General features: G+C 67.2%; 43 protein-coding genes, 3 tRNA genes and 1 pseudogene (1 of these 47 running past the window's edge). 26 read left to right on the top strand and 21 right to left on the bottom strand.

Going from position 1 to position 57671, the window contains the following annotated elements; genetic code table 11:
• The 4 genes in view from yidC to rpmH are tightly spaced (at most 23 nt apart) and all read right to left on the bottom strand, a layout consistent with a single transcriptional unit that may run on beyond the window.
• A protein-coding gene (gene yidC / locus ABD169_RS01935) for a membrane protein insertase YidC (protein WP_344028613.1) crosses the window boundary here: on the bottom strand, window positions 1-548 show its 5' portion. 400 nt of this gene lie to the left of the window's left edge; only the first 548 of its 948 coding nucleotides appear in the window; it begins with the start codon at window positions 546-548; its stop codon lies beyond the left edge, outside the window.
• 6 nt (window positions 549-554) lie between these two features.
• The gene (gene yidD / locus ABD169_RS01930; protein WP_369699853.1) at window positions 555-863 is read right to left on the bottom strand and encodes a membrane protein insertion efficiency factor YidD; all 309 of its coding nucleotides are present in this window, start codon (window positions 861-863) and stop codon (window positions 555-557) included.
• Entirely contained in the window at window positions 863-1270 is a 408-nt protein-coding gene (rnpA, locus tag ABD169_RS01925) for a ribonuclease P protein component (protein WP_344028608.1), read from the bottom strand. The genes yidD and rnpA overlap by 1 nt, the downstream gene beginning before the upstream one ends.
• A 23-nt stretch (window positions 1271-1293) precedes the next feature.
• Window positions 1294-1431, bottom strand: a complete 138-nt coding sequence (gene rpmH / locus ABD169_RS01920) for a 50S ribosomal protein L34 (protein ID WP_010155609.1) — start codon at window positions 1429-1431, stop codon at window positions 1294-1296.
• A 399-nt stretch (window positions 1432-1830) separates the two neighbouring features.
• Here rpmH and dnaA point away from each other — a divergent pair, with 399 nt between their 5' ends.
• From dnaA to ABD169_RS01870, 10 genes are all read left to right on the top strand, one after another.
• Entirely contained in the window at window positions 1831-3288 is a 1458-nt protein-coding gene (gene dnaA, locus ABD169_RS01915; RefSeq protein ID WP_425560939.1) for a chromosomal replication initiator protein DnaA, read from the top strand.
• Between the two features lie 591 nt (window positions 3289-3879).
• Window positions 3880-5022, top strand: a complete 1143-nt coding sequence (gene dnaN / locus ABD169_RS01910) for a DNA polymerase III subunit beta (RefSeq protein WP_344028606.1) — start codon at window positions 3880-3882, stop codon at window positions 5020-5022.
• A gap of 9 nt (window positions 5023-5031) precedes the next feature.
• Window positions 5032-6258: a DNA replication/repair protein RecF gene (recF, locus tag ABD169_RS01905; RefSeq protein WP_344028603.1), complete on the top strand. Its 1227-nt coding sequence runs from the start codon at window positions 5032-5034 to the stop codon at window positions 6256-6258.
• A gap of 146 nt (window positions 6259-6404) precedes the next feature.
• Entirely contained in the window at window positions 6405-6746 is a 342-nt protein-coding gene (locus ABD169_RS01900; RefSeq protein ID WP_255350837.1) for a DciA family protein, read from the top strand.
• Between the two features lie 1305 nt (window positions 6747-8051).
• On the top strand, window positions 8052-10049 hold the full coding sequence (gene gyrB / locus ABD169_RS01895) for a DNA topoisomerase (ATP-hydrolyzing) subunit B (protein WP_046454960.1): 1998 nt from the start codon (window positions 8052-8054) through the stop codon (window positions 10047-10049).
• A gap of 43 nt (window positions 10050-10092) precedes the next feature.
• Window positions 10093-12660, top strand: a complete 2568-nt coding sequence (gyrA, locus tag ABD169_RS01890) for a DNA gyrase subunit A (protein WP_344031605.1) — start codon at window positions 10093-10095, stop codon at window positions 12658-12660.
• Window positions 12653-13060, top strand: a complete 408-nt coding sequence (locus tag ABD169_RS01885) for a DUF3566 domain-containing protein (RefSeq protein ID WP_046454958.1) — start codon at window positions 12653-12655, stop codon at window positions 13058-13060. Before gyrA ends, ABD169_RS01885 begins: the two co-directional genes overlap by 8 nt.
• 141 nt (window positions 13061-13201) lie before the next feature.
• Window positions 13202-13275, top strand: a tRNA-Ile gene (locus ABD169_RS01880).
• A gap of 25 nt (window positions 13276-13300) precedes the next feature.
• Window positions 13301-13373 (top strand) — tRNA-Ala (locus ABD169_RS01875).
• A gap of 500 nt (window positions 13374-13873) precedes the next feature.
• The gene (locus ABD169_RS01870; protein WP_344028600.1) at window positions 13874-15379 is read left to right on the top strand and encodes a S8 family peptidase; all 1506 of its coding nucleotides are present in this window, start codon (window positions 13874-13876) and stop codon (window positions 15377-15379) included.
• A 63-nt stretch (window positions 15380-15442) separates the two neighbouring features.
• Here the strand turns inward: ABD169_RS01870 and ABD169_RS01865 are convergent, their stop codons facing one another.
• Window positions 15443-15982, bottom strand: coding sequence for a hypothetical protein (locus ABD169_RS01865; RefSeq protein WP_344028597.1), 540 nt, complete (start codon window positions 15980-15982; stop codon window positions 15443-15445).
• A 95-nt stretch (window positions 15983-16077) separates the two neighbouring features.
• Here ABD169_RS01865 and ABD169_RS01860 point away from each other — a divergent pair, with 95 nt between their 5' ends.
• Window positions 16078-17133: an alpha/beta hydrolase gene (locus tag ABD169_RS01860; protein WP_344028594.1), complete on the top strand. Its 1056-nt coding sequence runs from the start codon at window positions 16078-16080 to the stop codon at window positions 17131-17133.
• Window positions 17134-17169: 36 nt separating this feature from the next.
• Window positions 17170-17877, top strand: coding sequence for an NUDIX hydrolase (locus ABD169_RS01855; protein WP_344028590.1), 708 nt, complete (start codon window positions 17170-17172; stop codon window positions 17875-17877).
• Between the two features lie 18 nt (window positions 17878-17895).
• On the opposite strand, the gene ABD169_RS01850 is transcribed toward ABD169_RS01855, so the two are convergent.
• On the bottom strand, window positions 17896-18402 hold the full coding sequence (locus ABD169_RS01850; protein ID WP_344028587.1) for a DNA/RNA helicase: 507 nt from the start codon (window positions 18400-18402) through the stop codon (window positions 17896-17898).
• A gap of 96 nt (window positions 18403-18498) precedes the next feature.
• On the opposite strand from ABD169_RS01850, the gene ABD169_RS01845 reads away from it, so the two are divergent.
• A complete protein-coding gene (locus ABD169_RS01845; RefSeq protein ID WP_046454953.1) occupies window positions 18499-19008 on the top strand; it encodes a peptidylprolyl isomerase in 510 nt (169 codons plus the stop codon).
• Window positions 19009-19011: 3 nt separating this feature from the next.
• A complete protein-coding gene (locus tag ABD169_RS01840; protein WP_344028584.1) occupies window positions 19012-19962 on the top strand; it encodes a rhomboid family intramembrane serine protease in 951 nt (316 codons plus the stop codon).
• A gap of 199 nt (window positions 19963-20161) precedes the next feature.
• Here ABD169_RS01840 and ABD169_RS01835 read toward each other — a convergent pair whose 3' ends face one another.
• On the bottom strand, window positions 20162-20437 hold the full coding sequence (locus ABD169_RS01835) for a cell division protein CrgA (protein ID WP_197074157.1): 276 nt from the start codon (window positions 20435-20437) through the stop codon (window positions 20162-20164).
• Between the two features lie 101 nt (window positions 20438-20538).
• Between ABD169_RS01835 and ABD169_RS01830 the strand changes: the two genes are divergently transcribed.
• From ABD169_RS01830 to ABD169_RS01795, 8 genes are all read left to right on the top strand, one after another.
• Window positions 20539-21252, top strand: a complete 714-nt coding sequence (locus ABD169_RS01830; RefSeq protein WP_344028581.1) for an NUDIX hydrolase — start codon at window positions 20539-20541, stop codon at window positions 21250-21252.
• Window positions 21249-22541: a quinolinate synthase NadA gene (nadA, locus tag ABD169_RS01825; RefSeq protein WP_344028578.1), complete on the top strand. Its 1293-nt coding sequence runs from the start codon at window positions 21249-21251 to the stop codon at window positions 22539-22541. The genes ABD169_RS01830 and nadA overlap by 4 nt, the downstream gene beginning before the upstream one ends.
• On the top strand, window positions 22538-24139 hold the full coding sequence (nadB, locus tag ABD169_RS01820) for an L-aspartate oxidase (protein ID WP_344028576.1): 1602 nt from the start codon (window positions 22538-22540) through the stop codon (window positions 24137-24139). Before nadA ends, nadB begins: the two co-directional genes overlap by 4 nt.
• Window positions 24136-24987 (top strand): carboxylating nicotinate-nucleotide diphosphorylase, encoded by an 852-nt coding sequence (gene nadC / locus ABD169_RS01815; protein WP_344028573.1) that lies wholly within the window; start codon window positions 24136-24138, stop codon window positions 24985-24987. Before nadB ends, nadC begins: the two co-directional genes overlap by 4 nt.
• On the top strand, window positions 24987-26144 hold the full coding sequence (locus ABD169_RS01810; RefSeq protein WP_344028570.1) for a cysteine desulfurase family protein: 1158 nt from the start codon (window positions 24987-24989) through the stop codon (window positions 26142-26144). The genes nadC and ABD169_RS01810 overlap by 1 nt, the downstream gene beginning before the upstream one ends.
• A gap of 77 nt (window positions 26145-26221) precedes the next feature.
• Window positions 26222-27196, top strand: a complete 975-nt coding sequence (locus tag ABD169_RS01805) for a class E sortase (protein ID WP_344028568.1) — start codon at window positions 26222-26224, stop codon at window positions 27194-27196.
• Complete coding sequence (locus tag ABD169_RS01800) at window positions 27196-27354, top strand: hypothetical protein (protein ID WP_168187906.1); 159 nt, start codon at window positions 27196-27198, stop codon at window positions 27352-27354. Before ABD169_RS01805 ends, ABD169_RS01800 begins: the two co-directional genes overlap by 1 nt.
• Window positions 27351-27989: an anthranilate synthase component II gene (locus ABD169_RS01795; RefSeq protein WP_336653347.1), complete on the top strand. Its 639-nt coding sequence runs from the start codon at window positions 27351-27353 to the stop codon at window positions 27987-27989. Before ABD169_RS01800 ends, ABD169_RS01795 begins: the two co-directional genes overlap by 4 nt.
• Before the next feature lie 39 nt (window positions 27990-28028).
• Here the strand turns inward: ABD169_RS01795 and arr are convergent, their stop codons facing one another.
• The 8 genes from arr to ABD169_RS01755 all read right to left on the bottom strand — a co-directional run bounded on the left by arr (window position 28029) and on the right by ABD169_RS01755 (window position 37598).
• Window positions 28029-28439, bottom strand: a complete 411-nt coding sequence (gene arr, locus ABD169_RS01790) for an NAD(+)--rifampin ADP-ribosyltransferase (protein ID WP_344028562.1) — start codon at window positions 28437-28439, stop codon at window positions 28029-28031.
• Window positions 28440-28507: 68 nt separating this feature from the next.
• A complete protein-coding gene (pknB, locus tag ABD169_RS01785; protein ID WP_344028560.1) occupies window positions 28508-30202 on the bottom strand; it encodes a Stk1 family PASTA domain-containing Ser/Thr kinase in 1695 nt (564 codons plus the stop codon).
• A gap of 84 nt (window positions 30203-30286) precedes the next feature.
• Window positions 30287-32035: a protein kinase domain-containing protein gene (locus tag ABD169_RS01780; RefSeq protein WP_344028557.1), complete on the bottom strand. Its 1749-nt coding sequence runs from the start codon at window positions 32033-32035 to the stop codon at window positions 30287-30289.
• Window positions 32032-33513, bottom strand: coding sequence for a peptidoglycan D,D-transpeptidase FtsI family protein (locus tag ABD169_RS01775; protein WP_336653343.1), 1482 nt, complete (start codon window positions 33511-33513; stop codon window positions 32032-32034). The genes ABD169_RS01780 and ABD169_RS01775 overlap by 4 nt, the downstream gene beginning before the upstream one ends.
• On the bottom strand, window positions 33510-34913 hold the full coding sequence (locus ABD169_RS01770) for an FtsW/RodA/SpoVE family cell cycle protein (RefSeq protein WP_344028553.1): 1404 nt from the start codon (window positions 34911-34913) through the stop codon (window positions 33510-33512). The genes ABD169_RS01775 and ABD169_RS01770 overlap by 4 nt, the downstream gene beginning before the upstream one ends.
• Window positions 34910-36160 carry a Stp1/IreP family PP2C-type Ser/Thr phosphatase gene (locus ABD169_RS01765; RefSeq protein WP_336653341.1) on the bottom strand — a complete coding sequence of 417 codons (1251 nt, stop codon included), beginning with the start codon at window positions 36158-36160 and terminating at the stop codon, window positions 34910-34912. Before ABD169_RS01765 ends, ABD169_RS01770 begins: the two co-directional genes overlap by 4 nt.
• 2 nt (window positions 36161-36162) lie before the next feature.
• Window positions 36163-36753 (bottom strand): FHA domain-containing protein FhaB/FipA, encoded by a 591-nt coding sequence (locus ABD169_RS01760; protein ID WP_099724574.1) that lies wholly within the window; start codon window positions 36751-36753, stop codon window positions 36163-36165.
• Window positions 36750-37598 carry an FHA domain-containing protein gene (locus ABD169_RS01755; RefSeq protein WP_344028546.1) on the bottom strand — a complete coding sequence of 283 codons (849 nt, stop codon included), beginning with the start codon at window positions 37596-37598 and terminating at the stop codon, window positions 36750-36752. The genes ABD169_RS01760 and ABD169_RS01755 overlap by 4 nt, the downstream gene beginning before the upstream one ends.
• A gap of 220 nt (window positions 37599-37818) precedes the next feature.
• Here ABD169_RS01755 and ABD169_RS01750 point away from each other — a divergent pair.
• Window positions 37819-37902 (top strand) — tRNA-Leu (locus ABD169_RS01750).
• 214 nt (window positions 37903-38116) lie between these two features.
• On the opposite strand, the gene ABD169_RS01745 is transcribed toward ABD169_RS01750, so the two are convergent.
• Both ABD169_RS01745 and ABD169_RS01740 read right to left on the bottom strand, forming a co-directional pair.
• Window positions 38117-39106, bottom strand: coding sequence for a hypothetical protein (locus ABD169_RS01745; RefSeq protein ID WP_344028543.1), 990 nt, complete (start codon window positions 39104-39106; stop codon window positions 38117-38119).
• A gap of 42 nt (window positions 39107-39148) precedes the next feature.
• Window positions 39149-39892, bottom strand: coding sequence for a hypothetical protein (locus ABD169_RS01740; RefSeq protein WP_344028540.1), 744 nt, complete (start codon window positions 39890-39892; stop codon window positions 39149-39151).
• Window positions 39893-40589: 697 nt separating this feature from the next.
• Between ABD169_RS01740 and ABD169_RS01735 the strand changes: the two genes are divergently transcribed.
• Window positions 40590-43262 (top strand): helix-turn-helix transcriptional regulator, encoded by a 2673-nt coding sequence (locus tag ABD169_RS01735; protein ID WP_344028538.1) that lies wholly within the window; start codon window positions 40590-40592, stop codon window positions 43260-43262.
• Between the two features lie 348 nt (window positions 43263-43610).
• Here ABD169_RS01735 and ABD169_RS16165 read toward each other — a convergent pair whose 3' ends face one another.
• From ABD169_RS16165 to ABD169_RS01720, 4 genes and pseudogenes are all read right to left on the bottom strand, one after another.
• Window positions 43611-44108: a DUF5979 domain-containing protein gene (locus ABD169_RS16165; protein WP_425560938.1), complete on the bottom strand. Its 498-nt coding sequence runs from the start codon at window positions 44106-44108 to the stop codon at window positions 43611-43613.
• A 320-nt stretch (window positions 44109-44428) separates the two neighbouring features.
• A complete protein-coding gene (locus ABD169_RS01730) occupies window positions 44429-51499 on the bottom strand; it encodes a DUF5979 domain-containing protein (protein ID WP_344028535.1) in 7071 nt (2356 codons plus the stop codon).
• Window positions 51500-51828: 329 nt separating this feature from the next.
• On the bottom strand, window positions 51829-52341 hold the full coding sequence (locus ABD169_RS01725; RefSeq protein WP_344028532.1) for a helix-turn-helix domain-containing protein: 513 nt from the start codon (window positions 52339-52341) through the stop codon (window positions 51829-51831).
• A 172-nt stretch (window positions 52342-52513) separates the two neighbouring features.
• A pseudogene (locus ABD169_RS01720) lies at window positions 52514-53490 on the bottom strand (IS481 family transposase).
• A 1488-nt stretch (window positions 53491-54978) separates the two neighbouring features.
• On the opposite strand from ABD169_RS01720, the gene ABD169_RS01715 reads away from it, so the two are divergent.
• Both ABD169_RS01715 and ABD169_RS01710 read left to right on the top strand, forming a co-directional pair.
• On the top strand, window positions 54979-55416 hold the full coding sequence (locus tag ABD169_RS01715; RefSeq protein ID WP_344028529.1) for a hypothetical protein: 438 nt from the start codon (window positions 54979-54981) through the stop codon (window positions 55414-55416).
• 208 nt (window positions 55417-55624) lie between these two features.
• The coding region (locus ABD169_RS01710) for an Ig-like domain-containing protein (protein WP_344028526.1) at window positions 55625-57671 on the top strand (2047 nt) is incomplete at its 3' end.

Here is a 57671-nt window from a genome sequence, read left to right as displayed (position 1 = left end):
ATGGCGCCGAGCAGGATGATGATGACCCAGTTCTGCTCGGCCCAGCCCTGCGTGAAGGTCATCTTCAGCGGAGCGCCGAAGAGCTCTGCCGCGTTGAAGTTGTGCGTCAGCTCCTGGTTCATGAAGCCGATGCCCGTCTTGTTCTCCGCCGCGTGACGCAGCACGTAGAACAGCGAGAAGAAGACCGGCATCTGGATCAGGATCGGCAGGCAGGAGGAGAACGGGTTGGTCCCGTGCTTCTTGTAGAGCGCCATCGTCTCGCGGCTCATCGCCTCGCGAGAGAACTGGTCCGTCTTGCCCTTGTACTTCGCCTGGATCTTCTTCATCTCGGGCGCGAGATCCATCATGCGGCGCTGCGACTTGATCTGCCGCACCGTGATCGGGATCAGCGCCGAGCGCACCACGAGCACGAGGCCGATGATCGAGAGCACCCAGGTCAGGCCGGACGCCGGGTTCAGCCCGAAGAAGGTGAAGATCTGGTGCCAGACCGCCAGCACCAGCTCGACGAGCCAGCGCAGCGGCCAGAGCAGTGTTTCGATGAAGTCCACTGGGATTCAGGCCTTTCGGTACGTGGGGCGGACGAATCCGCTGGAGTTCGTGACGAATCGAGGACGCCGCTTCGGCGGGACGTCGTCGATCCCCCCGGGGGTGAAGGGATTACACCGCAGGAGGCGCCAGACGGTGAGCGCGACGCCGGTGACGAAGCCGCGCTGTTGGAACGCTTCCAGAGCGTACCGGGAACAGCTGGGGTGATACCGGCACACCTGCCCGTAGAGCGGGGAGATGAGCCGGCGGTAGACCCGCATCACGGTGATCGCCGCGTTGCGGGGGAGCAGCCAGAGCTCGAGGACCGGAGCAGGGATCACGGTCGGCTTCCCGGTGCGGGGGCCGGATCCTGCTGCCCATCGCGCTCGGCGAGCATCCGCTCCACCTTGCCCAGGGCCCGGGTCACGTCGCGCTCCAGCCCCTCGAATCCGGCTTCTGCGCTGGCCGGCAGGGCGCGGAACACGATGTCCGCTCCCGCGAACCCGGCGTTCAGCCCCCGTTCGACGAGGAACTTCATGCGGCGCCGGACGAGGTTCCGGGTAACGGCGTTGCCGACCGCCTTGGAGATGATGAAGCCGAACCGGGCAGGCTGATCAGGAGCGTCGGCCTCGCGCACATGCAAAACCGCGTGGGCGATGCATGTTGCACCACCCACGCGGTTTCCGGTTCGCACGATGCGCCGGTAGTCGTCACCCCGGGTGACGCGATGCTGCCGCGCGGGCACGATCGAACCGGGATGCGTGTGGACTAGGCCGTGAGCTTCGAGCGGCCCTTGCCGCGGCGCGCTGCGACGATGGCGCGGCCGGCGCGGGTACGCATGCGGGCGCGGAAGCCGTGCACCTTGGCGCGGCGGCGGTTGTTGGGCTGGAAGGTACGCTTGCTCATAAGAAGACTCCGTGACTTTTGGCAGTGCTCTCCGCCGCTCTCGGCGACGAAGAAGTTCGGACTCGATGGGGCGCGCGGCACCCGCGGAGAACGCTTCGCGAGCTCCGCAGCGCACACTGGCGCCCATACAAGGTGTTAACTTTACGCGCACTCGGGCCCACAGTCAAAGCGATCCTCCCAGAACACGCGCGAACGCGCGACACGGGGGCCCCAAACCGCGCGGTTTCCACGACTCCGCCGGTTCGACTTGCCTGTGGACAGATCTGTGACTAACGTGGGCGCAGGTGTTCTCCCGGGCGGATCAATCTGACAGAATCTCGCCGTTTTTCCGCCCTTCTGCTTGTGGATAATCTGGGGATAACACCCAGCACAGACTCACAACTTTTCGGACGGATCCCAGTGACAGAGGACGAGGTACAGGGGGTTTGGGCGCAGATCACCCGCGCGGTGGCTGACGACCCGATGGTGGCCCGCTCCCTGATCGGCCAGCTCGGCCTCGCGGTACCCCGCGGGGTCGGCGCGGGGTCGCTGTACCTCGCGGTCCAGTACGACTTCACCCAGCGCCTGCTCGATCACGAGCTGCGGCCGGCCATCATGTCGGCGATCGCGAAGACCCCGGACGCCACGGGAATCGAGAACTTCATCGTGCTCGTCGATCCCACGCTGCAGGTCGATCACAGCGTCGGCACGGCGGAGCAGGAGACCGAGGCGGATCAGTCCGTCGATGCGAGCGCATCTTTTGACGAGCAGCCTCCCGCAGCCGCTCCGGCCGAACCGGTCCGGCCCCTCCACGAGCCCTCGCCCCGCCACGGTCGGCGCGAGATCGAGGACAGCCGGCTGAACGAGAAGTACCGCTTCGACACCTTCGTCATCGGCCAGTCGAACCGCTTCGCCCACGCCGCATCCGTCGCCGTCGCCGAAGCTCCGGCCCGCGCCTACAACCCGCTCTTCATCTACGGCGACTCCGGCCTGGGCAAGACCCACCTGCTTCACGCGATCGGGCACTACACCCGCGAACTGTTCCCGGACGTCCGCGTGCGCTACGTCAGCTCCGAGGACTTCACCAACGACTTCATCAACTCGATCGCCAACAACGAGGGCGCGGCGTTCCATCAGCGCTACCGCAGCGTCGATCTGCTGCTCGTCGACGACATCCAGTTCCTCGAGGGCAAGGCCGAGACCCAGGAAGCCTTCTTCCACACCTTCAACACGCTGCACGATCACAACAAGCAGGTCGTGATCACCAGCGATGTGCAGCCCAAGCAGCTCCGCGGCTTCGAGGAGCGCATGCTCTCGCGCTTCGAGTGGGGTCTGCTCACCGACATCCAGGTGCCCGACCTCGAGACCCGCATCGCGATCCTGCGCAAGAAGGCGCAGCGCGAGCAGCTCGTGATCGAGGACGAGATCCTCGAGTTCATCGCGACCAAGTTCTCCTCGAACATCCGCGAGCTCGAGGGCACCCTGATCCGCGTGACCGCGTTCGCGAGCCTCAACCAGCAGCGCATCGACATGAGCCTCGTGCAGACGGTGCTGAAGGATCTGATCTCGCTCGACGACGACAACGAAGTGCAGCCGTCGGACATCATCAACCGCACCGCGGACTACTTCGATCTGTCGGTTGACGACCTCTACGGGCAGTCCCGCGCACAGCAGATCGCGCTCGCCCGCCAGATCGCGATGTATCTCTGCCGCGAGCTCACTCCGCTCTCCCTCCCCAAGATCGGTCAGCTCTTCGGCGGCCGCGATCACACCACGGTGATGTACGCGCACAAGAAGATCGCCCAGCTGCTCAAGGAACGCCGCGCGGTCTACAACCAGGTCATGGAGATCACCGCCCGCGTGAAGCAGGCGCGCTGACCCGTCTTCCGGTGCCGCGGGCTGCTCCTCGGCGGCCCGGGAGGTGCTCCGCGCACGGCACCGTGCGCCCGCGAAGCGCGCCCCGCGGGCATGCCGAGCTCGGTTTTCCCCAAACCTTTCCCCACCAGGCGTTAACGCCTCGAACCGGTCGAGTTATCCACAGTTTTCCACCAGGCTGTGGGTAACTGGGGAGAACTCGGGCGAGTCTGTGCATGGATCCGGGTCGCCTGTGGAATGCCGGGAGCGTTAACACTTCGGCGTGATTCCGCGGAACCCCATTGATCCACGTCCCACTCACAAGTCACAACCGTGTAGTTTGCTTACAGGGCTTGGCGGAGGACGAGTTATCCACAGCATCCACAGGCGTTAACACCGTTAACAGTTCCATCTCTCTTACAGGGGATCTCGATCACGCCTTCCGCCGTCCGGCCTATCCGGAGCCGGAAAACTGCTCAACCGAACGACAGCGGCACCGTTCCGCGGTTCTCGGCTGGCGAATGACAGGATCCGTGATGCTCACCGGACCCGAGTGTGCAAGGATTGTCAGGCCCGGAACTTGGCATTCGTCCCACCATCACGAGGAGTGGCTTCATGCGTTTCACCGTCAACCGTGACGTGTTCAGCGAGGCCGTCTCGTTCGCAGCGAAGCTGCTGCCGCAGCGGCCGACGCAGCCGCTGCTCAGCGGTGTGCTCCTCGAGGCCGCCGGCGACGCGGTGACGCTGTCCTCCTTCGACTACGAGGTCTCCTCGCGCACCTCGGTCACCGCCCAGGTCGCCGATGCCGGCCGCGCACTCGTCTCGGGCCGTCTGCTGGGCGAGATCGCGCAGCGCCTTCCGCACGCGGACGTCGAGGTGTCCCTCGTCGAGAGCCGTGTGCAGGTGCGATGCGGCTCGGCCTCGTTCAGCCTCCCGGCCATGCCGGTCGAGGAATACCCGCAGATCCCGAAGATCGATTCGGTCTCGGGCATCGTTCCGGCGGACGTCTTCGCCGAGGCCATCGCACAGGTGTCCCTCGCGGCCTCGAAGGACGATGTCACCCCGGTGATCACCGGCGTGCAGTTCGAGATCAGCGAGAACGCCCTCACGCTCACCGCGACCGACCGTTACCGAGTGGCGACCCGTCGCATCGACTGGGAGGCGCAGGACGGCTCAGGCGACCTGACGGCGCTGGTGCCCTCGAAGGTCGTCACCGAGGTCGGGAAGACCTTCTCGAACGCCGGCCAGGTGCAGGTCTCGATCATCAAGGACGGCGAGCGCGAACTCGTTGCGTTCACCGGTGGGAACAAGACGGTGACCTCGCTGCTGATCAAGGGCAACTACCCGCCCGTCGGACGACTTTTCCCTGATGGCATCGATAATTACGCGGTGATCAACACCAGTGACCTGGTCGAGGCCGTCGGCCGTGTCGGCCTGGTGCTCGAGCGGGAGGCCGCCCTGCGCTTCTCCTTCGTCGAGGGGCAGGTCACCTTGGAAGCCGCAGGCTCGGAGACCGCGCAGGCGGTCGAGGTGGTCGACGCGCACCTCGTCGGGGACGAGATGATCGTCTCGCTCAAGCCGCAGTTCCTGCTCGACGGCTTGCGTTCCACCCACGCGGAGTTCGCTCGCGTCGGCTTCACCCGCACCGACAACCCGGGCAAGCCGGGCCCGGTGCTCATCACGAGCCAGCGCAGCAAGGACGACGCCGACGAGCAGAGCTTCCGCTACCTGCTGCAGCCGAACCTGCTGCTCCGCTAAGGAGGGCCGATGCGGGTCGCGCATCTGTCTCTCGCCGATTTTCGCAACTATGCGACGGCGGAGGTGCCGTTCGCTGCCGGACCCAACCTGCTGGTCGGACGCAACGGGCAGGGCAAGACCAACCTCGCCGAAGCGATCGCCTATTTCGCGACCCTGAGGTCGCATCGGGTGACCGGCGATGCCGCGCTGATTCGGGCAGGCCAGGAGTCTGCGATTCTTCGCATGCGTGTCGAATCGGGCGGCCGCGATGTGCTGCTCGAAGCACAGATCAATCGGGACCGCCCGAATCGGGCGCAGGTGAATCGGAACCCGGTTCGTCCGCGCGAGCTGACCCGGTGGTTCTCCACCGTACTGTTCGCTCCGGAAGACCTCGGAATCGTTCGTGGAGATCCCTCAGGACGCCGCCGCTTTCTCGACGAAGCGGTCGTGGCGCGGTCTCCTGCGCTGTCGGGAACGCTTTCCGACTACGAACGCGTGGTCAGGCAGCGCACTTCGCTGTTGAAATCCGCTCGGAGGGGCGCACGAAGTGCCGTCGAGGCTACCCTGGACGTGTGGGATGCGCAGCTGGTGGATCACGGGTCCCGGATCATGGTGGCGCGACACGAGTTGCTCCGCGCTCTCGAAGAGCCACTTCGCGCTGGATATGAGACTCTGGTCGATCAGGATCACGGACCGAGACTGTCCCTCGCGGAGACCGTTGCAGCGGCATGCGAACGGGAGAGTGTTTCACGTGAAACAGAATCGGCGGAAGTTCCGACCCCGGGGGAGGGAAGTGTTTCACGTGAAACCGAAGCCGAGCGACCTCGCGGCGACGTTTCACGTGAAACGGTTGCGGCCGAGTTTCGGCGGGCCCTTCAAGTTGTTCGGGCGCAGGAACTCGAGCGCGGCGTGACCTTGGTCGGCCCGCATCGGGACGATCTCGTGCTGGAGTTGAACGGTCTCCCAGTGAAGGGCTACGCGAGCCACGGAGAGTCCTGGTCATTCGCTCTCGCGCTCCGCCTGGGGATGGCAGTGCTGTTGCGCGGGGAGTCCGCGGGCGGCGATCCGGTCATTCTGCTGGATGATGTCTTCGCGGAGCTCGATACTCGGCGGCGGTCGAAGCTGATGTCTGCGGTCCAGAGCTTCGAGCAGGTCATTGTGACGGCCGCGGTCGAAGAGGACATCCCCGAGGGCATCGCTTGGCATCGCATCGGTGTCGAGCGAGGCACGGTCTCGGTGGGGAGCGCTGAGCAGTGAAGCCCGAGCATTCCGACTTCGCCAGCAGCGCGTATCTGCGGGCGAAGTCGGTGTGGAAGGGGGTTCCGTATCGGCGGCGTCGACTCGGCTCGGACTCGACCGAAGGGGAGGGGCGCGCGCCGTTCGGAACCGGACGTGATCCGAGGATGCTCGGCGACATTCTCGCGAAGGCCGCGACGGACATGGGATGGAGCGCAGACCTGGAGCAGGCTCGTGTGATCACGGAGTGGGCTGAGTTCGTCGGACAGCCGACTTCGGATCACACCGAGGTCGTCGGAGTCCGCGACGGAGTGCTGCTCCTGCAATGCGACTCGACCGCGTGGGCAACCGAACTCCGTCGATTGAGGTCCGAGATCCTGACTCGGTTGCTGCGGGAGTTCCCGGATTCCGAGATTCGCGATCTTCGCTTCCTCGCACCGGGCGCACCCAGCTGGCGGCACGGTCCCAGGACGGTTCAGGGGCGCGGACCGAGGGATACGTACGGATAAGCCGAGCGGAGAATCGCTCTGACGCAAGTATTCTTGACGTGGCGCCACTCGTTCATTGCTCTGATCTGGGATTTAGTCGCCGTCGCGGAGTGTTGAAATGACTCGATTTTCGCGCTCGTTTCACGTGAAACGCGATCACGGGGTCGGGTTCGGTTCCTTTTGGAGATTGCGAGCATGCGCTCGGCGCCCTGGGCCGGATGAGCCGGTGCGGCGAGCGGTCGGGGGTCTGGATGAGGAGATGAGGGTGGCTTCGCGGCTCCGAGTGTCCTGATCCGGGTGACGAATCCTCGCCAGTCGAGCGAGAACTGCAGAGAGCTCGGATGGCGGGAGTCCCGGTGATCGCGGGGACCAGCCGTGTTCGATGAGAGCAAGGGAGTCCGGGGGAACTGGCTCGCTCGGCGCGGGTGCGATCTGGTCGCACCTGCCGGAGCGACTGGAGCGGCCGATCCGTGCCGCTCGGTGCGATGCGAGGTGAGCCGGGTCTCGCCCGGCGCGGCAGGAGTTCCGTCCGCTTCTCGCCGGTACGCCGGGCCCTCCTCTTGGGGAGCTTCTCGCCGGGCCACGCCGATACCGGTCGGCGGGATGCGAATGCGTCGCCCATCGGCTCCCGGCAGCCCGGCCTTCGCGTTTCGAAGAGATGAGTGCTGGTTCCCGTGAGGAATCGGGATCGATCGGATTCTGCCTCAGATCGCGCCGTGTTCGGCCGCGGTGTTCGATCGCGAAGTCGGCGCTCCGGTCGGGCTCGTGCTGGGGGAGGAGATCGTCGCGGATGCGAGCTGCTCGGTGCCGGTGGAGTTTCGTCTCAGCGGACCATGGGCCGTGGAAGCTGTGCGAGGAAGGGGAGCGGGCACGACGGGTCGGGAGAAGCGCGCGGGCCGGCGGGAGGCGCGGACTGGCGCGGACGGACCGGGCGATCTCACCGGGGTGGGCACGGGCCGGTTCGGAAGCCTGGGCGTCGGTGGACCTGACGGAGCCGGCTGGGTGATCCTGGCCAAACGAACGGTCGTTATCGAGTGATCTCGGTGTTCGTATGCGGGAGCCGCCTGGCGGATCGAGCCCGTGGCGATCCGATCAGGGAGCCCGTTGGGGGCCGGTTCGAGAAGCTGACGCGACGCAGCGCCTGGCACCGGGAGGGAACCCGCCGAGAAAGAGCCCATTTCGGAGGGGGAACGATCCCACCCGGAATCCTCGCTCCAAAGGCCCGAAATCACGGTTCTGAGCGCCTCGAATTGATAGGCTGGGGTGTGAACGTGTCCGGGCCGGAAATCCGGCCTGAGGCGATCTTTGGAGAGTGTGACTCACAGCATGACTGATGAACAGGCTACGGCCGCGGAAGACTACGGTGCCGGAGCGATCCAGGTGCTCGAGGGCCTCGAGGCGGTACGCAAGCGCCCGGGTATGTACATCGGATCCACCGGGCCTCGCGGTCTGCACCACCTGGTGTACGAGATCGTCGACAACTCGGTCGATGAGGCGCTCGCCGGGTACTGCGATGCCATCGACGTCACGATCCTCGAGGACGGCGGTGTCCGCGTCATCGACAACGGCCGCGGTATCCCCGTCGATCCGCACTCGTCGGACCCGAGCAAGTCGACCGTCGAGGTCGTGCTGACCGTGCTGCACGCCGGCGGAAAGTTCGGCGGCGGCGGCTACGCCGTTTCGGGCGGCCTGCACGGCGTCGGTTCCTCTGTCGTGAACGCACTCTCGTCGCGCTTCGAGGTCGAGGTCAAGCGTCAGGGTTTCACGTGGAACATGGCGTTCGACGGCAGCGTCCCGACCGGACCGCTGGTGCAGGGGGAGCCGTCGGAAGAGACCGGCACCACCATCACCTTCTGGCCCAGCGCCGAGATCTTCGAGACCGTCGAGTTCGACTACCAGACGCTGCGCACCCGCTTCCAGCAGATGGCGTTCCTCAACAAGGGCCTCAAGATCATGCTCACCGACCTGCGCCCGCAGGAGCCGGTCGAGAACGAAGACGGCGAGCTCGTCGCACCGGCTCCGCCGCATGACGAGTTCCTGTACGAGAAGGGCATCGAGGACTACGTCCACTACCTGAACTCGGCCAAGCGCGCGGAGCTCGTGAACGAGGAGATCATCTCGTTCGAGCTCGAGGACACCGAGCGCAAGATCTCGGCCGAGGTCGCGATGCAGTGGACCACGGCCTACACCGAGAGCGTCCACACCTACGCGAACACCATCAACACCCACGAGGGCGGCACGCACGAGGAGGGCTTCCGCGCGGCGCTGACGACCCTCGTCAACCGCTACGCACGAGAGAAGAACATTCTTCGCGAGAAGGACGACAACCTCTCGGGCGACGATGTTCGCGAGGGTCTGACCGCCGTCATCTCGGTCAAGCTGGGGGAGCCCCAGTTCGAAGGCCAGACCAAGACCAAGCTCGGCAACACCGAGGCGAAGGCGTTCGTGCAGAAGGTCGTCGGCGATCAGCTCGGCGACTGGTTCGAGCGCAACCCCGGCCCGGCGAAGGACATCATCCGCAAGGCGATCCAGGCCGCGACCGCGCGCCTCGCCGCACGCAAGGCGCGTGAGACTGCGCGCCGCAAGGGACTGCTCGAGTCCGGCGGCATGCCCGGCAAGCTGTCGGACTGCACCAGCAAGGATCCGGTGATCTCCGAGATCTTCATCGTCGAGGGCGACTCGGCCGGCGGTTCGGCCAAGACGGGCCGCAACCCCCACACGCAGGCGATCCTGCCGCTCCGCGGCAAGATCCTCAACGTGGAGAAGGCCCGCCTCGACCGCGCGCTGAACAACACCGAGGTCCAGGCGATGATCACCGCGTTCGGCGCGGGCATCGGCGAGGAGTTCGATCCCGAGAAGGCGCGCTACCACAAGATCGTGCTCATGGCCGATGCCGACGTCGATGGCCAGCACATCACGACGCTGCTGCTGACGCTGCTGTTCCGCTACATGCGGCCGCTCATCGATCTCGGCTACGTCTACCTCGCGCAGCCCCCGCTGTACCGCATCAAGTGGGCGAACGCCGAGCACGAGTACGTGTTCAGCGACGCCGAGCGCGACGAGCGCCTCACCGCCGGATCCCAGGCCGGCCGCCGCCTCGTGAAGGAGAGCGGCGTGCAGCGCTACAAGGGTCTCGGCGAGATGAACCACGAAGAGCTGTGGGAGACCACCATGAACCCGGAGACCCGCACCCTGCTGCAGGTCACCATGGACGATGCGGCGACCGCCGACGAGATCTTCGCCACCCTAATGGGCGAGGACGTCGAAGCTCGCCGCAGCTTCATCCAGCAGAACGCGAAGGACGTGCGTTTCCTTGACATCTGAGAACGAGACCCCCGACGTGGACGACGCCAACGGCGCCGAGATCATCGTGGAGCTGGACGAGACCGGCCAGCCCATCGCGGCGAACCACGGTCGCATCGACCAGGTCGATCTGCAGCTCGAGATGCAGCGCTCCTATCTCGACTACGCGATGAGCGTGATCGTGGGCCGTGCGCTGCCCGACGTGCGCGACGGCCTGAAGCCCGTGCACCGCCGTGTGATCTACACGATGTACGACGGCGGCTACCGCCCCGACAAGGCCTTCTCGAAGTGCACCCGTGTCATCGGTGACGTGATGGGCCAGTTCCACCCGCACGGCGACACCGCCGTGTACGACTCGCTCGTGCGCCTCGTGCAGCCGTGGTCGCTGCGCTACCCCCTGGCCCTCGGCCAGGGCAACTTCGGTTCGCCCGGCAACGACGGCGCCGCCGCCCACCGATACACCGAGACCAAGATGTCCCCGCTCGCCATGGAGATGGTGCGTGACATCGACGAGGACACGGTCGACTTCCAGGACAACTACGACGGACGTACGCAGGAGCCGACCGTGCTCACCGCACGGTTCCCGAACCTCCTGGTCAACGGCTCCGTCGGCATCGCGGTCGGCATGGCCACGAACATCCCGCCGCACAACCTCCGCGAGGTCTCCGAAGCGGCGATCTGGCACCTGGAGCACCCCGAGGCGAGCCGCGAGGACCTCCTCGAGGCGCTCATGGCGCGGGTCAAGGGCCCCGACTTCCCGACCGGCGCGCAGATCCTCGGCACGAAGGGGATCCGCGAGGCCTACCGCACGGGCCGCGGATCCATCACCATGCGCGCCGTGGTCAACATCGAGGAGATCCAGGGACGCACCTGCCTCGTCGTGACCGAGCTGCCCTACCAGGTCAACCCCGACAACCTCGCGGTGAAGATCGCCGACCTGGTCAAGGAGAACAAGGTCCAGGGCATCGCCGACATCCGCGACGAGACGAGCGGCCGTACCGGCCAGCGCCTCGTGATCGTGCTGAAGCGCGACGCGATCGCGAAGGTCGTGCTGAACAACCTGTACAAGCACACGCAGCTGCAGGAGAACTTCGGCGCGAACATGCTCGCGATCGTCGACGGCGTGCCCCGCACCCTGGCGCTCGACGGCTTCATCACGGCCTGGGCGAAGCACCAGATCGAGGTCATCGTCCGGCGCACCGAGTACCGCCTGCGGAAGGCCGAGGCCGAGGCGCACATCCAGCGCGGCTACCTCAAGGCGCTCGACGCGCTCGACGAGGTCATCGCTCTGATCCGTCGCTCGCCCACGGTCGACGAGGCTCGCGAGGGCCTCATGAAGCTGCTCGGCGTCGACCAGATCCAGGCGGACGCGATCCTCGGCCTGCAGCTGCGCCGCCTCGCGGCGCTCGAGCGACAGAAGATCCTGGAGCTCGCGGCCAAGCTCGAGGCGCAGATCGCCGAGTACCAGGGGATCCTGGCCTCGCCCGAGGAGCAGCGCAGCATCGTGGTCACCGAGCTCGGCGACCTCGTCGACAAGTACGGCGACGAGCGGCGCTCGACGATCCTGCACGGATTCGACGGCGAGATGTCGATGGAGGACCTGATCCCCGAGGAGGAGATGGTCGTCACCGTCACCCGCGGCGGATACATCAAGCGCACGCGCATCGACAACTACCGGACGCAGCACCGCGGCGGCAAGGGCGTCAAGGGTGCGGCGCTCCGCGCCGATGACATCGTCGAGCACTTCTTCGTCACCACGACGCACCACTGGCTGCTGTTCTTCACGAACACGGGCCGCGTCTACCGCGCGAAGACGTACGAGGTGCCCGAGGGCGGCCGCGACGCGAAGGGCCAGCACCTCGCGAACCTGCTCGCGCTCGCGCCCGACGAGTCGGTCACGCAGATCCTCGACCTGCGCGAGTTCGAAGCGGATCGGTTCCTCGTGCTCGCGACCCGCGACGGCCTCGTCAAGAAGACCGCGCTGACCGAGTACGACACGAACCGCACGGGCGGCATCATCGCGATCAAGCTCCGCGACGAGGACGAGCTCGTCTCGGCCCTGATCGCGGAGTCCGACGACGACGTGCTGCTCATCTCGAAGCACGGCATGTCGGTGCGCTTCACTGCGTCCGACCAGGCGCTCCGCCCGATGGGCCGTTCCACGAGCGGTGTGCGCGGCATGAACTTCCGCGACGGGGATCAGCTGCTGCAGGCCTCGCGGATCACCGAGGGCGGCTTCGTCTTCGTGGTCACCGAGGGCGGCTACGCCAAGCGCACCGCGGTCGACGAGTACCGTGTGCAGAACCGCGGCGGCTTCGGCATCAAGGTGGCGAAGCTCGACGAGGCGCGCGGCGATCTGGTCGGCGGCTTCATCGTGGACGAGGGCGACGAGGTGCTCGCCGTGCTCGCCAGCGGCAAGGTCGTCCGGTCCAACGTCGCCGAGGTTCCCGCCAAGGGCCGGAACACGATGGGCGTCGTCTTTGCGAGATTCCCAGAGCGGGACCGTATTATTGGCATCGCGCGAAACACGGAGCGCGGTCTCGACGACGCCGAGGCCGAGAGCGCGGCCGGTGAGCCGGCCGAGACCGATGCTGCGGAGCACGCAGAAGACAAGGAAAGCCTGAATGAGTAACACTGTCGCCGATAAGCTGGCGCGCAAGACCCGCAAGAAAGCGCCGTCCAAGCAGGTACGCCTCAAGCTCGTCTACGTCGACTTCTGGTCGGCCGTGAAGTTCTCCTTCCTGGTGTCGGTCTGCTGGGCCATCGTCGGGATCGTCGCGACGGTGCTCGTCTACCTCGTGCTGATGCAGACCGGTCTGCTGGCCAAGGTCGACTCCCTGTTCATGGACGTCGTTGGCGACAAGAACAGCCTGATGACGTTCCTCGGCTTCCCGCAGGTCTTCGGATTCTCGGTCGTGGTCGGGATCCTGAACATCATCGTGGGCACCGCGCTCGGCGCGGTCGCATCGCTGATCTACAACCTCCTCACCCGCATCGTCGGCGGTTTCCAGCTGGGCTTCACCAGCAACTGATCGACGCCGAGCGGCGGTTCGCGTGCCCCGACGACCTCCACGGTCGGCGGGGCACGCGGCGTTTCCGGCCGCGGCACGCGGAGCGGATCCGGCCGATTTGTGTTTTCGGCGAGTGTCCGTGTAGAGTCGTTTCTTGGTCAAGGGGCTATAGCTCAGGCGGTTAGAGCGCTTCACTGATAATGAAGAGGTCCCAGGTTCAAGTCCTGGTAGCCCCACCGAACGACTCGCAAGAGCCGTTCCGGGTCCTTAACTCAGTTGGTAGAGTGCCTGCTTTGCAAGCAGGATGTCGGGAGTTCGATTCTCCCAGGATCCACAGACAACGCCCCCGGTTCACGCCGGGGGCGTTCTGCGTTTCCGGGGCTCGCGGTGGCGATGCGTGGCTCGGCGATGCGCTCGGCAGTTCCCGTGGCGGCGGTGCCCTCGGCGCCGCCTTCGGTGGCGCCGCTTCTGGCACGAGTGGACGTCCACCCGACGAGTGGACGGCGAGTCACGCGCCGATAGAGCATCCGATCGTCGAGTGGATGTCCAATCGTTCAGAGGGTCGGGAGGATCGAGAAGGTCGCGAAGAGCTGGAAGAGCTGGAAGAGCGGAACGTGCGGGACTCTGGGAGCAGGGAGGTGCAGGACCCGGACCCGGCGCCCGAAGTCGGCACCGGCGAGGCGCAGCACCCGACCCCAGCGAGGGGGCGCACCCTACTGCGGCAGCGGCGGATCTTCAATATTGAACGAACCGTTCTCGGCTACTAGAAAGGGGGAGGGCACTGAGCCCGCCCCGGCCACAAGCCGGGGTACTCCCTCGAGAGGATCCTCAACGATGAGATCATCATTCCGTCAGCGTTCCATCCGGGCGGCCGTCTGCACCGCAGCGGCGATCGGCCTGCTGGTGGGTTCGGCGACCACCGCCACCGCGGCCGTCGCGGAGCCGTCCACCCCCGTCCCGGTGAATCCGCCGGACGGCACCGTCATGAGCTACGTGGTGAACGCCGGCAAGGCGAACCCGGGTCAGGTGCGCAAGGTCGAGAAGGCCGTCACCGAGGCCGGAGGCGTCGTCGTGCAGACGTGGCCCGAGATCGGCGTCGTGGTCGCGCAGAGCGACCGCGCGGCGTTCCGCGACCGGGTCAAGGTCACGGGCAAGAACGCGGTCGAGGCGGTCGGTGCGACTCGCACCGTCGAGGTCTCCGACCGGGTGCAGGGCCCGCAGGTGCCCTGGGGTCCCGGTGCCTCCGGTTGGAAGCAGGGCGGCAAGAACAAGCGCGTCGACGTGGACGAGCCCACCACGCCGGTGCCCGCGAAGGCGGGCGACGCCATGGAGGCCCAGCAGTGGGACATGGCCATGATCAAGTCCGATCAGGCGAATGCGATCACCGACGGCAGCCGCAAGGTGCTCGTCGGCGTGCTCGATTCCGGCATCGATCCGAAGCACTCCGACCTGGCGCCGAACATCGACGTCGCGAACTCGGTGAACTGCACCGTGGGCGGCCGGCCCGACCAGACGGCCGGCGGATGGGAGCCGACGACCTCGGATCACGGCACGCACGTGGCCGGTACGATCGCCGCGGCCCGCAACGGTACGGGCATCGTCGGCGTCGCCCCGAACGTGCGCCTCGCCTCGGTGAAGGTCGTGAACGACGACGGCTTCATCTACCCCGAGTACGCGATCTGCGGATTCATGTGGGCCTCGCAGCGCGGCATGGACGTGACGAACAACAGCTACTACGTGGATCCCTTCGAATTCTGGTGCGATGACCAGCCCGATCAGGCTGCCGTGCGCGAGGCGATGGCGCGCGCCGTGAACTGGTCCACCTCGCGCGGCGTGGTCAACGCGGCCGCTGCGGGCAACTCGGGACTCGACCTGACCGTGAACACGCGCGACGAGGGCAGCCCGAACGACGCTGCGGCTCCGACGCCGCGCACCATCAACCAGGGCTGCAAGGACATCCCCGCGCAGATCCCCGGCGTCGTCACCGTCTCCTCGGTCACGCAGACCGGACAGCTCTCGTACTTCTCGAACCGCGGGCTCGGCGAGATCGACGTGGCGGCACCCGGATCCCGGATCCTGTCGACCCTGCCCGGCGGCGGCTACGGCCTGAAGAGCGGCACCTCGATGGCGACTCCGCACGTCGCGGGTGTGCTTGCGCTCATGAAGTCGGCGCACCCGAACCTGACGCCGGCGCAGCTGACGGCGAAGCTCAAGGCGGATGCGACCCCGACGCCCTGCTCGGCGCCCGAGCGCGGCGCCGGCGCGGCTTGCGTGGGCACGACGGCGCTGAACAGCTACTTCGGTACGGGCCTCGTGAACGCGCTGAAGGCGGTGCAGTAGGGGAGCGGACCCCGACCGGCGGGGCCGGGATCGTCGGTCGGCGGTCCCGGCCCCGCTCCGCGTTCAGCGGCGGTCGGCGCTCCCGGCGCTCCCGGCGCTCCCGGCGCGGCCGGCACGACCGTGCCGTGCCCCGCGCACACGCAGGTAGCCGCGGATCGGGCGGATCGCGAGCGCCACGAAGATGAGCGCCGATGCGGCCCACGGGATCCAGGGGTCGTCGTCGTTCGTCGGGAGGAGGAAGAACAGCGCCGCGAGCCCGCCGCAGACGAGCAGCGCGATCCCCAGCAGGAGCTCGGGGAGCAGCCCGGGGAGCGGCTCAGGGGGAGTCCGCTGCGACGCGTCCGGTCCCTCCGCGGCCGGTCGCTCGGCCGCGGAACCACCGGACCGCTGATCCGCCCCGAGCCGGCGCAGCATCGCGATCACGGCGGCGCCGGCGCTCAGTGCGGTGAGGGCGACGACCACGAAGAACAGCGGTCCGTGGGCGAGCCCCAGCGGCCGCTCCCAGCACCACAGAGCCGCGGCACCGACGGCGCCGAGCGAAAGCCCGGTCCAGGCGACCCAGCGCGCGTTCGACGGCGCGTGGCGGCCTCGGGACTGCGGCACCTGCGGGCCTCCGTCGGAGTGGTGTGGGGGAAGGATCGGACCCTCCGATCGTATCCGGACTCCTGTCGCGCATTCGGCACTCCTACACTGGCGATATGACGCACGATCCGCATGCCTGGCAGCCCGACGTCCTCGGACCGGGGTTCGCGCAGCGCACGATCCCGCTGGGGGAGGACGACGAGGGACCGCTCGTCGCGACCCTCGTGCGATCGCTGCCCGGCGCCGTGCGCTTCACCGACCGACTGGCGGGCCGCTCGCGGATCGTCCACCCGCTCGCGGGGGTCGACGTGCTCTACGTGCACGGCTGGTCCGACTACTTCTTCCAGCGCGAGCTCGCCGCCTTCTATACGAGTCGCGGAGCGCGCTTCTTCGCGCTCGACCTCCGCAAGTACGGGCGCAGCCTGCGACCGGGGCAGACGCCGGGCTTCATCGAGGATCTCGCGCAGTACGACGCCGAGATCGGTGCGGCGCTCGAGATCATGTCGGCCGAGCCGGCGCACGGGGGATCGGCGGCCTTCGGCGGGCGGCCCCGGCGCCTGCTGCTCATGGGTCACTCGACCGGCGGCCTGATCCTCAGCCTGTGGGCCGACCGGCATCCCGGGGTGGCCTCGGGGTTGCTGCTCAACAGCCCTTGGCTCGAGTTCCAGCTGCCGGGGAGGATCCGGGCGAGCATCGCGCCGCTCGTCGACCTCAGCGCCCGCTTCAACCCGCGCGAATCCGCACCTCAGTTCGACTTCGGCTACTACACGCGGGCGCAGCGCGCGGTCGCCGACGCGGAGCACCCGCTCGACGTGAACACCGAGTGGCGGCCGGAGCAGGCGATGGCGGTGCACGCCGGGTGGTTGCGCGCGATCCTGCGGGGGCACAGCGAGGTGGTCGAGCGCGGGCTGCGCATCGCGGCGCCCGTCGGTGTGCTGCTGTCGCGACGGTGGATCTCGCCGATGCGCTGGAGCGAGGAGCTGACGAGCGTCGACTCCGTGCTCGACGTCGACGAGATCGCCCGCGCGGCGACCAGGCTCGGGCCCACCGTGACCATCGAGCGCATCGACGGCGCCCTGCACGACGTGTTCCTCTCGCGGCCGCCGGTGCGCGCCGAGGCGTATCGTCGACTCGAGGTGTGGCTGCGCGGCTGGATCGCGGAGATCGGCTGAGCATCGGCGCTCGCGCGAGACACTAGGCTCAGCACTATGGATATGCGGGTGGCGGCCTACGCGGTGATCGAGCGGCGCGGCTCGATCCTGCTCACGCACTGGCGCCGGGGTCGTATGCACGGGTGGACCCTGCCGGGCGGCGGCATCGAGAACGGCGAGGATCCGCAGCAGACGGTGGTCCGCGAGGTGCTCGAGGAGACGGGGCTCACGGCGAAGACGGGCAAGCTCCTCGGCGTCGATTCGCGGGTCATGATCCGCGAGGAGGTCGAGGACGGCCAGGATCCGCAGCTGCACACGATCCGGATCGTCTACCGGGCGACCGTCGCCGACGGACCGCTGCGGCACGAGGTCGACGGGTCCTCCGACGAGGCGCGCTGGGTGCCGATCCGCGAGATCCGCTCGCTCAAGACGCTCTCCCTCGTGCAGACCGGGCTGCGCATGGCGGGCATCTCGCTGCGGAGCTCGAACGGACGCTCGGGATCCCGGCGTTCCCGGCGCTCCGGCGGTGGCTCCGGAAACGGCGCCGCGGTCGCGGGCACCGGGGGATCGCAGCCGAAGAAGGCTGCGGCGGATCCGCAGCGGAGCGGCGAAAGCGCTCCGAAGGGTGCCGCGACGAAGAGTTCGGCTCCCCAGAGCTCCGGGCAGAAGTCCGGAGCCGCGAGGTCGGGCCCGCGCCGGGCACAGAAAACGGGTGGGTCCCGCACCGCGGAACCCACCCGGAAGTCCGACTCCGCGACCGACTGATCGGCCGCCGAATCCGGCCTACTCGCCGGACTCGGGAGCGACCCAGAGCTCGTCGTCGCTGCGGAACGCCTGCCACAGGGTGTAACCGACGCCCACGGCGGCGGCGATGCCCAGGCCGAGGGCGATGAACCCGCCCACGCCGCGCTTCTTCTTCTGCGGGGCCAGGAAGCCGCGCTTCTCGCCGAAGCGGCGCACCTGCTGCGCGCCTTCGGCGTTTTCGAGCTGCTCGAGGGTGCGCACCGTGCTTGCGAGCGCGCCGGCCACGAGCGGCGCGGTCGCGCGACGCACCTGCTCGGACGCGCGTCGGGCGGCGAGGATGCCCCGGTCGACCTGCGGCCGAACGGTGGTCATCGCGTCGTTCACCCGTGGGGCCAGGTGCTCGTCGCTCAGACGACGGGCCTGGGAACCGGCGGCCTGCAGCACCTCCCCGGCGTGGCCGAGCACGATGCGCTGCTCGTCGAGCACGTCTTGCGCGTGGTTGCGCAGTCGACGCAGCTCGCGACGGTTCTTGCGAGTGAGTGACATGGGAACCTCCGATGCTTCCGCAGGGTCGCGTGCCACCCACGCTACACCGAAGCGGCGCACAGTGCCTCCCAAAGCGCTGGCCGTAGAATTACTGCCATGACTCTTCACACTGCGGTCGCGACCGTTCACACCAACCACGGCGACATCGTCATCAACCTCTTCGGCGACCACGCGCCGAAGACCGTCAAGAACTTCGTCGACCTGTCGAACAAGGGCTTCTACGACGGCGTCATCTTCCACCGCATCATCAAGGACTTCATGATCCAGGGCGGTGACCCCACCGGCACCGGCACCGGCGGCCCGGGCTACAACTTCGACGACGAGATCCACCCGGAGCTCACCTTCGATCACCCGTACCAGCTGGCCATGGCCAACGCGGGCAAGCGTCCCGACATGACCGGTCGCCTCGCGGGCACCAACGGTTCGCAGTTCTTCATCACCACCATCGCTCCGGCGTGGCTGAACGGCAACCACACCATCTTCGGCGACGTCGCCGACGACGCGTCGAAGGCCGTGGTCGATGCGATCGCCGCGGTGCAGACCGGTGCGATGGACCGTCCCGTCGAGGACGTCGTCATCACCGGCGTCGATATCGCCGAGGTCTGAGGCGTGAGCCTGGGCGGGTCGCGGCCGGAGTTCGGCGAGCGCGCGGAGTACGGTCCGAACGACGTCTGCTACCGGCATCCGGACTCGCCCAGCTTCACTCTCTGCCAGCGCTGCGGCCGCACCATCTGCGCGCAGTGCCAGATGAACGCCCCCGTCGGCGTGCTGTGCCCCGAGTGCATGCGCGAGCTCCGCGGGGGCGCTCGTGCGTCCGGGCGCGGACCCGGCCGCACGCAGAATCGCGCCGCGCGCAAGGTCACGGTGATGGGTCGACGGCTCGCCGCGACCGATGCCCCCGTGGTGACCTACGGGATCATGATCGCCTGCGTGGTGGTCTGGGGCGCGCAGCTCCTCATCCCCGACGCGACCCGGGCGCTCTGGTTCGCGCCGGCGCACGCGGATCCGCAGCTGTACCAGCCGTGGCGCTTCATCACGGCGATGTTCACGCACTCGACGGGCAGCATCTTCCACATCCTCTTCAACATGCTCACGCTGTGGCTGTTCGGCCGCAATCTCGAGCAGCTGCTGGGCCGCCTCCCGTTCTTCTGGCTCTACATCTTCTCGGGGGTCGGCGGATCCATCGGCACGATGCTGTGGGCGTACGCCGACCCCGCCGCTGCGCTCGTGCCGACGGTCGGCGCCTCGGGCGCGATCTTCGGCGTCATGGGTGCGACGCTCGTGGCGTTCCGCGCGGCCGGCGTCAGCATCACCTCGCTCGCGGTGCTCATCGCGATCAATATCGGCATCGGGTTCCTGCCGGGCAACAGCGTGTCCTGGCAGGCGCACCTCGGCGGCCTCGCTGTCGGCGCGCTCACCATGTGGATCCTGGTGCAGACCCGCGGCCCGCGTCGCAGGGGCGCACGGATCGGTGGATTGATCGGGCTCGGCGCGGTGCTCATCGCGCTCACGTTCGCGTACTTCGTCGTGTCCCCGCTCCCTGCCGCAGTGCTGATCTGACCTGGTCAGCGCCGGATTCCCGGCGCCGGTGACTCGAAAAATCACACCGGTGTAGTTCGTCCCCAGTTGGGGAGAAAACTGTGGATAAGTCTGGGTGTTAACGCTTCCGGGGTGTCTGCTCCGGGCGGGGGATCCCCACGAAAAAGCCGCCCGCCGCATCTCAGGATGCGGCGGGCGGCTTTTTCGCGTTCGGGTGGGGCTACTTCCACCAGGGGGTCATGAGGAAGCCGATGAGCACGAGGCCGAAGCCGATGAAGATGTTGGCCTGGCCGAGCATGGGGATCGGCAGCTGCAGCGAGGAGCTGGTGATGTAGTAGAGCACGATCCAGAGCAGACCGAGCAGCATGAAGCCGAACATGACCGGCTTGAACCACACCGGGTTCGGGGCGTCCTCGCGGGCCTCGCGCGCTTCGGCACGGGTGCGCGTCACCTGGGACGCCTTGCGCTTGCTCACGTCTTTTGCAGCTGCTGCCATACCCACGAGTCTATCCGGTAACCGACGGGGACCCGCTGATATTCCCGTTCCCACTAAAGGTGCCGGGGACACTAAGATGGATCCCGGAGGTTAAAGTCATCATGACCAGAAGTTCCGGGATCGACGTGGCCGTGTCCACCGCGATCCTCACTCTGCGCAGAACCGACCGCGGCGTCGTGCTCTCGCTGCCGCTCGTACGTCGCACCCGCGAGCCGTTCGCCGATCGCTGGGCGCTGCCGGGCGGCTGGCTCACCGCGACCGAGGCTCCGGTCGGCGCAGCCGCTCGCACGCTCGCCGAGACCACGGGTCTCGCCCCCAGCTACCTGGAGCAGCTCTACGCCTTCGGCGCCGTGGACCGCTCGCCCAGCCGCGTCGTATCGATCGTCTACTGGGCGCTGCTCCGCTCCGACCAGGTCGATGCGCAGAGCGCCGAGTACCGGCGCACGGGCCTCGCCCCCGAGAACGTGCGCTGGTTCGACGCCGACGACCTGCCGCCCCTGGCGTTCGACCACGCGCAGATCATCGAGTACGCGCTGTGGCGCCTGCGCAACAAGGTCGGCTACAGCCGCGTGGCCCAGGGCTTCCTGCCCGAGGAGTTCACGCTCGCCGAACTGCGCGAGGCCGTCGAGACGATCCTCGGACGCAGGCTCGATCCGGCGAACTTCCGCCGCCAGGTCGAGTCGAGCGGCACGCTGATCGCCACCGACGAGTTCCGCACCGGCAACCATCGGCCCGCGCGGCTCTACCGGTCCAGTCCCGACGCCGAACTGGCCGACCGCGGTCCCCTCTCCTCCGAAGAAATGAGCATCCGATGAGCACCCCCGTCTCCCTCGATCCCTCCGTCGACCACCGGATCCTCGAGCTCGTCGCGGTGGGCGACGACGGCGTCTGCAGCACGGATCTCGCCGCGGGCCCGTGGACCTTCGACGGGGTTCCCGGCTACGGTCCCGGATCCTCGATGGGCGACGTGATCCCCACGGGATCTCCGCGCCAGGGCGAGCTTCCCGCCGCGTACCGCGAGGCCGACGAGGCCGATCTGGAAGCGCGGATCGTCGCTGCGCGCGAGACTCTGGGCGACCGGGTCGTCGTGCTCGGGCACTTCTACCAGCGCGAGGAGGTCGTCCGGCACGCGGACTACGTCGGCGACTCCTACCAGCTCGCCGTCGCGGCGAAGCGGCACCCGGAGGCCGAGGCGATCGTGTTCTGCGGCGTCCACTTCATGGCCGAGACCGCCGATCTGCTCTCGGGGCCCGAGCAGGCCGTGATCCTGCCGAACCTCGCCGCCGGCTGCTCGATGGCCGACATGGCCGACATCGATCAGGTCGAGGAGTGCTGGGAGCAGCTCGCCGAGGTGCTCGGCCCGCTCGACGTGCCGGACGCCGACGGACTCCTGCCCGTGATCCCCGTCACCTACATGAACTCCTCCGCGGCGATCAAGGGCTTCGTGGGGCGCAACGGCGGGATCGTGTGCACCTCGTCGAACGCGCGGACCGTGCTCGAGTGGGCGTTCGCGCGGGGGCGCCGCGTGCTGTTCTTCCCGGATCAGCACCTGGGCCGCAACACGGCGAAGGAGATGGGCGTCGCGCTCGACCGCATGCCGATGTGGAATCCGCACCGCCCGCTCGGCGGGTCCTCGGCCGAGACGCTGGTCGATTCGCGCGTGATCCTGTGGCACGGCTTCTGCTCGGTGCACCGCCGGTTCACGACCGCGCAGATCGACCGGGCCCGCGCCGAGCATCCCGGGGTCCGCGTGATCGTGCACCCGGAGTGCCCGATGGAGGTCGTCGACGCCGCCGACGAGGCGGGATCCACCGCGTACATCCGCGAGGCGATCGAGGCCGCGACGGAGCCGACGGTGTTCGCGATCGGTACCGAGATCAACCTGGTGCGGCGCCTCGCGGCGCAGCACCCGCAGCACGAGATCTTCTGCCTCGATCCCGTCGTCTGCCCCTGCTCCACCATGTATCGGATCCACCCCGGCTACCTCGCCTGGGTGCTGGAGGAGCTCGTCGCGGGACGCACGGTGAACCGGATCGAGGTGCCCTCCGCGGTCGCGGATCCGGCCCGCGTCGCGCTGGAGCGCATGCTGGCGGCGCGGCCGTGAGAGCGATCGTCGTCGGCTCCGGGATCGCCGGGCTGACCGCGGCGCTGCGCGCCGACGAGCTGGGCCACGAGGTCGTGCTCGTCGCGAAGGGTGCGCTCGGCGACGGCTGCACCGCGGCGGCGCAGGGCGGGATCGCGGGCGCGTACGGCCCGGGTGACTCCGCCGAGCTGCACGCGAGCGACACGCTGCGCGCCGGCGCCGGGCACGGGGATCCCGCGGCCGTCGCCGCGCTGACGGCGGGTGCCGGTGCCGCGATCGATCGGCTCGTCGCGCTGGGAACGCGCTTCGACCGCGACACCGCGGGCCGGATCGCGCGCGGGCTCGAGGCGGCGCACACCCTGCCGCGCATCGCGCACGCCGGGGGCGACGCGACGGGGGCCGAGATCTCGCGGGCGCTGGTCGCGGAGCTGCGCGCGCGTCCGCGGATCGCGGTGCGCACCGGGGAGATGCTGGCCGATCTGCTGGTGGACGATGCCTGCATCATCGACGGTCCGTTCCCGCCCCGCGTCGTCGGGATCTCCCTGGTCTCCGGCGAGACCATCGAAGCCGATGCCGTGGTGCTCGCGACGGGCGGTGCCGGGCGGCTGTTCGCGCGCACCACGAACCCGGCGGGCGCCACGGGCGACGGGATCGCCGCGGCGCTCCGCGTCGGGGCCCGGATCGCCGACCTGGAGTTCGTGCAGTTCCACCCGACCGTGCTGGCCGAGGGCGAGCCCTTCCTGCTGACGGAGGCGCTGCGCGGGGCCGGCGCCCTGCTGATCGACGCCGACGGGCGACGGTTCCTGGCCGACGTGCACCCGGACGCCGAGCTCGCACCGCGCGATGTGGTGGCGCGAGCGGTCGCCGCCCGCGCCGCCGAGACCGGGGCACCCGTGCGGCTCGATGCGACCGCGCTCGGCGCCGAGGCGCTCGCGCAGCGATTCCCCACGGTGGATCGCGAGCTGCGCCGGCGCGGCATCGACTGGGCCCGCGAAGCGGTGCCCGTGACCCCGGCCGAGCACTACCTGATGGGCGGCATCGAGACCGATCGTTCGGGCCGCACCTCCCTCGCCGGGCTCTTCGCCGTCGGCGAGACCGCGCGCTCCGGCGTGCACGGCGCCAACCGGCTCGCCTCCAATTCCCTGCTCGAGGGAGCCGTGTTCGGTGCGCGGGCGGCGGAGGCGCTGGCGGGCACGGCATGGTCGAGCAGCGGATGGCCGGTCGACGCGTGGCCCGAGGAGACGTGGTCGTTCGACGGCGGCTCGGGCGCGTACCTCGACGCGGAACCCGCCGATGCATCGCGCACCGCGCCGCCGAGCGGCCCGGCCTTCTCGCGGCCCGCCCTGCAGCAGCTGATGTGGGAGCACGCCGGTCTGCTGCGCAGCGAGGCCGGCCTGGCCGAGGCCGCACAGGTGCTCGACGGCTGGGCCGCGGAGGCCGCGGGCACCGCACCCGCATCGGGCGATGTCCGAGCCCAGGAGGACGCGAACCTGCTGCTCCTCGCCCGCGCCACCGTCGCGGCAGCCCGCGCCCGCACCGGATCCCTCGGCGCCCACCACCGACTCGACGGCGGAGCCGAGGCGCTCCGCCCCGCACCCGAACCGATCGGAGCACGATGATCCCCCAGCACACCCTCACCCGCACGGTTCAGGCGGCGCTCGAGGAGGACGCGCCCTGGGGCGACCTCACGAGCACGGCGTTCCTGCCCGAGGAGGCGCGCGCCACCGCCGACCTCGTCGCGCGCGAACCGGGCGTCCTCAGCGGGGGCGACGTCTTCGCCGCGGCGTTCGCGCTCACCGATCCGGGCATCGACGTCGAGCTGTGCGCGGCCGACGGCCACCGCTTCGCGGCCGGCGAAGTGCTCGCCTCGGTCACGGGCCCCGCACGCGGGATCCTCACCGCCGAGCGGGTCGCCCTGAACTTCGCGCAGCGCATGAGCGGGATTGCGACCGTCACCGCCGAGTACGCGGCGGCCGTCGCCGGCACGGGCGCGCGCATCGCCGACACCCGCAAGACCACGCCGGGCCTCCGCGCCCTCGAACGGCACGCGGTGCTGAGCGGCGGCGGCGGCAACCACCGGCGCACCCTGTCGGACGCCGTCATGGCGAAGGACAACCACCTCGCCGTGCTGCGCGCCCAGGGCCTCGACCTCGCCGAAGCGCTGCGCGCCGGCATCGCCCGGCTGCCCCACACCACCCACGTGGTGGTCGAGGTCGACCGGCTCGACCAGATCGAGGCGGCTCTCGCGGGCGGGGCGCACACCGTGATGCTCGACAACTTCTCGCTCGACGACCTCCGCACGGGCGTCGCCCGCATCGCCGGCCGCGCCGCGGTCGAGGCCTCGGGCGGCGTGCACCTCGGCACGGTGCGCGCCATCGCCGAGACCGGCGTCGACGTCATCTCGGTCGGCGCGCTCACCCACTCGGCGCGCGCCCTCGACCTCGGCCTGGACGTGCGGATCGACTGATGCTCTACGCCGACCACGCCGCGACCGCCCCGATCCGGCCCGAGGTGCTCGACGCCATGCGCCCGGCGCTGACCGGCGCCTTCGGCAACCCGTCGAGCCACCACACGGCCGGCGAAGCGGCGGCCGCGCTGCTCGAGGACGCCCGGCGCCGGGTCGCCCGCGTGCTGGGCGCGCGCACCGGCGACGTGGTCTTCACCTCCGGCGGAACCGAAGCGAACAACCTCGCGCTCAAGGGCATCGCGCTCGGATCCGGCACGGATCGGGTGCTCACCACCCCGATCGAGCACGAATCGATCCTCGCCTCCGTCGACTACCTCGAGCGCTTCCACGGTGTGCGCGGGACGCGGATCCCGGTCGACCCGACGGGCCGGCTCGAACCGGAGGCGCTCGATGCGGCGCTCGAAGCGGCGCTCGCCGCAGGGGACGAGCGGGTCCTCGTGAGCTTCGCGCACGCGAACAACGAGGTCGGGACGGTGCAGGACGCCGCGGCGCTCGTCGCGGTGGCGCGGCAGCGCGGCGCGATCGTGCACGTCGACGCCGTGCAGTCGGCCGGATGGCTCGCCCTCGACGGGCTCGGGGCCGATGCGGTGTCGATCGCCGGGCACAAGCTCGGGGCGCCGAAGGGGATCGGCGCGCTCGCGGTGCGGGGCCGGGTGCCGATCGAGCCCCTCGTGCACGGCGGCGGGCAGGAGCGCGGACGGCGCTCGGGCACCGAGAACGTAGCGGGCGCGATCGGGCTCGCGACCGCGCTCGAACTCGGCGAGGCCGAGCGGGAGGCCGTCGTCGCCCGCGTCGGCGATGCGACCGCCCGGTTCGCGGCCGAGGTGCTGCGGCTCGTGCCGAGCGCGCGTGCGACGGGGGATCTCGCCTTCGGTGATCCGGCCCGCAGGCTGCCCGCGACGGCGAGCTTCACCCTCGCCGGTGCGAGCGGCGAGTCCGTGCTGCTCGAGCTCGAGCGCCGCGGCGTCGTCTCGTCGAGCGGATCCGCGTGCGCGGCGGGCAGCGACGAGCCATCGCACGTGCTGCTCGCGTGCGGCATCGATCCCGCTGTCGCGCAGACGGCGATCCGCTTCACCTTCGGCCGCGCCCCCATCGCCCATCCCGAGGGTCTCGCGTCGCTCGTCGCCGCGTCCGTGGCGGCGGTCGTCGGGCCGTGACGGCCGGGCCGGGCACGCGGCGCGAGAACACAGGAGGCCCAAAGGACTTGTGCACACTGCGCACGTAGAATGAGCGAATGGTCGATCCCTCCGATTCGCGGCGCGCCCGCCGCGAACAGCGCGCGTCGTCGCCCCGACGCGACCCCGATCTCGACGCCGTGCGCTCGCTCGGCTTCGAGGTCACCGAGCCGCCCCGGCAGGCGGCTCCGCGCGCGAACGCCTCCGGCGGGGGCACCTCGGGTCGCGGTCGCAAGCGCCGTCGCGGCCGGCTGAGCCCGCTCACGGTCATCGGCGAGCTGCTGCTCGTCGCCGGCATCGCGGTGTTCGGATACCTCGTCTGGCAGCCGTGGCACACGGGCCTCGCCGTCGTCGATAAGCAGGCCGGCCTGTCGGCCGACGACTCGGCCAAGTGGCGCGAGCAGGCGGCCGAGCAGCCCAAGTGGGACGGCAAGGTCCCCGTGGTGCCGAAGCCCGAGGCGGCGCAGGTGTTCGGCGTGCTCTACGTGCCCGCGTTCGGCAAGACCTACGCCAACCGCATGGCCGAGACCACCGACTGGTGGACCGTGCTCAACCTCGACGAGAAGGGCATCGGGCACTACCAGAACACGCAGATGCCCGGTGAGCCCGGCAACTTCGTCGTAGCGGGGCACCGCTCCGGGCCGCTGATCAACTCGTTCCGCGAGATCATGAACCTCCGCGTCGGCGATCCGCTGTACGTCGAGACCGCGCAGGGCTGGTACACTTACCGCTTCCGCAACGTCGAGTACGTGCTGCCGAACGAGACCGACGTGCTCAACCCGTTCCCGCGGCTCGACGGCACCCCGGGCAAGGATCAGATCATGACCCTGACCACCTGCCATCCGAAGCTCGCCGGCAGCGCCGAGCGCGCCATCGGCTACGCCGTGTTCGAAGACTACCGACCGCTGTCGGAGGGGCCGCCCCCGGCGCTCGCCAAGGTCAACCCCGATGTCGCGAAGCAGTCGAAGGATCCGAACGCCCCCGCCGGCAACCCCGTCGAGCACGCGGCCTCGCAGATCGGAAAGGTGGGCTGATGTTCTCCCTGCTCTGGCGCTTCTTCCCCGGTCCCGTGTGGCTCCGCATCATCGTGCTGCTGCTCGTCGCGGCGGCGCTCGTCTTCGCCCTCATCACCTATGTCTACCCGTGGGTCGCCATGCAGCTCTCCACGGAGGAAGTGACGGTCACCTCATGACGCGCATCCTGGTCATCGACAACTACGACAGCTTCGTCTACACCCTGAACGGGTACCTCCAGCAGCTCGGGGCGACCACCCGGGTGATCCGCAACGACGAGGTCGGTCTCGGCGAACTCGAGCAGCTCGTCGCCGACTACGACGGCGTGCTGGTCTCGCCCGGCCCCGGCACCCCGGCCGACGCGGGCGTCTCGATCGGCATGGTCGGCATCGCGCTGCGCACCGGTATCCCGCTGCTCGGCGTCTGCCTCGGCCACCAGGCCATCGCGGAGGCGCTCGGCGCGACGGTGACGCACGCCGAGGAGCTGATGCACGGCAAGGTGTCGCGGGTGCGCCACCACGGCGATGCGTTCTTCGCGGGCGTGCCCGAGGAGTTCGACGCGACCCGCTACCACTCGCTCGCGGTCGTCAACGGTACGGTGCCCGAGGACCTGGTGGTCACGGCCGAGACGGCGGGCGGCGTGATCATGGCGCTGCGGCATCGTGAGCTGCCCATCTACGGCGTGCAGTACCACCCCGAGTCGGTGCTCACCGAGGGCGGCTACCAGCAGCTCGGCAACTGGCTCGCGGTCACGGGTGCGGCGAACGCGGCCGAGGTCGCGGCGACGCTCTCGCCCCTGCTCGCGCGCGACTGAGCCGGGTCTGCACCGCCGTTCGACGGAGCCGCGGAATCCTCAGTTGATGATCTCGCCGTGCTCATCGTCGCGGATCGCCGCCAGGCGATCCCGCCACCCCTGCAGCGCTTCCGGGCTCTGCCGGGTCCAGTCGTCGACGACCGCGACGATGCGGAGCGGGTCCGCGCTGCGGTACGAGCGCGTCGGATTGCCCGGGAACTTCTGGTCGGTCACGTTGGGGTCGTTCTCGAAGTCGCCCGTCGGCTCGACCAGGTAGACGCGGGGTTCGCCGTCCCCGGCCGCCAGTTCCGCCGCGAGGCCTGCGCCGTCTCGCAGTGCCGTGAAGTAGATGTGGTTCATCACGATCTCGGGGCGGTAGTTCGAGCGGAACCCCGCCGCGAGCAGCTCGCCGACCCGCAGCTCGGCCTTCGTGCCGTGGAAGAACGGTCCCGCGTCGAGCACCTCGGTCATCGCCACAGACTACTCCGGCAGGTTCGGCGCCACCAGGGAGCCGACGCGCGGGCCGTCGGCCCGGGCGATCAGCCCGCGCAGTAGAAGATCTCGAGCTTGGTGCCCTGCGGCTGCTGGCCGGCGGTGGACTGCTCGACGATCGGCAGGTTCGCCGCCTGCGGGCAGCTGTTGCGCGGTGTCACCGTGACGTCGAGGCCGAGCCCGCTGAGCAGCGACTTGGCGGCGTCGAGCGACTGGCCCTTCACATCGGGCACGTTCACGCTGCCGCTGGCGATCGTGATCTGCACCGAGTCGCCCGGCTTGAGCCCGGTCCCGACGGCGGGACTGACCGCGAGCACGCGGTCGGCGGGCGCGACGGCGTCGTCCTGCTTCTTGATCACGCCGATCGAGAGGCCCAGATCCTCGAGCTTCTTCGTGTACTCGGCGACCGAGAGGTTCTGGAAGTCGGGCACGTCGGGCGAGACGGGGCCGGTCGAGATGAGGACCCGCACCGAGGTGTCGAGGTCGATCTTGCTGCCGCCGGCGGGATCGGTGCTGATCACGTGGCCGGAGGCGACCTTGTCGTCGCTCTGCTCGACCGGGACCGCGACGATGCCCATGTCCTTCAGCGTCTTGAGCGCGGCGTCCTTCTCGACGTTCACGAGCTCGGGTACCTGCCGGGTGTTGCTCGGCTGGATGTCCTTCGGCGCGAGGGTCATGAGCCAGAACACGACGGCGATGATGACGGCGCCGACGGTGAGGATCGCGGCCCAGGTCCACATCACCGGCGGGCGGCTCTGCGTGCGGGTGCCGCCGCCCTCGGAGAGCTGACGCAGCGCGAGCTCGGACTCGGAGACCTCGTCGCCGCCCGAGAACAGCACGTTGGTCTGGTCCTCAGAACCGCCGAGCTTCGGCATGGTGCCGGAGAGCGCGAGGGCGAGCGCCTCGCGGAACTCGGACGCCGACTGGAATCGGCGGGCGCGATCCTTCGAGAGCGCGTGCAGCACGATGCGCTCGAGCTCCGGGGAGATCGAGGGGTTGCGCTCGGTGGGCGGCTGGGGCCGTTCGCTGACGTGCTGGTAGGCGACCGCGACCGCGGTGTCGCCGCGGAACGGCACGTCGCCGGCCAGGAGCTCGTAGAGCAGCACGCCGACCGAGTAGAGGTCGGTGCGCGCATCGACCGTCTCGCCCTTCGCCTGCTCGGGCGAGAAGTATGCGGCGGTGCCGAGGATCGCGGTGGTCTGCTGCACCGTCGACGAGGTCTCGGAGACGGCGCGGGCGATGCCGAAGTCCATCACCTTGACCTGCCCGCTGCGGGTGATCATGATGTTCGCGGGCTTGATGTCGCGGTGCACGATCCCGGCGCGGTGGGAGTACTCGAGCGCGGTGAGCACGGCGTCGACCACCCGGCACGCCTCGGCGTGCGAGAGCGGGCCCTGGCTGAGCAGCTGGCGCAGGTTCTGCCCGTCGACGAACTCCATGACGATGAACGGCAGCCGCTGCGGGCCGTCGGCGGTCTGGATCAGGTCGTCGCCGGCGTCGAGCACGCGCACCACGCTGGGGTGCGCGAGGCGGGAGGCGGACTGCGCCTCCTGCCGGAACCGGGTGCGGAACTGCTCGTCGCCCGCCAGGTTCGCCTTCATCACCTTGATGGCGACCTGGCGACCCAGCTTGGTGTCGGTACCGCGGTAGACGGTCGACATCCCGCCCTGGCCGATGAACTCGCCGATGGCGTAACGACCGGCGAGGATTCGCTGCTCGCCGACGTCCGTGCTCTCGGACATGCTCACCAACCTTTCGTTGCTCGCGATCTTCTCAGTCTAAAGGGAGGATCCTGGGATCCCCGGACGAGGGTACCTTACTGGCTGCTACGGAGTCGGAGTCGGCGTTCCGTTGCTGTCACCGTTCGCATCGGTGGTGCTCGCCGCCTGCACCTGGATGGTGAGGGTGTCGGAGGCGGGAGAGGTGCGCTGGGCGGGGCCCGAGCAGGTGAAGGTGTAGCTCACGGTGAGCGGACCCGCCGTGTTCCCGGCCTTGACCTGGGCGCTGCCCTGGCTGGGTGGGCTGACGAGCGTGCCTCCGCTGACCTTCACATCGAAGCTGTCGACGGTGAGGCCGGTCGGGCAGCTCGCGGTGATGCCCTGCACCGTGAAGGTGTCGCCCGCGGTGACCGTCTGAGGCCCGCTCGGGGTCCCGGGCTTCGCGGCGTCGCCGAACTTCGCGCTGAAGGTCAGCACGATCGCCTCGTCGAACGGGACGTCGTTGCCGGTCGGGTTGACCTCGGTGACGGTGTTCACCTTGTCGTCGGGTCCGGGGTTGCCCGCTTCCGGCTTGACGTTCTTGAAGCCGAGGCCCTCGAGGTAGGCCTTCGCCTCGTCGGCGTTCATGCCCAAGAGCTTCCCGGAATCGACCACACCGGTGGTCGGCGCCTGCGTCGTCGTCTCCTTGGGCGTGGTCTTCGTGGGCGTGGTCTTCGTCGGCGTCGTCGGATCCTTCGGCTTGTCGCCGCCCTGGTTCATCAGCGCGATGGCGGTGCCGCCGCCGATGATGAGCAGGAGCGCGAGCAGCGTGATGAGCGGCCAGGTCCACGGGCTGCGCTTCTTCTTGGGCTTCTCCTCGACGTCGCCCTCGGGCTCGCCGTCGATCGGCAGGCCGAGCTGCGCGGTGCCGGGCAGCGCGGTGGTCTGCGGCAGCGCGGTCGTCGCGGCATCGGCGACCTGGGTCTGCGGCAGCACCTGGGTGGCGTCGGCCGGCGCGGTGCCGAGCACCTGCGGCACGTAGCTCGCCGCGAGGCGCACGTCGCCGCGGTGCAGCGCGGTCGCCGCCTGGGCGAGCTTCGCCGCGGTCTGCGGGCGATCCTCCGCGGCCTTCGCGAGGCACGCGTAGACGAGGTTGCGCACGGGTGCGGGGATGTCCTCGGGCAGGTCCGGCGGGGTGTCGTTGATCTGCGCCATCGCGATGGCGACCTGCGACTCGCCCGTGAAGGGGCGCTTGCCGGCGAGGCACTCGTAGGCGACGACGCCGAGCGAGTAGATGTCGGTCGACGGCGTCGCGGTGTGCCCGCTCGCCTGCTCGGGCGCCAGGTACTGCACGGTGCCCATCACCTGGCCGGTGGCGGTGAGCGGCACCTGGTCGGCGATCCGTGCGATGCCGAAGTCGGTGATCTTGACGCGACCCTCGGGCGTGATCAGCAGGTTGCCCGGCTTGATGTCGCGGTGCACGAGGCCGGCGTCGTGCGCGGCCTGCAGTGAGGTCGCGGTCTGCGCGACGATGCCGAGCACGCGGTCCGGCGGCAGCTTGCCCTCGCGCTCGATGATGGTCGAGAGCGGTTCGCCGGGCACGAGCTCCATGACGATGTACGCGGAGCCCTGCTCCTCGCCGTAGTCGAACACGTTGGCGATGCCCTCGTGATTGACGAGCGCGGCGTGCCGCGCCTCCGCGCGGAACCGCTCGAGGAACCCGGGGTCCCCCATGTACTCGTCCTTCAGGATCTTGATCGCGACGGAGCGGCCGATGATGCTGTCGGTGGCTTTCCACACTTCGCCCATGCCGCCGACGGCGATCCGCGAGCTCAGCTCGTAGCGCCCACCGAACGTGACTCCTGCCGTAGGTCTCATTCGCTCAACACCGCTTCCATCACTTGTTTTCCGACCTTGGTCGGGAGCTCGTACGAGCTCCCGACGTTTCCAAACCGTTCGCCGCCGCCGTTCGCGATCACCACTGCCACCGCGATCTTCGGGTCCTGCACCGGCGCGAAGCCGGTGAACCAGAGAGTGTAGGGGCGGTCCGCGCCGTTCTCCTGGACACCGTTCTCCGCGGTGCCGGTCTTGCCGGCGACGCGCACGCCATCGATGGCGGCGAGGTGTCCCGTGCCGTCGGCGTCGGCGACCACACGCTCCATCATGTCAGTCATCGTCTGTGCCGTGGCCTTGGAGATGGGCTGACTGAACTCTTCGGCCGAGAACTTCCGCTCGACCCGCAGGTCGGGGGTGATGATCTCGTCGACGAGCTGGGGCTTCATGACGGTGCCCTCGTTGGCGATGCCGGCCGAGACCATGGCCATCTGCAGCGGCGTGGCGCGCACGTCGAGCTGGCCGATCGAGGCGCTCGCGGCCTGGGCCTTGTCGATGGGGTTCGGCGACGCGCTCTGGGTGACCTTGAGCGGGATCTGCAGGTCCTGCTCGAAGCCGAACTTGCGGGCCATGTCGGACACCGTGTTGAGGTCCATGCCCATGGCCATCTCGGCGATCGGGATGTTGCAGGAGAGGATGAGCGCCTTCTCGAGCGACACCTTGTCGCCGGGGCCGCAGGTGGTGCGCGAGGCGTTCTGCATCACGGAGCTCGACTGGGGCAGCGTCAGCTGCGCCGGGTTCGGGTAGGTGCTCGTCGGCTTGGCCTTGCCCGCCTCGATGGCGGCCGCGGCGGTGACGAGCTTGAACGTCGAGCCGGGGTGGTAGGTGTCGCCGGCGATCGCGCGGTTGTCGAGCGGCTTGCCCGGATCCGCGGTGAGCTGGTGGTAGTTCGTGATGATCTGCGCGTCGTCGTTCGACGAGAGCTTCGCGGGATCGAAGCTCGGGGTCGAGACCATCGCGAGGATCTTGCCGGTCTTGGGGTCGAGCGCCACGACGGCGCCCTCGAACCCCTGCATCGCGTCCCAGGCGGCGCGCTGCGCCTTGGCGTCGATGGTGGTCGAGACCGAGCTGCCCTGCGGCTCGACACCGGTGATGGTGCGCATGAGGCGCGTGAAGAACTGCGAATCGCCGATGCCCGAGAGCTCCTGGTTCATGGCCGACTCGAGACCGGTCATGCCCTGGGAGTGCGAGTAGTAGCCCGTGATGGGCGCGTAGATCTCGCCGTCCTTGTAGTTGCGGGCGAAGCGGTACGTGTCCTTGGTGGGGGTCGAGTACGCGACGGGGTTGCCGTCGACGAGGATCGATCCGCGCTCGACCTTGTAGCTGTTCTTGACCGTGCGCTGGTTGAGCGCGTTGGAGCGCAGATCGTCGGCCGAGACGAACTGGATCATGGTCACGGCGAAGAACAGCACGAAGAACATGCCGAACACGGTGCGGGTGAGGAGCTTGAGCGGTTTGTTCATGCGCGGATCACCAGCTTGGGTCGGTTGCGCACCGAGTTCGACAGGCGCAGCAGCAGGGCGACGATGATCCAGCTCGAGACGAGCGCGGATCCGCCTGCCGCGAGGAACGGTGCGGTGAGGCCGGTGAGCGGGATCACGCGCGTGACGCCGCCGACGACCACGAAGACCTGCAGCGCGAACGCGAAGCCGAGGCCGGCGCCGAGCAGCTTGCCGAAGTCGTCCTGCGCGGCGAAGCCGATGCGCAGGGCGCGGCCGACGAGCAGCAGATACGCCGCGAGCACGACGAAGAGGCCGATGAGGCCGAGCTCCTCGCCGAGGCTGGGGATGATGTAGTCGCTCTCGGAGACCGGGGTGTCCTGCGGGAAGCCCTGGCCGAGTCCTGTTCCGGTCATGCCGCCGTTGGCCATGCCGAAGAGACCCTGCACGAGCTGGTAGCTGGCGCCCTGCGGGTCGGCGAACGGGTCGAGCCAGTTCGCGAAGCGCTTGTGCACGTAGGCGAGGGTCTGGCTCGCGATGAGTCCGCCGGCGAGGAACAGGCCGCCGCCGAGGATGATCCAGCCGATGCGGCCCGTCGCGAGGTACAGCAGCGACAGGAACAGGCCGAAGTAGAGCAGCGAGGTGCCGAGGTCGCGCTGGAACACGAGCACCGACATGGCCGCCAGCCAGAACAGCAGCAGCGGGCCGAGATCGCGGCCGCGCGGGAACCGGATGCCGGCGAACTTGCGGCCGACCATGGAGAGCGCCTCGCGGTTGCGGATCAGGTAGCCCGAGAGGCAGACGGCCAGCAGGATCTTGGCGATCTCGCCGGGCTGGAACGTGAAGCTGCCGAGCTGGATCCAGACCCGTGCGCCGCCGCGTTCGATGCCGATGCCCGGGAGCATCGGCAGGAGCAGCAGCACGACCGCTGCGAGGCCCGTGAGGTAGGTGTAGCGGAACAGCACCAGGTGGTTCCGGATCACCGCGATGACGACGATGGCCGCCACGATGGCGATCGCCGACCAGACGAGCTGCTTGACCGAGAACGAGTCCCAGCCGGTGAGCTTCTTGGCGAGGTCGATCCGGTAGATCATCGCGATGCCGAGCGAGTTCAGGAACACGGCGATCGGCATGATCAGCGGGTCCGCGTCGGGCGCGACCCAGCGCACGGTGAAGTGCAGGCCCAGCACGGCGACCACGAAGAGGATCCCCGTGGGCAGCAGCGTGGTGCTCGGCTTGCCGCTCAGCGTCAGGTCGGTGATGACGACGGCCGCGACGCCGATCGCGAGCGCGAACAGCACGAGCGCGAGCTCGAGGCCGCGCAGCAGGCGCGGTGCGCGGATCGCGGTGATGCGCTGCAGCACGGTCTCGCTGGTGCGGGTCTGCTCGAAGGTGCGCGGCTCGCCGGTCTTGCTCTTGCTCATTTGCCGGGCACCCCCAGCCGCAGCACGATGTCGCGGGCCTCCGCGAGGGAGTCCGCGCTGAGAGTGCGCTTCACCTGGCGCTGCTCGTTGCCGTCGAGCGCGTCGAGCGGGATCTCGGTGTTCTCGGCGACCGAGTGCAGCGAGAACGAGCCGATGTCCTGCTGCACGCCGCGGTAGATGATCACGGTGCTGCCGTCGGTGCCGACGTAGTACCGGGTCTGGGTCCACTGGTAGCCGAGCACGAGCGCGGCCGCGATGCCGCCGAGGATCGCGAGCACGCCGAGCAGCCAGAGCAGGCGGCGCTGCCGGTTGCGGCGACGCGTCTCGGCGATGAGCTCGGCCAGGTACTCGTCGACGCGCGGCTCGAAGTGGCTCTCGGCGACGGGCGTCGCGCGGCGCACGGTGCGGCGGCGGTTGAGGATCTTGTTGCGGGCGGTGCTGATCCGCTCGCCGCCGGGGATCTCGGCCGCGGCGCTGCCCGCGAAGCGCGCGCCGGGCAGCTGCTCCTCGGGGATCGGCTCCGGGGTGGTCTCGACGAGCACGACGGTCACGTTGTCGGGTGCGCCGTGCGAGAGGCTCTTGTCGATCAGCGCGTCGACGGCGCCCTGCAGCGAGCTGCGCCGGCGCATGATCTTCTCGATGTCGACGTCCTCGACGTAGCCGCAGAGGCCGTCGGAGCAGAGCAGCCAGACGTCGCCGGGCACGGTGTCGAGCACCGCGGTGTCGATCTCGGGGCTCGAGTCCACGTCGCCGAGCACGCGCATGAGCACGGAGCGGCGGGGGTGGGTCTTCGCCTCCTCCTCCGTGATGCGGCCGCTGTCGACGAGGCGCTGCACGAAGGTGTGGTCCTTGGTGACCTGCTGCAGGCTGCCGTCGCGCAGCAGGTAGAGGCGGGAGTCGCCGATGTGGGCGAGCGCCAGGTGGTCGTCGACGGTCATGAAGCCGCAGAACGTGGTGCCCATGCCCGACAGCTCGGGACGGTCGGAGACCGTGGATCGGAGCATGCGGTTCGCGTCGAGCAGCGACTGGCGCAGGGTCGAGGTCGCGGCCTCGGGGGTCGCGAGCTGATCCTCGTCGAGTCGCGCCATGGCCTGCGTGGCGAGCGCGGAGGCGACGTCGCCGCCCGCGTGGCCGCCCATGCCGTCGGCCACCAGGAAGAGCTGCGTGCCTGCGAAGCCCGAATCCTGGTTGTTGGATCGCACCATGCCGACGTGGGAGCCGATGGCGCTCGCGAAACCGAATGCCACGGTCAGGGCCTCAGCTCGAAGGTGGTCGTGCCGATCGTGACGGGCGTGAACGTGGGGAGGGGGACCGGGCCCGAGACGCGCTGGCCGTCGAGCTTGGTGCCGTTGGTCGAGTCGAGGTCGGTCAGGGTCCACTGCTCGCCTACGCGGTTGAGGCGCGCGTGGTAGGTCGAGGTGTACTCGTCGACGATGACGAGGGTGGAGTCGGGGCTGCGGCCGATGGTCACCAGATCCTCGTCGAGGGGGATCGCGGTGCCCGAGGCGACGCCCGAGGTGATGACGAGGGAGCGCGCGGTGCTGCCGCCGGCCGAGGGGAGCGCGCCGCCCGTGGGGGTGACCACGGGTGCGGGCGGGATGCGGATCGAGTCGGGCACCTGCGGCGCGGTGACGGGCGGTGCGGCCGCCGGAGCGGGTGCCGGCACGCTCGCGACGCCCGGGATCGGACTCTGCGCGCCGCGCCCGCGGCCCTCGCCGCCGAGCTTGCGCACCGGGGCGCCGAACAGGTCGCTGCGCAGCGCGTAGACGATCGAGAAGATGAAGAACCACAGCAGTAGCAGGAAGCCGATGCGGAGGATCAGCAGAGTCAGCTCGCTCACAAGCCCCTCCAGAAGTCCTGGTCGATGCCGGGGGAGTCGCCGCCCGCCGAGGGCGCCGCGCTCGGGGCGTTGCCTGCGCGGGATCCCGGCTGCGGGTCGCGGGCGAGGTCGCGCTCATGCTGGGACGGCATCGCGGTGGTCGGTGCCGCGGCGGGCCGCTGCGCCGGCGCCGCACTCTGGGTGCGCGCCGGGACGAGCTGGAACCGCAGCTGGGTCTGCCCGATCGTGATGACCGTGCCGGGGCTCAGCGCGGCCTCGCGGAATCGCTGCCCGTTGATCTTGGAGCCGTTGGTCGAGCCGAGGTCGCGGGCGAGGCCGGCCTTGCCGTCCCACAGCACCTGCAGGTGCTGGCGCGAGGCGCCCGTGTCGTTCAGGCGGATGTCGCAGTCGCTGCCGCGGCCGATCACCGTGGTGCCCGTGCGGAGCTGGTGCCGCTGCCCGTCGACCTCGAGGGCGGGGATCCACTCGACGCCGCCCTTGACCTGGCTCGCGTCGACCTCGAGCACGCCCGTGGTGAGCTGCGGATCGACCCGGATCTCGACGTCGGGCTCGCCGAGCAGCTGGTACTCCTGGCGGGCGGCGTGCTTGCGCACGACCCCGACGAGCTCGGTCTCGAGCTGACCGCCCATGCGCTGCAGCCGGGCGCCGTCGGACTCGGAGACGCGCACCACGAACCGGTTCGGGGCGAGCGTGCGGTCGCGATCCACGATCACGGAGCCGACGTCGAGCTGCTTCTTCAATGCGGAGGCGATCTCGACGGGCTGGACGCCGGAACGGAAGGTGCGCGCGAAGGCGCCGTTCACGGCGCGCTCGAGTCCGCGCTCCACGCTGTCGAGGATTCCCATCCCGTGCCTCCCCTCGTGCTGTTCGTCGGCATGCGCCGTCGGATTCGGTGTGCGAGGGGAGCGACAGCCGGGGCCGCGCACACTCCTCGAGTGTTGCTCATGCTACTCGGAGCTGCTGAACGGGGTCCAAATCGCGCCGGGCGTCGCCGACTTTGGCAGAACGTGCTGACCCTGCTAAGCTGGTCTGGTTGCCCGGCGCTTCGGTGCTGGCAGCAGACTCGCGCGAGTGGCGGAATTGGCAGACGCGCTGGCTTCAGGTGCCAGTGCTCGAAAGGGCGTGGGGGTTCAAGTCCCCCCTCGCGCACGAGGGTTGTTTCAGGAATTGAGGTTCCTGGAGCTCATGAAATAGGCAGAAGGCCCCGGATCTGGTTCAGATCCGGGGCCTTCTGCCTTGTCTGGAGCTGTCTGAGGCAACTCGAACAGCAGACTGGGCGGTGCCGGCGGACAAACGGGTACGACCAGTAACCCTTTCGGGCTACTGGCCGTTGAAGCTATTCAGTTCGGGGCAGCGGGGCTGACTACTCCCGGAGTGGTGGTCCGGTCAGCGGCGAGATCGTCTGGGTTTCGGTCTGGTGTTCGCGGACGATTCGGTTGCCGCGTGCATCGAAGCGTTTGCTGCCCCGTGTGGTCTTCGGGGCTTTGCCGCGGGCGATCTTCGTGATGCCGACGATGATGCGGCGCAGGTTTTCGGCCGCGACGGCGAACCCGGAGACGAGCCCGTGGAACGCGATCCCGCGACCGGTCCGGCGCTTCTTGTTCTCGATGTCGCCGCTGCCGACGTCTTTCAAGGTCTTGTTGCTGTTCTCGACCTGGTTGCGCTGCCCGTAGGCGCGATGCCAGTCATCGGACTGCCAAGGGTGCTTCTGGATGGAGCGGGTGAGCTTCATGCTCGGCTTGACGGTAATCTTCCCGACCAGGTGCGCGGTCGCGCGGGCCGGCATCGGGGCACGTGTTGCGGGGTCGACGGCGATGTAGCCGCGCGGGTTCGGGTACTGGAACCTTTGATGGCCGTCCCCGTCCGGGCGCCCCATGGGCTTGAGCCGATACGGCTCCCGCTGTTCGAGGAGCGCGCGTGCCGTCTTCTCATCGAAAGGCTTCCCGGTTTCCAGGATCGGGTTCCCGTTCGAGTCGCGTTCGCACGTGTCGGGGTCGATCGCTCCGGTTTTCCACCAGCGGCTGATCATCTGGAGATGCTCAGGCATGTAGGCAACGTAGAGGCTGCCATCGACCATGACCACTTCGTGCTCCGGGATCGAGCACTGGGGTCCGAGCTGGTTCTTCGGGTAGTCGTACGTGGTCCAGTACCCGGCCCGGCGTACATGTTCTTGGAACCGGTGCGCTCGCAGATGGTTGTAGGCGCGGTCCGCGGTGAGGTGGCCGGGTTTCCCGTGGAAGCGCACGTGGGCCTGGAACGCTCGCAGTGGCGCGGCCTTGATGTGAGCGGGTGGATGGATGGCGAGCCCGGTGATGAGTTTGAAGTCGTAGGCGCCTTTGGTGATGTCCATCATGGTGGTGGTTTCGAGTTCGAAGCCGTACCTGTCGGTTCTTGCTCACATGCCGCGGTGGTCGCCCTCACGCCGGTAGGCGCCGCCGGTGAAGTCCACGTTCCACCGGTCGCAACCCTTCGGCGCATAGTCGACGCGGCCGGCGATTTCGATGAAGGTGGCATCCAGCGCGACATCGCCGCGGTAGTCGTCTCGATAACGGGCCGGGAGCATGCGGGTGGTGGCGTGGGTGATGAGATTCATCACCTCCTCGAGGCGCAGCTGCCGTTGCTTGTCGCGGAGCTTCTTCGCCTGCTCATATTTGGCGGCTGTCAGTTTCCTGTTTTTTGGGGTCAGGTACCAGGGGTCGATGGGGCGGAGGACGCGCTGCATTGCCCGCCAGCACCGGTTGTACCAATCCTGTTGGCCGTGGCCCCAGGTCTTGATGGCGAGGATGTCGCGCTGTTCCTGGGTGAGGCGGAACGCGATGGTGCGCCCATATTCGATGTACGTGTTCGCGTGCCCCCAGTGGTTGTGGAGGAAGAGGAGCACGAGGGCGGCACGGACTGAGATCAGTGCTTTGCGGCCCGCGTGTGATTTGCGGTCCTTACTGATCCATCCTTCGACCTTCTCGACGGCGCCGGACTGGTCGACGGCGGTCAGGAACGTGTTGAAGTACGCCATTGGCATCCGGGAGCCGAGCGCCCAATCTTCTTCGATGCCTTCGGTTCCGGCACCGAAGATCTCCTCGAGTTCGTTCGAGAGAAGCTCCTCCGTGCTTGCCGCCGTCGTGATGGGGGTCGTCTTCATCGCACGTCCTCCCCACGGAACACCCGCTGGTATTCGTCACCTTCGAGCGGTGGGAGGTGTTTGATGAGGCGCCCGAGCTGCTCCATCTTCGAAACCCCGGACGCCAAGAACAGGTCCGTCATGGGTACGCGACGACGGAGGAGTTCCACGAGCCACGTGTTCCGTAGTCGGTCTCCGCGAGGGTGGTCTCCTTCGGTGTACTGCGTGAACGAGGACAACAGGTTGGTGGCGTTCGTGCGGTTGGGCTCTCCCCACAGCGTCCGGTCCGTGGGGAGGCGTTCGCGGCTGTGCGGATCGCGCCAGGAGGCGGAGGGGAACTCGTGTTCGAGGACCTCACTTGTCCGGGCGGAGAGCGAGGCTGAGAGGCGCCTGACTAGTGCAAATCACACCCAGTTTGTGTACTGCTCTACAGAGAGCGTCGCCGTATTCACTGGGATGGGTCGTGGTGCGCACGGAGACCGCGACCCTGGACGGGGGGTGTATCGGACGGCCTCGTAGCGTGAACGACTGTGAACCAATCCTTCGCTGCGGCTGATGTTCGTGCGTATGAATGTCCGCCATTGGCTCTCGGGTGCGGCTGTCGCGTGCCTGCACGTGTGGCCGCGCTCGCAAATCAGTCGATATTGCACGGGCCTCTCCGTACGATCTCTCCTTGCAGACCGGACTCTGCTCTGGTTCTAACTATGAGGAGCGGGGCATGCTGACGCCCGACGGAGTATGCTTCGCAGTGAAGGATGACCGGTCGATCGAGGCCTCCCATCGGGGCCGGAATTTCTCGGTCGAGAGTACCTGGGTAGCGCTTCAGCGGTGGGCGTTGGGTCGAGATCTAAGGCAGGTTCCAGTGTCGCGCGGGGAACTCTATTTGACGGCGGTCGAGCTTCTGCAGGAGGGGCATTCCCTTGAGATCGCAGGAGATCGAGGAAGCGGTCGTACCTCGCTCCTACGGCGCATTCGTGAGCACTTCAAGACCCTCGGGTGGCAGGTTGTTGAGGTGGCAGGATTTGAGGCGTTCCGGCAGAGCCAGCTCATGGCACTTGGCTTGGCTGGCGTCAGCAGCGGTGCTGAGACAGGCCGACTACCGTCGTTGCTGAGTGCGTATGCTGCGCTCAGTGACGCGGTCCGGGATCGTCGAACGGTGGTGCTTGTCGACGACAGTGAGTACATCGATGAGTCTTCCTGGGGAGTGATTGAGGCGGTGAGTTCCAAACTCGGAGTTCCCGTCGCTTACGCCAGACTGAGAACGCGGACTCTGAATCTCTCTAGGCCTGCGCCGAGTGTTACAGCGAGGTACACCGTCGAACTGGAGCCGATGAACTTCTCCGAGCTCGAGGCGTCACTGGAGACCCAGCTGTCGGTCAATATCGAGCCGGGCACGATGAGCCGACTGTTCGCCAAGTCTGGGGGCAATGTTGGTGTTGCATTCTTGCTCTTTGATGCAGCCCGCCGGGCCGGCACGATCACGGTGGAAGACGGAGTCGCGCAGGCCATCGGCTCGTTGTGGACGCCTGCGCTGAAAGCAACAGTAGAGTCCCTGTTGCGCGAGCTGAGTACTGAGGAGCTTGAAGCTCTCCGCTCTCTCGCGCTCCTTGGGACCGTCGACTTTGCGACTGCCGTGAGAGTCGTTTCCGAGGAGTTGGTTTTGCGGCTCGAGGAACGTCAACACATTGTCGTGGTGGCTTCTGGAGACACGCGCACCATCTCGGTGAACCCGCCAATCGTGGTCGAGTACTTCCGGCACGGTTCGCTGCCCGGCCACCGATCGGCGCTGATCGCGGAGATCGGGGGTGCTCTTGCGAAGGACGTTGAGGTGTCCACATCAGCTCCGAAGTCGCGTGCCAGCGCGACGCGTATTCGGCTGGTGCACGAACGCATCCGTCTACGCACCCTTCAGGCGCGTGAGGAATGGTCTGCAAATCCAAATCTTCAGAGTGCGGTGGGGCTCCTGTTGGCACTCGAACAGGACAGCGGGAACACTGTCGACGAGGTCAGCACCCTAAGCATGCTGGTGCGGCAGCTCGAAGGCTCTGAGCAAGAACGCGCCGACTGGGAAATCGCGTACTGGACGTACACGGCGCGAAGTATCGGGGACCCGAAGGAATCGCTAGCAGAGCTCGAAGCTGCAGCGCTTGGTCTTCCGGGCGAAGCGCTGCGCCTGCGGGCGGCCGCGGTGAATCTCTCCCTGCTATTCGGCCTCATCCCGGCGGAGGAGCCATTCCCGTTCGGGGAATTGGACGAGATCCCCGAACGGAGCCGACCCGCTGTGCTTCTCGCTCGGGCGAGCTGGCTGATCATCACCGGGAACGCAGTCGGTGCCGACGCTCTGCTCGCCGCTCACAGCAACGCCGAGGTGTCCACGCCAGAGCTTGATGCTCTGGTCGTGTACTGCCAGCTCGCTATGGACAACTATGAGTTCGCGTACACCCTCGCCGAGCGGCGGTTGCAGGAAGCGCATCTGCAATCAGATGGCACCCGAATTCGGATCTACTCCTTTCTCTCTGCGCTCTGCGCGATATCCGCCCATCGGCTGGACGACGCCGAGGCAACAGCGCTGGAGGCGGCGCCGCTCGGGCTACCGCCAGGACAAGCGCCCATCAGCTTCGTGGGCTTGACGCTTATGGAAGCTTTCTTTGCGGCACGGCACGGACAGCGTGCGGCGATGACGCAACATCTGGAGGATCTCGAGAGGAGTGGTCTCCCGGATGGGGTGTTCCCCCTGCAAAGCCGAGCCCTGGTCCTGGCGCATGCCGCAGCGGCTGACGGAGACAGCGTGGCAGCCGCACGTATGAGCGTGGAAGCCGGGGATGAGCTGTGGGACCGGGGTATACGTCTTGCGGCGGCGTGGTGTTACCTCGAGGGTGTGCGGTCCTCGACTTCGAAAGAGACCTGGGAACATATCCGCCCTCGGGTTCTCTCTTTGCAGAGCCCGAATGTGCTCAGAACGTTCGAGTTCTTTGAGAGCGTCAAGTCCGGCGACGCCGCGCGAGCGATCCAAATCGTGGAAGTCCTTGAAGGCGTGGGGCGGTACGGCGAAGCCGCGTACTGTGCCCGCGTCGCCCTGGGCGCGTTTGCAGAGGATGGGAACGTCTCTGCTGAATCCATTGCAAGGCTGAGGCATGTCGCGCAGACTGCAGCGGGTTCAGTCAGCCGACCGAGCCTGCCCTCCCTCACCGCACGCGAATACGAGGTGGCCGAACTGGTCGCGGCGGGACTCACGAACCCCATGATCGCGGAGGTGCTGTTCGTCTCCGTTCGAACGGTGGAGTCGCACGTGAACAAGCTAATGAAGAAGGTCAGCGCCAAACGACGCCACGATATCCGTGAATACCTGCTTGCCTCCGGAGCGCAGATCTCGCCGCACCGGCCCGGATAGCCGCGCAGTCGCGGCCTCTGTGCCGCTTCTGCGAGAGGCGTGTCACTGCTTCGTGTTTCAGGGCAAGCCTTGTGAGGCGGATGCCCGGTGAGTCGTCGGAAGCGTCTTTGCGGCGCTCTTCCGCCTCAATGGCATCCATCGTCACGGTCATGAACCTTATCTTCGCTCGTCCCCGGGGGGAGATTTTCTCGACCGTGTAGTTAGCGGCTTGGCGTGGCTGCTTGAGCTCCTGGGATTGTGGTTTAGACGGTGCGTCCATTCGCTCTGGTGACTTGCCAGGACAGGGGGTAACGGGCCTGGAACCAGGCCCGCCACCGATGGGCGATCAACGAAGCTTCTGGGCGGACCTCAGCAGGTTCCAGAGTGTCCTACACCATCACGTCGACGACGTAAGGGGAGCAGCATCCCGCCAGAGGTAAGCGCGATGACGGCTCCTAGCCGCGGTAGCAACGTTCCCGAACCGGTGTTCTCGAGCCGGGGCTTTGATCCTCCCGGGGCGGTGTTGAACGAGTTCCGTACGGTGATCTCGACATGCGCACCGTTCCTGACCTCGGCGAACCCGACTCCGGAGTCGCCGAGGTCAGGAACGATCGACACGGCATCCGCCCCTCCCGTGCTGGTCTCGCGCAGCTCGCACTTCGCGCCGACCGGCAAGCCTTCGTGCCGCGCGGTGAACCCGCCCTTCTTCGACAGCGTCCGGTCCGGTCCTCCGGGAATCTCGAAGTGGGTGAGACGCGATGTCTGGGGGCAGATTGGGTCTGTCTGACCGGCCCGAGCAGGCGGAAGGGAGCCTCCACCTGGGGGGGGAGTGGCGGACCCGGCCAGGGGGTCATCGAGGCCCGCCACTCTTGAAGGGGAGCGCAGCCCATGAATTTCCCAGGGGGATGTGAAGGGGAGTGGATTCTGCGCTCACCACCAATCCTCGCCTGAATGCGACGAGGAGCCCGTGCGAATTTCTGATCTGCGTGCGTTCGTAGCAGAGCTCGGTGCTGCCAGTTCGCGTACCCGTGGAGCTGTGTGTGATGTGCGTGCGAATATTTGGATGGAGGCTTCCTGGCTGGAGGTGCCAGCGGGCAGGTGAGCATGCCGAAGGTTGTTTCCGTAAGCGCACCTGCCGCACTCGATTCTCCCTTCTTATTGGACCGTTTTTGCTTCGGCTGCCTGCCCTAGTTGTCGATGGGGTGAAGCGCGCCGCTTCGTCGACGCAGCAGGAAGAGGACGCCGGCCACGATGAGGGCTCCTGCCGCGCCCAGCCACGGTAGCAACGTTCCCGAACCGGTGTTCTCGAGCCGGGGCTTTGATTCTCCCGGGGCGGTGTTGAACGAGTTCCGTACGGTGATCTCGACATGCGCACCGTTCCTGATCTCGGCGAACCCGACTCCGGAGTCGCCGAGGTTCGGAACGATCGACACGGCGTCCGCGCCTCCGGTGCTGGTCTCGCGCAGCTCGCACTTCGCGCCGACTGGCAAGCCTTCGTACCGCGCGGTGAACCCGCCCTTCTTCGACAGCGTCCGGTCCGGTCCTCCGGGAATCTCGATCCTGTCGCGCGCGCCATCCTTGTCGATTGTGCAGATCAGGGAGGCGACGAACTCACGGTTCCCCGCGGCCTCGGCTCCGGGACCGACGATCTGCTTGATGACACGAATCGCGCCGATATCGAACCGGTTGATCACTCGCAGGCTCACCGGGGTTTCCCCGGCGCGGATCTCGACCGGCCCGGTGAGCTCAGTCCCCTCGGAGTCGACGACCGTGCTGCTGGTCGCGCCTCCGGTCTTCGACTCCTGCAGCAGGCACTTCGCGCCGACCGGGAGCGAACCGTACTCGACCCGGTATCCGTTCTCTACGTTCAGCGTTCGGCTCGCACCGCCGTCGATTTCGACCCGAGCCCCCGCTAGCGTGCACTCGAGCGTCACCTCGAAGGGGCCCGTTCCCCAACGATCGGCTCCGGGGCCGACGATCTCTTTCTGCACGCGCAGTCCGCCGGCGTCATAGCGATTGACTGCGGTGAAACGCACCGGCTCGGTGAGCGATCCTGCAGGGACACCCTCGCTCCCGCCGTTCGGGGTCACTTCCGAGCTCGTCGCTCCTCCACTGCCCGTCTCCGCGACTGTGCAGCGCGCACCCTTCGGCAGCGTGTCCACGCGGATCACCTTCCCGGCGACCGCATCGCGCTTCGTCATCGAGACCGTCTTCTGGAAGACCGACTGCCCCTCCCAGGTGCAGGAGATCGCGAACTCGTAGACCGTAGAGTCTGAAACTCCTGCGGCAGCGGAACCGTCGACCTGCTTGACCAGTTCGATCGCCGCGAGTTCGAACGTGTTCTTCGCGCGGACCAGGAGCGCCGGATTCCCGTTCTCCCGGGGAGGCAGTGTCACGGTCGTGCTCGCCCCCTGCGTGGTGGTCTCGCCGCCCGGCGATACAACGGTGATCGAAACCCCCGCGCCCTTCGCCTCAGTTTCCTTCACGGTGCACTCCGCGCCGACGGGCAGCCCCTCCAGGGTCCAGCGCTCACCAGCACGGAACTCCTTCTGCTTCTGAAGGATCGTCTTGCCCAGGAAGGTGCAGGATGCTTCGAATGCGAAGGAACCGTAGTCGACGGGCGCCCCTTCCGCCGTACTCGCCCCCGTCACCTGCTTCTCGACGGTGAACGAGGTGAGGTCGTAGTGGTTCTCGAGCGTCGCGAGTGGAACCGGATCGGTATCGCGTCCGATCGTAACTTCATCACCCGGAGTGGAGGACGTCTCCCCGTTCGCCCCTCCCCGGTCGACGACACTGCATTTCGCGCCCCAGGGCAGCTGCTCGGCGAGCACCGTCTTCTTTCCGCTCGGCACGGTGGCCGTGATCGGGGGCAGCGCCACCGTGAGTCCGTCATGGCTCACACGGCACTCGACCTGCACCTCGAAGGTCTTCGGCGCGAACTCCGCGCCGGCTCCGGTCACGGTCTTCAGCACGCTGAGCGGGCCGGTGGCCAGGGCGACACCGACGCGGCGTCCCTCCGAGGGGAGTACCTCGCCCGTCTGGCGTCCGTCGGCGGTGACCGTCTTGGCACCGATCGCGATCGTGTTCCAGGCCACGGTGTCCGACGTCATCACCGGTGAGGAAGCGGGAGTGCGGGTCTGGAAGGTGTATCCCAGCGTGTCGCCCGGTGCGAACAGGCGCTTGTCGTTCGCCGGGTCATCGACGAAGTGGAACACCGCCTTCACATGCTTCACCGAGGTCGGGTCGGTCGACCCGTCGAGGGGTGTCCAGGCACCTGGCGGGCAGGGGGTCCCGCTGGCCGGGTACAGGTCGGCGGTGCAGGGGTCGGCGGCGTCGGAAGTGAAGAACTCGACGGAGTCCGGCTTCCGGTATCCGGGCGCATCGACGATGCGAAGCGCTCCGGCCCATTCCGGCATCCACTGGCTGCCGCGGGGCAGCAGCGCGAGCGCCCCCTGGTCGCCGGGTACGGGGAGACGGTCGATGGCGACCACCTCGTCCATGTCGACGGTTCCGCTGTTCTGCACCTGCTCGCGCCAGGTTTCGGTGTGCAGCGGCTTCGTGATCGGCACGCAATCCCTGGCGTAGAACGCCCCGAGATCATCAGAGAGCGCCGGTGAGCACTTGTCGGACGCGGCCGGGTTCGCGACGTTCGTCACCCCGAGCTCGTCATCGTCGGCTTTCACGAACTTCTGCCCGCGCAGCGCACCGACCACGGTCGGATACACCTCGGTACTCGTCGCGCAGGCGTTCACGTCCCCTTCGACGCCGTTGCAGAACGCGAAAGGCTCCTCTGCTGTCACCTCGAGCCCGTTCGTGATGTGCTGGTTCGCCACGATGCCTGGTCGGAACATCATGTTGATGGTGATCGTGTAACTCTCGCCAGGCATCAGCACGGTCCCGTCGGGGAACGCGAACTCGATGCGCTTCGGGCTCGTCCCGGGTGCCTCAGTCACTCGAATCTTTGCGGCATCTGTCGTCATCGGCAGGTTCGGGGCTGCCGGGGCCACCGAGCCCTTCTGGAACGCATACGCGTAGCGCGGCGCATCACCTTCCGGGTCGAACACCAACCAGGGTTTTCCTGCGGCATCGGTCGGCAGCAGATCCACGATCCGCGGGTTCAGGATCGACTTCTCCATTCCCGCGGACACGGGTGCCGTGTTGGTGACCGTGAGCGTGAACGGGATCACCTCACCGGGCTTCTGCGCTCCGATCGGCGTCTTCTTGACGCTCACCTCGGTCCGTCCCGACTCGTAGAGCACCTGCGCGGTCGTGCTGTGCAACGCCTTCAACGGCACCGAGCCTGATCCCGCGACTGCACTCGTTACTTCTCCGACCACGGTGTTCGTGAAGTGGCCGCCTCCGGGATGGCCCGCGACCAGGATGGCCTCGCCTGGGGCGGCGGCTTGACCGGTGTACGGCACCGGTGTCGATCCGTCCGAGGCGAGGAAGGCGCGCCGCTTCACCAGCAGCGGGAGCTCCTGTTTCGGGTTTGCCGGGTTCTCCCACTGAGAACCGTCGGTGCGTCGGAAGGTGAACCGTAGACCCTGCACGTCACCGGGGTCCACCGAGGACGGCAGCTTCGGGGTATCCGCGAAGCTACCTTCTTTCCAGCTCGCCAGCTTGAGCGTCAAGCTGTTCCCCGGGCCGGTCTCGTGGACTCCGCCGACGAGCGCATCGACCCGCACTTCCTGGATCGGTGCTGAGAGCGCGAACGCTGGATCGAATCCGACGAAACGGTAGGCGTTCCAGAACGGCGCCGTATCATCCGTGACCACCATTTCCGCGGCCCGGGCCGACCCGCTCGGACGCGCGCTCAAGGTCATCTTCACAGGGTCCCACGGCTCATCCGCGTACCCGGGTTCGCTGGGCAGCAGCGTCGCGGGTTGGGATGCAGGGTCGAAGGACTTCGTCGTGGTGATCCCGATGTTCAGGTTCGCGAGCGCGATCTGCGCCTCGTCCTGCGCGCTCACCGTGTGGTTCCCGTTCACACCGCCCGCGTCCTCAACGGTCGCGGTCGTCATGTTCTTCACCGGGGAGTCCGCCAGCGTCACCGGGGCGCCCCCGTTGCGGTGCGTGGCGCGCAGCCGGAGATCCATGGTGAGCACCGATTTCCCGCCGGAGACGATGCGTCCGTTATGCTCGACCCTCACGCCGACCACGTCCCTCAGCTGCTCGGAGGTCTGCGCTTTCGCATCGGCCACATTGAGACGCTGGTCGGGCACGTTCGCACGGTGCAGCAGCACAATGGTTTCGGCCTCCTTCGCGCCTTCGGGGATGGTGATCCCCACGATCTTCTTCAGGTCGAACACCGAGAAGGGATCCTTACCACCGCCAGCCGTGCCCGGATCGACGATGCTGAGCCGATCCACCTTCGCGACGGTAGTGTTCGTCGCGGCGATCGTGACGCGTCCGCTCGGATACTGGCTCTCTACCGTGCCCTGCGGCGGTATCCCCAGAGGCCCTCCCGACCATCCCTTGGCCACACTGACTGTCAGCGGACGGTCAAGGATCGAGATCAGGTCGGAGTCCTCGTCGCGGGCGACACCGCTGCCGTCCGTGAACCCCGAAACGTTCGCGATGTTGTTCACGTCGCCGGCCGTGGTCGTGTTGTAGAGATCGCTCCCGAGCACGGGCGAATCATCCGAGCGCTTCGTGTCGCGCACCGCCCACTCGAGATCGACGGTGCGGGTGTTCCCGTTCGAGCGGGCGACACCGCTGCCGACCGTCGGCGCGGTCGGATCCGTCGAGGCCTTCCGGGCCTCAGCGTTCTCCTCCACGATCAGGCGTACCCCCGTCGTCGAGGCTTGCTCGGCCGACGTCAGCTTGATCTCCGGCATCGATCCCGAATACGGAAGCCCGGTGGCACCGCTCGCAGGAACCCACGCGCCCGAGCGCCACAGCTCGACGGCGACGATCTTGTCGTACTTCAGCAGTGGGTCGCTCTCCGCGGTGATTGCGTGCACGGCCAGCAGGTCGAAGGCCTCGAACGTCGTGTCGGCCAAGGCGTCCTTCGGGCCGGCGTCCTGCGAGTTCCCGGTGCGGGTGTCCGCGATCACGATCTTCTCGATGCCGCTCAGTCCACCGGTGGACCAGCGCAGCCGCGAGGTGGCGTGCTCACCCGACCGCGCGGAGACGAGCCCGTCGGCCGGAGCGATCCACTGCTTGCTCAGCAGGTCGTATTCGCCCGGCGTCGGTGCGAGTATCTCGATCTCCGGGCACGGGTCGACGGTTGCGGCCCCCGCTGTCGTACCTGGAGCGTGCGCCGAGGCCCCCGAGCAGTTGCGCACCTGTACGTCGCTGCCCTCGGGCTTGGGCTGCAGGCTCTGCCGCAATTCTGTCGTGATGTTCGGCTGCACGATGGATCCGGGAGAGAATCCCGGATCCGTGTTCTCGAAGGTGAACTTCAGTCCGCCGATCCGGTCCTGCAGTTCCGCCGGGATATTCATCGAGAACGACTGGCCGCCCGGAACATCGCTCTGAAGCGTCTTCCATTCACCCGCAACGGTGTCGAAGTACTCGATCGTGAGCGTGGCTCCGACCGGTACGTCGGTCTTCGTGATCGCGGTCGGCTTGAACGACTTCCACCACTCGGAATCGGCCGGTTTGCCGTCCGCTCCGAGCACGGGATCGCTCACCACGATCTGGTGCGCGTTCGTGTTCGAAGCCGGTCGTTCCTTCACCTTGGTGGGCAGCTGGATCGTCGCGACCTCGCCGGCGACGCCCCAGATGGTACCCGGGCTGACCTTCTTCTGCGTCTCGACCTCGAGCGTACGTTCTTCGATCGTGAGCGTGTCGCTCGCCTGGGCCGAGACATCGGCGTCGTTCGCACTGCCGGTCACCTTGACAACGTTGTCGATCCTCGTTCCCGCGGGCAGCGCATCGGTTGCGGTGACGCCGAACTCGATCCGCGCCTCAGCACCCGCGATGATCGGCTCTCCCCCTGTGTGCGAGAAACGGACCTCGAAATGTTTGAGTGAACCGAAGTCGTCGGGCAGCGCTGGGAACGCTGCACCGTCGCTGAGGTCCTGCTCGTACGTCTTCGTGTCACCAGAACGATCCAGGTAGACCAGCGTGAGCCGGCCCGAATCCGCTCCCTGCGGGTAGGAGACCTTCGACGTGAACCCCGTGAACTCGATCCTCGCGTCGAAGTCTCCTGCTGCAGGTTCGCGGATCGAGAGCGCATCGAGCGGCGTCAGCCCCGAGTTCGTCCCACTCAACGTCACCTTCGAGGGCTGTCCGGGCAGCACGGTATCCGGTTCGAAGGTCTTGCCCGCCCCGACAGTGATCGGGTCGGTCACGATCGTGTAGTCGGCGGAATGGGTACCGGACGCGTGCTTGCCACCGAGCTCGACCGTGCTCTCGACCGTGTTCTTCACAACCGTGGTCTCATCGAGCTGCACGACGTTCTCGCGCTGGACCAGGTCCAGGACGATGCCGCCCGTCGCGCTCTGAGGGAGCTGCTTCCCGTCAGCTGCAACGAAAAAGACGCGGACCCCGACCGCCTTCGCAAGATCAACTCCCGGAGGCGCATTCGGGATCTGCCCGTCGGCGGCAGAGCCACCGTCGACCCATCCACCGTCGATGAAGTACTGCACCCGAGCCTGCACAGCCCCCTCCGGGTAGGTGATCCCCGAGAGCCCGGTGATCGCGAGCCTCTCGAACGGACCGTTCCCCGCGCTAGGATCGACCGGATCCGTGAGCGTCAGCGACTCGACACCGGCGTTCGACTCGTTGACGCCTCCCAGCGTCAGTTTGGTCTTCGTGCCGGGTTTCGCCTGCCCAGTCTTGGGCTCGAACGACTTTGTGGCCGACGTCGCGAGTTTCAGCTCGATGACCGGCTTGGTCACCGCCGTCGATGATTGCGTCCGTGCATTGTCGGCAGCGACCTCGGCGGTGTTCGGGATCTCGACGCCGTTCTTCTCGTACGATAGTCCGTCGCGCAGTTTCACCGTGATGGTGACCGTCGCGCTCGCATTGTCGATCAGGCCGATCGAGCTCTCGTCGAGCTTCTCGGCGAAGACGACCTTCACGTCCTGCCCCGAGAACAGGGGCTTCTCATGGGGCGCGTTCGAGACCGATACATCCACGATTTCGAACTCCGCCGGCACCGAGTCGGTCAGGACCGCATTGACGCATCCGACGTCTTGGAGGGTCGAGCATGAGACCTCGACCGTGTACTCCAGGGTCTCTCCTGGACGCACCTCGGGACTCGACGCGGACTTCTTGATGGCGAGAACCGCCGTGGGCTCAGCTGCCATCGCGGCCTGCGGGACGGCCGGGAGGCCGAGCGCAAGCGCAAGCCCGAGAACGAGCGCGAGTCCTCGTGCAAACGGTTTCCGATGCGGAGTAGAACGTCCCACGGCGGTGATCCCCTCGTCGAGCTGACCGAACTTGCGCGTCGCTGCGAGTTCGGCTTCTGGGGAAACCTTATACCCGCGCGATCATTCGCGAAATACAACTTTCCGTCTCCTAGACCTACCAGGAGAGGGGGTTCTATTGTTCTCACTGGTGGCCAGCGCTGGGCACTACTGAAAATATTCTTGCTCAGGTAGGAGAGATTTCGACCGACTGCTGGCGCCGTCTCGGGCTATACCTCGGCGGCGGGGATGCGTATGGTGATGTTACTCAAGCGGTGGCGGCCTGCACCAGGGGTTCGGTACCGGTCAAGCACTGCAGTCACCTCGGCCTCGATTGCGGCAAGGTCTTCGACGTTTACGAACACCGTTTCGGTACTGATCGACATGAGCGGGCGCAGCGCAGGCTCGTCGTGATCAACGAGTCGTTCGAATGAGTGCGCGACTTGCACCAGGAACTCCGTGAAGCTGTCTCGAAGTTCGCGGTCGTTGAGCGTGGAGAGTTCTTCAAACTCCAGGCGCAGCAGACGTTTCCCGAGCGCGAGCGTTCGTTCGGTAGTTCCCCTCACCCGCCGTTCTCGGACGACTTCGACGTACCCAGTACGGATCAGCTCGCTTACATGGCGATATACGGTGGCCTGTGAGACATCAGGTATGAGGCCGGACAGCTCTGCTGTGGTCATCGGTCTGCCCAGCAAGAGTTGAAGGCATCGGAGCCGAACGGGATGCGCAATCGACTCGGCCACAGAGCCTTCCGTAGACACTAGCAGTACCCCTCCGTCGCCCCACCCCGCGCGGAACACACGATTTCAGCCTAACTGAGGAGTCTGAGCAGGGTGTTGGGGGGGCAAGTGCGACTTCGACTTGTGTTGCGGTGGTTATCGTTCCGATCCGTCTCACACGAGTCGCGACCCGCATCTAGACGTGCTGACCTCGACCGTTGTTGATTCGATCGATGGGGGTCTTGCCTCCGATGCCGAGATGGGCTCTGTCTGGGTTGTAGTGGTCGAGCCAGGCCGTCAAGCCAGCGGCTCGGGCATTGTTGGAAGTCCAAAGCCTCGCCTGGGCCCACTCGGCAGCGAGAGTCCAGTTCAGGCGTTCAACCTTCCCATTCGTCCGTGGACAGTGCGGCTTAATGAATATCTGCCGGATGCCGTGAGCATCGATCACGCTGTGGACCACAGTTGAGTGCCGGTAGGCGAACGCGTTATCGCTGATGACGCGTTCGACCCTCACGCCCAGACTCGCGTAGAACGCGATCGCGCGTTCGAGGATGCCCGCCGCGGTGGGGTGCCCTGATCGTCATAGTGGATCTCCGCGTAGGCGACACGAGAATGGTCATCGATGACGGTGTGGACGTAGTCGTAACCCAGTCCCCGTTTCCTATTGGGTCGTTCGCCGCGGCTATGCATACGCCACCAGCCGCCGTCAGGGATCCGGCCGAGTTTCTTCACATCGATATGGACCAGCGAGCCGGGATGATCATGCTCGTACCTGCGGGCGGAGCGCCGTTCTGCCCGGATCCGGGTCCCGGTGACTGGGTCCAGCTCCCGCAGCAGCGGCACCCGGTGACGGCGCAGCACCCGGCCAACGGTCGAGGCGTGCATGCCGAGCTTGCCCGCGATGAACACCGGCCCGCGGCGGGTGAAGTGCCGCATGATCCGCACCCGTGTCTCCACGCAGGTACTCGTCCGTGCTGGATGCGATCTCGCGATGCTGGATCGGTCTGTCAGCCCGGCCAGCCCGTGGTCGCGGTACCTGCGCCACCATCGCCACGCTGTCGTGCGGGAGATACCCATTTCTGCGGCGACGTGCGCGACCGGCCGGCCGGACTGGATGCGCTGGATCATGATCAATCTCCCGGCTGGGGCCAGCCGGGCATTAGCGTGGGACACGAGAAGCCTCCGTGTGTGCGAGCTTGTAGAACTAGACAGCTCCAACTCGACACCGGAGGCTTCTCCTACGTCAACAACGATCCGGGTCAGTGCAGCTAGCGCCGGGCGAGCCAGGGAGGGCGCGCCGGCACGGGGCTCAGGGAATTTGAACGTTCGCGAGACGGATAAAGCATGGACCCGTGACCTCTAAAAGGCCGGAGCGTGGACTCCTGTATGCCTAGGCGGGCGCCTTTCCCAACCGAGGCCGCAGACTCCGGTCTGGGTCCCGTATTTCCGCAGGCCAGCAGTCACTTGCCCTGCAAATAGGGCAGAAGGGGGCCCTATCTCAGCGTGAGCTTGAGGCGGCGAAGTGCTGCGACATCGGCGATGTCTTCTGCCGCGTGAACGCCTATGGAGATTGAGAACAAATGGCTCGTTGGTGGCGCACAGGTAAGGTGCACACGACGTTGAGAAGAGATCGTAGGGCAATCCACGACTGTGGGCCTCATACGCTCCGCAAAATGGAAGGCGACACGCACTGCGCCATCCCAGATGCTGATCCACGCAACCGTCCTACCGTTTGAGGTGAACTTAGCAAGCCATCATCCTCCGTCACGATAGTGCCGCCATGTAAGCATGGCATCGCGAGGTTCAAACACATCGAGCACGGACTCCCAGATCCAAGACTCATCTTCAAGGGCGAGAAGAATGGCGGCCGGATCTGGTGCGCACGACGGGTCCGCAAATGTGTTCGGCATGGGAACCGTCCCCGAGGTCTAAGACTGTGATCAAGAGCGCAGGCGGGCATTCCTTCGGGGGGGGGGGGGGGGGGGGGGGGGGGGGGATGCCCGCCTGAGGCCCTTCGGGGGCTGGCTGGGCTTAACCCACCGCCATGCCAGCCGCGTGAAGGGGAGCTGCAGAACTGTGAATGGCCCGGGGTGGCCAGGAGTGAACATCTGCGCTCGTCATCTATCTTCACCTGGGCGGGGGAAGATAGATCCTCGGCGATCCGAATCTGCGTGCGCATCGGACGCAAATGCGTACCTCCCGTGCTGTGGTCCGTGGAGAACGCGCGTACATAGGTGCGAGACCGTGATGGTCCTGGCCGAAGGCGGGGTTCTGCTCGGTCTACCTTTCTGTTGTCGGGAACTGCTGGTTCTTCCGTCACCCGCCCGGGGGTCCACCGCGGCAGGATCTTCGACTGCCGGGGAGAGGATGCTTGCGCGAAACGGAGATGTCCGTCTGCATCGTTGGAAAGCGGCTCGGTTAGAGCTTGTGGAGGGTGGGCCTGAGCCAGGCGATTGTCGGCGGTTTCGACTGCACGCACGTCAGCTCGTTTTGTACGGAGAGCCTGAAGCAGGACACCGGTTTTGAAGGTCGGGGCTCGGGGCATCGGTCTCGTCCCCAAGAAGGTGACCTGGCTTCCCTGACCCTTGGGAATGCGCAAGGTGCGCGCCCAATCGCAAGCGATCCGCTGGTTTGGGCTCTGAAGGGAAAAGGAGTGGGGCTGTGGAAGTTGCAGCTAAAAATGTGAGTCGAACGGCATGGCGTGTGCGGTTTGGCGCGAAAGCTCTGGCGCTCCTGGCTGGTGCCGTGTTCGTGACCGGACTCACTGGCTGCGTGGGCGGGGCCGCCCACGAAGTCAAGATGCCGAAAGACCTTCCGGGTGCGGTGCAAATTGCCGAGGGGACTATCCTGTCGGCCGGGAAAAGCGGCGGGGCTTGGAACGTGAGTGTCGAGCTCGGAGAAAGTGACTCTAGAGAAAACGCGCTGAAGCAGCTCGAAAAGAGAGATTTCAAGATTATCGGCGAGAGTGAATCTGGCGGCAAGGTGAAAGCCTACTCATTTGCGAATGCGAAGTACTCCGTTCGAGTCGGGGTGACTGAAGTCAAAGGCAAAGATGTTCTGAACTACACGATTGCCGAACGGCAGGGTGGCGGCAAGTAGCGCGCGTGTTATCTGCTCTGCGAGCGGAAAACCGCGGCTGGCTGGTCAAAAGTCGTGACGCCTCTAGTGCGATGCGATGAGCGACGCGGAAAGTTCTTCAGCCCTTCAGGGGTTTTATGCAAGTGCGTGTCCGTTAGCGCGTGCTCCCGTGCCTGTCTGTGAGCGACGGCTTTGTATTTTATATCGTCTATATTCAAGAAAGACAAGAATGGATAAAGGAAAAGAATCAGTGCGGCATGGCGAAATCCTGTCGACGGGGGAAGATCGGGCCGATCTGGCAGGGCGCGCTATTGCCTTTATGCAACCTGAACCCCCAAAGGGAGTCGCGTCTGCGCGTCGAATCATGACTGCCGGGTTGGCGGCATTGGTTGCCACCTTCGGCACGGTTGCTGTGGCTCCGACTGCGGCGCAGGCTGCCGGTGTTTCTGACCTCATTTCGCTGGGCATTCCTGGCTCCGGCGCGCAGGACTCGAGCCTCAAGACTACTCCCCCCGCCGTTCAGACAGCGGGTCAAGGTGGCGGCGCGTGGACGTACTGGGCGACAAGGACGGGTGCGTCGGTTGACTTGAGCGGTGCGAAACTCGAGATTAAGCTTCCCCCGGAGGAGGCCTTCAACAAGGAGACGGGAAACCTTCGCATGCGTCTCGACAACAAGTCGGGATCCTGGCCCGTTTCTTACGATGTGCCAGCTAAAGACTATTGCGACTTCTCGATTGATAGGCGGCTGGCATCTTGCACGATTCCGGCGGGCTCGGTGGTGCCAAAAGATTATAGAGTTTCGTTTAGTCTAAATGTCTATCTCGCCCCGACTGCCGCAATTTCGGCTGTGGTCCGGTCGCTTCCGGCAGGCGCGACCTTGGAATTGGGTGGAGAGACAAGCACGACTCCGACGCACTGGGCAGTAACGAACCCGAAGTCGGTTTCTTCGGTCACTACTGCGCCAGTGACGGGATCAACCACTGTGTCGGGCGCCGGTGACGCCGGTTCCACTGTGACGCTCCGGGACGCAGACGGCAAAACGGTAGGAACCGCCTTCATTCCCATTGGGAACGCCTGGTCAACCGAGTTGCCGGCTGGCTTCGGGTACCTCACACCGACCTACACGGACATTAATGGGAATAATGTCGTGGGTTCCCCGGTGTATTACAACTCTTACTTGTTCACTCTCGACTCGCCCGCGAGCGGCAGCCTTCAGGGAATCGGCTTCCCGATCTCTGGCAAGGGCCAGCCAGGTTCTCCTGTAGTAGTTAAGCGGGGAACGCTCGTTGTCGCAGAGACCAGGGTCGGTGAAGACGGCCTGTGGTACGCGCAGGCGACGAGTAACCTTGTTTCAGGCTCTAACAGCCTGACCGTGTCGAACACGACAAGTGACGGGAAAGCTTCACCGACGAAGAGTCTGAGCGTGGTGTTTGACTCCACCCGTCCGGCCGCGCCCACTGCACAGCCCAGCAACGGGCAGAGCGTGAGCGGCAAGGCGACTCCCGGAGTCGGAATTGTAGTGAAGAACGCTGCGGGGGATGTCATTGGTACTGGCACCGCGAAGCCGGACGGTTCTTTTAGCCTCGAGCTTTCTCCGGTGCCTAGCGACGGTGAAACGATCAGCGTGTACGCGAAGAACACCGTAGGCAATCTTTCGGAGCCTGCTGAGGTGACCGTTGACGCGGCTGCTCCTGCGGCGCCGGTGGTGGATCCGTCGAACGGTTCGAAGGTGTCGGGTCAGGCTGAGCCTGGTGCGACGGTTGTCGTGAAGAACGAGGCCGGCGACGTGGTTGGCAGCGTGGTTGCTGATCAGGATGGTCGTTTCTCGGTCGTGCTGGATCCGGCTGCGAAGGATGGCGAGAAGCTGTCTGTGGTCGCGGTTGATGCGGCGAAGAACGAGTCTGATGCGACGGTCGTTGTGGTTGACGCGGTTGCGCCGGCTGCGCCGACGGTTGATCCGTCGAACGGTTCCGAGGTTTCGGGTAAGACCGAGCCTGGTGCTGAGGTTGTTGTCAAGGACAAGGACGGCAACGTCATTGGTCAGGGCCAGTCGGATGCTGAGGGGAACTTCACGATTCCGCTGTCGCCGAAGCCGAACGATGGTGACGTCATTGCTGTTGAGGTGACGAGCCCCTCGGGGAACACGTCGGAGCCTGCTGAGGTGACCGTTGACGCGGCTGCTCCTGCGGCGCCGGTGGTGGATCCGTCGAACGGTTCGAAGGTGTCGGGTCAGGCTGAGCCTGGTGCGACGGTTGTCGTGAAGAACGAGGCCGGCG

The organism is Leucobacter iarius (assembly GCF_039530105.1).
In the GTDB taxonomy this organism is placed as follows: Bacteria; Actinomycetota; Actinomycetes; order Actinomycetales; family Microbacteriaceae; genus Leucobacter; species Leucobacter iarius.
Note: the sequence above shows the minus strand (reverse complement) of the source record. Positions and strands in the feature narration are given on the sequence as shown.

Bases quoted from the DNA above. Each gene is read 5' to 3' on its own strand.
- gyrB (WP_046454960.1), top strand. From the start codon at position 8,052: ATGACTGATGAACAGGCTACGGCCGCGGAAGACTACGGTGCCGGAGCG.
- ABD169_RS01775 (WP_336653343.1), bottom strand. From the start codon at position 33,513: ATGAACAAACCGCTCAAGCTCCTCACCCGCACCGTGTTCGGCATGTTC.
- ABD169_RS01730 (WP_344028535.1), bottom strand. From the start codon at position 51,499: ATGGCAGCTGAGCCCACGGCGGTTCTCGCCATCAAGAAGTCCGCGTCG.
- ABD169_RS01770 (WP_344028553.1), bottom strand. From the start codon at position 34,913: ATGAGCAAGAGCAAGACCGGCGAGCCGCGCACCTTCGAGCAGACCCGC.
- recF (WP_344028603.1), top strand. From the start codon at position 5,032: ATGCGGGTCGCGCATCTGTCTCTCGCCGATTTTCGCAACTATGCGACG.
- ABD169_RS01860 (WP_344028594.1), top strand. From the start codon at position 16,078: ATGACGCACGATCCGCATGCCTGGCAGCCCGACGTCCTCGGACCGGGG.
- ABD169_RS01780 (WP_344028557.1), bottom strand. From the start codon at position 32,035: ATGAGACCTACGGCAGGAGTCACGTTCGGTGGGCGCTACGAGCTGAGC.
- ABD169_RS01805 (WP_344028568.1), top strand. From the start codon at position 26,222: ATGGTCGATCCCTCCGATTCGCGGCGCGCCCGCCGCGAACAGCGCGCG.
- ABD169_RS01885 (WP_046454958.1), top strand. From the start codon at position 12,653: ATGAGTAACACTGTCGCCGATAAGCTGGCGCGCAAGACCCGCAAGAAA.
- ABD169_RS01855 (WP_344028590.1), top strand. From the start codon at position 17,170: ATGGATATGCGGGTGGCGGCCTACGCGGTGATCGAGCGGCGCGGCTCG.
- pknB (WP_344028560.1), bottom strand. From the start codon at position 30,202: ATGTCCGAGAGCACGGACGTCGGCGAGCAGCGAATCCTCGCCGGTCGT.
- ABD169_RS01800 (WP_168187906.1), top strand. From the start codon at position 27,196: ATGTTCTCCCTGCTCTGGCGCTTCTTCCCCGGTCCCGTGTGGCTCCGC.
- arr (WP_344028562.1), bottom strand. From the start codon at position 28,439: ATGACCGAGGTGCTCGACGCGGGACCGTTCTTCCACGGCACGAAGGCC.
- ABD169_RS01835 (WP_197074157.1), bottom strand. From the start codon at position 20,437: ATGGCAGCAGCTGCAAAAGACGTGAGCAAGCGCAAGGCGTCCCAGGTG.
- ABD169_RS01735 (WP_344028538.1), top strand. From the start codon at position 40,590: ATGCTGACGCCCGACGGAGTATGCTTCGCAGTGAAGGATGACCGGTCG.
- ABD169_RS01755 (WP_344028546.1), bottom strand. From the start codon at position 37,598: ATGGGAATCCTCGACAGCGTGGAGCGCGGACTCGAGCGCGCCGTGAAC.
- ABD169_RS01795 (WP_336653347.1), top strand. From the start codon at position 27,351: ATGACGCGCATCCTGGTCATCGACAACTACGACAGCTTCGTCTACACC.
- ABD169_RS01850 (WP_344028587.1), bottom strand. From the start codon at position 18,402: ATGTCACTCACTCGCAAGAACCGTCGCGAGCTGCGTCGACTGCGCAAC.
- ABD169_RS01870 (WP_344028600.1), top strand. From the start codon at position 13,874: ATGAGATCATCATTCCGTCAGCGTTCCATCCGGGCGGCCGTCTGCACC.
- dnaN (WP_344028606.1), top strand. From the start codon at position 3,880: ATGCGTTTCACCGTCAACCGTGACGTGTTCAGCGAGGCCGTCTCGTTC.
- ABD169_RS01830 (WP_344028581.1), top strand. From the start codon at position 20,539: ATGACCAGAAGTTCCGGGATCGACGTGGCCGTGTCCACCGCGATCCTC.
- nadC (WP_344028573.1), top strand. From the start codon at position 24,136: ATGATCCCCCAGCACACCCTCACCCGCACGGTTCAGGCGGCGCTCGAG.
- ABD169_RS01845 (WP_046454953.1), top strand. From the start codon at position 18,499: ATGACTCTTCACACTGCGGTCGCGACCGTTCACACCAACCACGGCGAC.
- ABD169_RS01900 (WP_255350837.1), top strand. From the start codon at position 6,405: ATGCTCGGCGACATTCTCGCGAAGGCCGCGACGGACATGGGATGGAGC.
- ABD169_RS01740 (WP_344028540.1), bottom strand. From the start codon at position 39,892: ATGAAGACGACCCCCATCACGACGGCGGCAAGCACGGAGGAGCTTCTC.
- rpmH (WP_010155609.1), bottom strand. From the start codon at position 1,431: ATGAGCAAGCGTACCTTCCAGCCCAACAACCGCCGCCGCGCCAAGGTG.
- nadA (WP_344028578.1), top strand. From the start codon at position 21,249: ATGAGCACCCCCGTCTCCCTCGATCCCTCCGTCGACCACCGGATCCTC.
- ABD169_RS01810 (WP_344028570.1), top strand. From the start codon at position 24,987: ATGCTCTACGCCGACCACGCCGCGACCGCCCCGATCCGGCCCGAGGTG.
- ABD169_RS01745 (WP_344028543.1), bottom strand. From the start codon at position 39,106: ATGATGGACATCACCAAAGGCGCCTACGACTTCAAACTCATCACCGGG.